Origin of the sequence: Pseudomonas mandelii, from assembly GCF_006438925.1 — a bacterium.
GTDB classification, from domain to species: Bacteria; Pseudomonadota; Gammaproteobacteria; order Pseudomonadales; family Pseudomonadaceae; genus Aquipseudomonas; species Aquipseudomonas mandelii_C.
The window spans coordinates 1-48489 of sequence record NZ_RCZA01000021.1 but is presented as its reverse complement, the minus strand read 5'-3'; the positions used below and the strand labels follow the sequence as shown (position 1 = coordinate 48489).

Annotated in this window: 47 protein-coding genes and 1 tRNA gene; 11 read left to right on the top strand and 37 right to left on the bottom strand. The window is 58.2% G+C overall.

Annotated features, from left to right (window positions below; all coding sequences use genetic code 11):
• The 4 genes from EAH74_RS33660 to EAH74_RS30965 all read left to right on the top strand — a co-directional run.
• Positions 1 to 717: RHS repeat-associated core domain-containing protein (locus EAH74_RS33660; RefSeq protein ID WP_161600346.1), on the top strand; the 717-nt coding region annotated here is incomplete at its 5' end.
• Positions 714 to 1133, top strand: a complete 420-nt coding sequence (locus EAH74_RS30975; protein WP_140684009.1) for a DUF6896 domain-containing protein — start codon at positions 714 to 716, stop codon at positions 1131 to 1133. The genes EAH74_RS33660 and EAH74_RS30975, both read left to right, overlap by 4 nt.
• 87 nt (positions 1134 to 1220) lie before the next feature.
• Complete coding sequence (locus tag EAH74_RS30970; protein WP_140684007.1) at positions 1221 to 1649, top strand: hypothetical protein; 429 nt, start codon at positions 1221 to 1223, stop codon at positions 1647 to 1649.
• 288 nt (positions 1650 to 1937) lie between these two features.
• Positions 1938 to 2261, top strand: coding sequence for a hypothetical protein (locus EAH74_RS30965; protein ID WP_140684006.1), 324 nt, complete (start codon positions 1938 to 1940; stop codon positions 2259 to 2261).
• 53 nt (positions 2262 to 2314) lie between these two features.
• Here the strand turns inward: EAH74_RS30965 and EAH74_RS30960 are convergent, their stop codons facing one another.
• The 5 genes from EAH74_RS30960 to treP all read right to left on the bottom strand — a co-directional run bounded on the left by EAH74_RS30960 (position 2315) and on the right by treP (position 9740).
• A complete protein-coding gene (locus tag EAH74_RS30960; RefSeq protein ID WP_140684004.1) occupies positions 2315 to 2605 on the bottom strand; it encodes a PTS transporter subunit EIIB in 291 nt (96 codons plus the stop codon).
• 2 nt (positions 2606 to 2607) lie between these two features.
• The gene (gene ptsP / locus EAH74_RS30955; RefSeq protein WP_140684002.1) at positions 2608 to 5142 is read right to left on the bottom strand and encodes a phosphoenolpyruvate--protein phosphotransferase; all 2535 of its coding nucleotides are present in this window, start codon (positions 5140 to 5142) and stop codon (positions 2608 to 2610) included.
• 62 nt (positions 5143 to 5204) lie between these two features.
• Complete coding sequence (locus EAH74_RS30950) at positions 5205 to 6428, bottom strand: maltoporin (protein WP_140684001.1); 1224 nt, start codon at positions 6426 to 6428, stop codon at positions 5205 to 5207.
• 105 nt (positions 6429 to 6533) lie between these two features.
• On the bottom strand, positions 6534 to 8180 hold the full coding sequence (gene treC, locus EAH74_RS30945; RefSeq protein WP_140684000.1) for an alpha,alpha-phosphotrehalase: 1647 nt from the start codon (positions 8178 to 8180) through the stop codon (positions 6534 to 6536).
• 117 nt (positions 8181 to 8297) lie between these two features.
• Complete coding sequence (gene treP, locus EAH74_RS30940; protein WP_140683999.1) at positions 8298 to 9740, bottom strand: PTS system trehalose-specific EIIBC component; 1443 nt, start codon at positions 9738 to 9740, stop codon at positions 8298 to 8300.
• 237 nt (positions 9741 to 9977) lie between these two features.
• Here treP and treR point away from each other — a divergent pair, with 237 nt between their 5' ends.
• Positions 9978 to 10682, top strand: coding sequence for a trehalose operon repressor (treR, locus tag EAH74_RS30935; protein ID WP_123368334.1), 705 nt, complete (start codon positions 9978 to 9980; stop codon positions 10680 to 10682).
• Between the two features lie 72 nt (positions 10683 to 10754).
• Here the strand turns inward: treR and guaA are convergent, their stop codons facing one another.
• The 4 genes from guaA to EAH74_RS30910 all read right to left on the bottom strand — a co-directional run bounded on the left by guaA (position 10755) and on the right by EAH74_RS30910 (position 15483).
• The gene (gene guaA, locus EAH74_RS30930; RefSeq protein ID WP_046046047.1) at positions 10755 to 12332 is read right to left on the bottom strand and encodes a glutamine-hydrolyzing GMP synthase; all 1578 of its coding nucleotides are present in this window, start codon (positions 12330 to 12332) and stop codon (positions 10755 to 10757) included.
• A gap of 93 nt (positions 12333 to 12425) precedes the next feature.
• Positions 12426 to 13895 (bottom strand): IMP dehydrogenase, encoded by a 1470-nt coding sequence (gene guaB / locus EAH74_RS30925; RefSeq protein WP_123368331.1) that lies wholly within the window; start codon positions 13893 to 13895, stop codon positions 12426 to 12428.
• A gap of 211 nt (positions 13896 to 14106) precedes the next feature.
• Positions 14107 to 14655 (bottom strand): sugar ABC transporter ATPase, encoded by a 549-nt coding sequence (locus EAH74_RS30915; RefSeq protein ID WP_140683997.1) that lies wholly within the window; start codon positions 14653 to 14655, stop codon positions 14107 to 14109.
• A gap of 60 nt (positions 14656 to 14715) precedes the next feature.
• A complete protein-coding gene (locus tag EAH74_RS30910; protein ID WP_140683996.1) occupies positions 14716 to 15483 on the bottom strand; it encodes a sulfite exporter TauE/SafE family protein in 768 nt (255 codons plus the stop codon).
• A gap of 157 nt (positions 15484 to 15640) precedes the next feature.
• On the opposite strand from EAH74_RS30910, the gene xseA reads away from it, so the two are divergent.
• Together xseA and EAH74_RS30900 are read left to right on the top strand one after the other, a co-directional pair.
• Positions 15641 to 17020: an exodeoxyribonuclease VII large subunit gene (xseA, locus tag EAH74_RS30905; protein WP_033061484.1), complete on the top strand. Its 1380-nt coding sequence runs from the start codon at positions 15641 to 15643 to the stop codon at positions 17018 to 17020.
• A gap of 3 nt (positions 17021 to 17023) precedes the next feature.
• Positions 17024 to 17845 carry a peptidoglycan DD-metalloendopeptidase family protein gene (locus EAH74_RS30900; protein WP_140683995.1) on the top strand — a complete coding sequence of 274 codons (822 nt, stop codon included), beginning with the start codon at positions 17024 to 17026 and terminating at the stop codon, positions 17843 to 17845.
• Between the two features lie 119 nt (positions 17846 to 17964).
• On the opposite strand, the gene EAH74_RS30895 is transcribed toward EAH74_RS30900, so the two are convergent.
• On the bottom strand, positions 17965 to 18321 hold the full coding sequence (locus EAH74_RS30895; RefSeq protein ID WP_140683994.1) for a hypothetical protein: 357 nt from the start codon (positions 18319 to 18321) through the stop codon (positions 17965 to 17967).
• A 399-nt stretch (positions 18322 to 18720) separates the two neighbouring features.
• Here EAH74_RS30895 and leuA point away from each other — a divergent pair, with 399 nt between their 5' ends.
• Positions 18721 to 20400: a 2-isopropylmalate synthase gene (leuA, locus tag EAH74_RS30890; protein ID WP_008147766.1), complete on the top strand. Its 1680-nt coding sequence runs from the start codon at positions 18721 to 18723 to the stop codon at positions 20398 to 20400.
• A gap of 205 nt (positions 20401 to 20605) precedes the next feature.
• Here leuA and EAH74_RS30885 read toward each other — a convergent pair whose 3' ends face one another.
• From EAH74_RS30885 to trmJ, 21 genes are all read right to left on the bottom strand, one after another.
• Positions 20606 to 21397 (bottom strand): amidohydrolase, encoded by a 792-nt coding sequence (locus EAH74_RS30885; RefSeq protein ID WP_140683992.1) that lies wholly within the window; start codon positions 21395 to 21397, stop codon positions 20606 to 20608.
• The gene (locus EAH74_RS30880) at positions 21385 to 22533 is read right to left on the bottom strand and encodes a pyridoxal phosphate-dependent aminotransferase (RefSeq protein WP_140683990.1); all 1149 of its coding nucleotides are present in this window, start codon (positions 22531 to 22533) and stop codon (positions 21385 to 21387) included. The genes EAH74_RS30885 and EAH74_RS30880 overlap by 13 nt, the downstream gene beginning before the upstream one ends.
• Before the next feature lie 123 nt (positions 22534 to 22656).
• Positions 22657 to 24126: a ribosome biogenesis GTPase Der gene (gene der / locus EAH74_RS30875; protein WP_046046039.1), complete on the bottom strand. Its 1470-nt coding sequence runs from the start codon at positions 24124 to 24126 to the stop codon at positions 22657 to 22659.
• A gap of 139 nt (positions 24127 to 24265) precedes the next feature.
• On the bottom strand, positions 24266 to 25417 hold the full coding sequence (gene bamB, locus EAH74_RS30870; protein WP_123368324.1) for an outer membrane protein assembly factor BamB: 1152 nt from the start codon (positions 25415 to 25417) through the stop codon (positions 24266 to 24268).
• On the bottom strand, positions 25410 to 26051 hold the full coding sequence (locus EAH74_RS30865) for a tetratricopeptide repeat protein (protein ID WP_140683988.1): 642 nt from the start codon (positions 26049 to 26051) through the stop codon (positions 25410 to 25412). The genes bamB and EAH74_RS30865 overlap by 8 nt, the downstream gene beginning before the upstream one ends.
• Before the next feature lie 40 nt (positions 26052 to 26091).
• Positions 26092 to 27381, bottom strand: a complete 1290-nt coding sequence (gene hisS, locus EAH74_RS30860; protein ID WP_140683986.1) for a histidine--tRNA ligase — start codon at positions 27379 to 27381, stop codon at positions 26092 to 26094.
• A gap of 24 nt (positions 27382 to 27405) precedes the next feature.
• A complete protein-coding gene (gene ispG, locus EAH74_RS30855; protein ID WP_010457850.1) occupies positions 27406 to 28515 on the bottom strand; it encodes a flavodoxin-dependent (E)-4-hydroxy-3-methylbut-2-enyl-diphosphate synthase in 1110 nt (369 codons plus the stop codon).
• 3 nt (positions 28516 to 28518) lie between these two features.
• The gene (locus EAH74_RS30850; protein ID WP_140683984.1) at positions 28519 to 29547 is read right to left on the bottom strand and encodes a RodZ domain-containing protein; all 1029 of its coding nucleotides are present in this window, start codon (positions 29545 to 29547) and stop codon (positions 28519 to 28521) included.
• Positions 29547 to 30305 (bottom strand): type IV pilus biogenesis/stability protein PilW, encoded by a 759-nt coding sequence (gene pilW, locus EAH74_RS30845; RefSeq protein WP_123368320.1) that lies wholly within the window; start codon positions 30303 to 30305, stop codon positions 29547 to 29549. The genes EAH74_RS30850 and pilW overlap by 1 nt, the downstream gene beginning before the upstream one ends.
• 12 nt (positions 30306 to 30317) lie before the next feature.
• A complete protein-coding gene (rlmN, locus tag EAH74_RS30840; protein ID WP_008147747.1) occupies positions 30318 to 31466 on the bottom strand; it encodes a 23S rRNA (adenine(2503)-C(2))-methyltransferase RlmN in 1149 nt (382 codons plus the stop codon).
• A 28-nt stretch (positions 31467 to 31494) separates the two neighbouring features.
• Positions 31495 to 31920, bottom strand: a complete 426-nt coding sequence (gene ndk / locus EAH74_RS30835) for a nucleoside-diphosphate kinase (RefSeq protein ID WP_007916882.1) — start codon at positions 31918 to 31920, stop codon at positions 31495 to 31497.
• 92 nt (positions 31921 to 32012) lie between these two features.
• On the bottom strand, positions 32013 to 32213 hold the full coding sequence (gene iscX / locus EAH74_RS30830) for a Fe-S cluster assembly protein IscX (protein ID WP_123368318.1): 201 nt from the start codon (positions 32211 to 32213) through the stop codon (positions 32013 to 32015).
• Positions 32214 to 32227: 14 nt separating this feature from the next.
• Positions 32228 to 32569 (bottom strand): ISC system 2Fe-2S type ferredoxin, encoded by a 342-nt coding sequence (gene fdx / locus EAH74_RS30825; RefSeq protein ID WP_140683982.1) that lies wholly within the window; start codon positions 32567 to 32569, stop codon positions 32228 to 32230.
• Positions 32570 to 32571: 2 nt separating this feature from the next.
• On the bottom strand, positions 32572 to 34434 hold the full coding sequence (gene hscA, locus EAH74_RS30820; RefSeq protein WP_123368316.1) for a Fe-S protein assembly chaperone HscA: 1863 nt from the start codon (positions 34432 to 34434) through the stop codon (positions 32572 to 32574).
• Positions 34435 to 34485: 51 nt separating this feature from the next.
• Complete coding sequence (gene hscB, locus EAH74_RS30815) at positions 34486 to 35007, bottom strand: co-chaperone HscB (RefSeq protein ID WP_140683980.1); 522 nt, start codon at positions 35005 to 35007, stop codon at positions 34486 to 34488.
• Positions 35008 to 35015: 8 nt separating this feature from the next.
• The gene (gene iscA / locus EAH74_RS30810) at positions 35016 to 35339 is read right to left on the bottom strand and encodes an iron-sulfur cluster assembly protein IscA (protein WP_007903589.1); all 324 of its coding nucleotides are present in this window, start codon (positions 35337 to 35339) and stop codon (positions 35016 to 35018) included.
• A 34-nt stretch (positions 35340 to 35373) separates the two neighbouring features.
• Positions 35374 to 35760 carry a Fe-S cluster assembly scaffold IscU gene (iscU, locus tag EAH74_RS30805; RefSeq protein ID WP_003443374.1) on the bottom strand — a complete coding sequence of 129 codons (387 nt, stop codon included), beginning with the start codon at positions 35758 to 35760 and terminating at the stop codon, positions 35374 to 35376.
• A gap of 84 nt (positions 35761 to 35844) precedes the next feature.
• Positions 35845 to 37059, bottom strand: a complete 1215-nt coding sequence (locus EAH74_RS30800) for an IscS subfamily cysteine desulfurase (protein ID WP_074873944.1) — start codon at positions 37057 to 37059, stop codon at positions 35845 to 35847.
• Positions 37060 to 37109: 50 nt separating this feature from the next.
• Positions 37110 to 37601, bottom strand: a complete 492-nt coding sequence (iscR, locus tag EAH74_RS30795) for a Fe-S cluster assembly transcriptional regulator IscR (protein WP_007903581.1) — start codon at positions 37599 to 37601, stop codon at positions 37110 to 37112.
• A 237-nt stretch (positions 37602 to 37838) separates the two neighbouring features.
• The gene (gene cysE, locus EAH74_RS30790; protein WP_140683978.1) at positions 37839 to 38615 is read right to left on the bottom strand and encodes a serine O-acetyltransferase; all 777 of its coding nucleotides are present in this window, start codon (positions 38613 to 38615) and stop codon (positions 37839 to 37841) included.
• A 2-nt stretch (positions 38616 to 38617) separates the two neighbouring features.
• Positions 38618 to 39388, bottom strand: a complete 771-nt coding sequence (gene trmJ / locus EAH74_RS30785; protein WP_140683976.1) for a tRNA (cytosine(32)/uridine(32)-2'-O)-methyltransferase TrmJ — start codon at positions 39386 to 39388, stop codon at positions 38618 to 38620.
• A gap of 146 nt (positions 39389 to 39534) precedes the next feature.
• Here trmJ and suhB point away from each other — a divergent pair, with 146 nt between their 5' ends.
• A complete protein-coding gene (suhB, locus tag EAH74_RS30780; RefSeq protein WP_008147729.1) occupies positions 39535 to 40350 on the top strand; it encodes a type III secretion system regulator SuhB in 816 nt (271 codons plus the stop codon).
• Positions 40351 to 40601: 251 nt separating this feature from the next.
• On the opposite strand, the gene EAH74_RS30775 is transcribed toward suhB, so the two are convergent.
• The 6 genes from EAH74_RS30775 to queA form a co-directional block, all read right to left on the bottom strand.
• Positions 40602 to 41153, bottom strand: a complete 552-nt coding sequence (locus EAH74_RS30775) for a glycine zipper 2TM domain-containing protein (RefSeq protein WP_123368311.1) — start codon at positions 41151 to 41153, stop codon at positions 40602 to 40604.
• A 121-nt stretch (positions 41154 to 41274) separates the two neighbouring features.
• Positions 41275 to 42189: a protein translocase subunit SecF gene (secF, locus tag EAH74_RS30770; protein WP_140683974.1), complete on the bottom strand. Its 915-nt coding sequence runs from the start codon at positions 42187 to 42189 to the stop codon at positions 41275 to 41277.
• A gap of 9 nt (positions 42190 to 42198) precedes the next feature.
• The gene (secD, locus tag EAH74_RS30765) at positions 42199 to 44067 is read right to left on the bottom strand and encodes a protein translocase subunit SecD (protein ID WP_123368310.1); all 1869 of its coding nucleotides are present in this window, start codon (positions 44065 to 44067) and stop codon (positions 42199 to 42201) included.
• 63 nt (positions 44068 to 44130) lie between these two features.
• Entirely contained in the window at positions 44131 to 44469 is a 339-nt protein-coding gene (gene yajC, locus EAH74_RS30760; RefSeq protein ID WP_111450288.1) for a preprotein translocase subunit YajC, read from the bottom strand.
• 43 nt (positions 44470 to 44512) lie between these two features.
• Positions 44513 to 45628, bottom strand: coding sequence for a tRNA guanosine(34) transglycosylase Tgt (gene tgt / locus EAH74_RS30755; RefSeq protein WP_170206650.1), 1116 nt, complete (start codon positions 45626 to 45628; stop codon positions 44513 to 44515).
• A 14-nt stretch (positions 45629 to 45642) separates the two neighbouring features.
• Positions 45643 to 46692: a tRNA preQ1(34) S-adenosylmethionine ribosyltransferase-isomerase QueA gene (queA, locus tag EAH74_RS30750; protein WP_140683970.1), complete on the bottom strand. Its 1050-nt coding sequence runs from the start codon at positions 46690 to 46692 to the stop codon at positions 45643 to 45645.
• Between the two features lie 107 nt (positions 46693 to 46799).
• On the opposite strand from queA, the gene EAH74_RS30745 reads away from it, so the two are divergent.
• Positions 46800 to 46884 (top strand) — tRNA-Leu (locus EAH74_RS30745).
• A 104-nt stretch (positions 46885 to 46988) separates the two neighbouring features.
• Complete coding sequence (locus EAH74_RS30740; protein WP_140683968.1) at positions 46989 to 48065, top strand: GTP pyrophosphokinase; 1077 nt, start codon at positions 46989 to 46991, stop codon at positions 48063 to 48065.
• Positions 48066 to 48489: the final 424 nt, after the last annotated feature.

The window sequence follows — 48489 nt, the reverse complement described above, 5'->3', positions numbered from 1 at the left end:
ACACCGCAGGAACTGACCGATTTTGGTGGCGAGATTGTCTGGTCGGCGAAGTACAACGCCTACGGCAAGGTCACTCGACGTGCATTCGGAGGAGGAGAGCAGCTCGAGCAACCGTTACGGTTTCAGGGGCAGTACTTCGACGCTGAGAGTGGTCTGCATTACAACCGGCATCGGTACTATGATCCGGAGGTGGGTCGGTACCTGACGCCGGATCCGATCAAGTTGGCGGGCGGGCTGAACCAGTACCAGTACACGCCGAATCCGACGGGGTGGGTTGATCCGTTGGGGTTGAGCGGGAACTGTCCGCCGCCGAATAAGCCGGGGTGTTCGGCGCCGGATGATACGACTGGCGCTAAGGTTGATGAGGGTGAGCCGCCGCTGCCTACTGTGATCAGTGGCGTAGATCCAGGCAGTTTGAAAAGAACTCATGCGATAGAGGGAAAAACCTCCACCAAGCAAGTAGAAACTATAGCTGGCAAAATGCAAAAAAGCGGGTATGACGACAATTGGCCAATCGACGTTGTGGAGCATAACGGTAACCGCTATATAGTCGATGGACATCATAGGGCTTCTGCGGCCAGGCAAACTCACACCAAAGTCAGTATCGTATTGATAAAAGATATTGTGAGTCATCACAGTGTTTTCAATAACATCGATGAAATAAAAGAGTCTGCTGATAACGTAGGGCATGACAGGCTGGTGAGGCCAAGAAGATGAAGAATAAAGATCTTGAATATTTGATTGATGATTTTCTGGCTCAGGTGGAAAAAGCTACAGACTTGCTTGAGGGGCGATTTGGTAAAAAATGTATTCTTAGGCTATGGAGAGCAAAGGAAATTCCGCAGCGGGGTGAAATTTTAGCAGGCATAAACTACGAACTGCATGGTGTCGGTTGTAGGGTGTATTTTCCGGAAGTATGCGTGGATTTCGATTATGGTCCAGGTGAGCGGGTCGACGGATTTGATGTGTGGAGGCTATACACATACGCATGCGAAGTTCCTCGTTTGCACCCTAAATACACAGATCAGGAGGCGCTAAAGCGAGATTTCAATGAGTACATGAATCTTGGGAAGGTAGAGAGAATATCTGGCTCTATGTCGAATCTATACTTCAAGAACAAAGTTAATTGGTGATGTTGCATTGATTATTAAGAACTATCGGTTTTTATGGGTTGTCACGTGATAAATGGCGGCCCGCGGGATAAGCAGTGAGGCCTGTAAATGACAAAAAAATACAACGCATTAATTCTTGAAATCGACGAAGTCGTTGAGGAGGCAGTTGTATTGCTTGTTGAAGGCGTGACGGTTAAGTGCTTCGCGAGCTACTGTCCCTTTGCGATTGAAGCGGGAAAGCAATATGCCGTGGAATTCGACTTGGTTTTACCTGACTCCGACGGCGTAATGCTCGCCCAAGGGTCTGATCGAAAAGCTGAAATGACGGATCTTGGATTTTCCTGCTTTGTTTCTGGGTACTTGGACGGACCCATTCTTCGGTCATTCGTAGATTTCATGAATCTTGAACTTCACTACGAATTCCCTCAGTTCAATGAGAAATATGTGAAAGTCAGCGTGGAAAGGATTGATGTGGCGTTCGGGCAGGAAAGGCGAAATTTCTGGGCAAGGTCGTCGGAAGTTTCCTTCAAGATGTAGCGGTTTTCATGAACTGGTACAAAGTGAGTTCCATGGATAGTCTTTGGCTGTCACTGCGAATGCAGTGGCAGGGTGTAGGAGCCCTCTCTCATGGTGCAACAGCTCTGTCGTTTGATTGCGGCACTTAATTGGTGTCCGTAAGATCGTTCGCGGCGGCTGTGCGCGGGACACGCTTCGGCGTGGCCGAGGTTCATGAGTGCTCGGTACTCCTACTCCTGCGCATGGCTGCCACCCAAACCTGTAGGAGGGTGCGTTGGCAGCTCATATTCATACTCATGGAAATTGCAAATGACGACGCTAACGCCAGACCCACCCTACGAAAAACCAATGCCCCACCCCAAAAGCCGCTTCATGGCGCTCACCAGCAATTGCGACGACATGCCAACCCTGTTCGTCGACACCCAAGCGCCGCTGGACGTTTTGTATGACGCTGCCAACTACCGAATTCGTGCCGTCACCCAGGTGATGGAGAACTTGTCCATGCGTGGTTCGATCGAGTGTCAGTCCTTCCTTCTCAGTGATTTTGCTTTGCTCTGTGCCATTCCGTTGCGGGATGGGTGTGATGTGCTGGATGTATTAGGGCGACGATTGAAGGCTCGGCCTTCGGAGTAGCGCCGGGCGGCTTTTGTGGCGAAGGAGCTTGCTCCCTCGCCACAGGGTTATGTTTACGCTTGGAGGCCAGTGATCAGATGCACCACCCCGTCATCCAGCCTCATGATTCCCGGCACACCTGCCCTATTTAAAGCCTGCCGATCCATCCGCCCCACATCCCGCAACTCCACCCGAATCCGGGTCAGCGCCACCGGCTGCTGCGACTTCAGGTTATCCACACCGCCCAGCGCGGCCACAATATCCGGGGCCAGACCAGAAACAGGCTGAGCCACCACTTTCGGCTCATCCACGATCAGGTCCGGAGTCAACGCTTTCCAGAACGCCCGCTGCATTTTCTCGAACATGTTCAGTTCTCCAGTACCAGTGAAGTATCGACCGTCGCCTCGTGATACAGCCGCAACGCCTCGCGCACTTGCTCGGCGCTTTCCAGACCCAGCACTTGCTGGGCAATGGCCTGGCAGTCCAGCAGATCCACTTCGCGTACCGCCGCTTTGATCGCCGGAATCAACGGCACGCTCACCGACAGTTCATCCACCCCAAGTCCCAGCAACAACGGCACCGCCAGCGTCTCCGAAGCCATGGCGCCACACACACCGACCCATTTGCCATGGGCGTGGGCGGCCTTCACGGTGCAGGCAATCAAACGCAGCACCGACGGATGAAAACTGTCGGCCTGACTGGCCAGACGCGGGTGATCGCGGTCCATGGCCAGGGTGTATTGGGTCAGGTCGTTGGTGCCGATCGAGAAGAAATCCACTTCGGGCGCAAACAGGTCGGCCATCAGGGCCGCTGCCGGCACTTCGATCATGATCCCCAGTTTCGGCCGTTCAGTGAGGCCCAATGCCAGCGCCTCCTCCTCAAGCAGCTGCCGGGCCAGGCGCAACTCCGACAGCTGCGTGACCATGGGCAACATGATGTGCAGACGGGCCAGCCCGGCGCTGCTCAGGATCGCTTTGAACTGATCGCGCAACAGCTGCGGGCGCTCCAGGCACAAACGAATTCCGCGCATACCGAGGAACGGGTTGGTTTCGCTGTCCATCGGCACGTAGGCCAACGGTTTGTCGCCGCCGACATCCAAAGTCCGCACCACCAGATTGCGCGCCGGCCCCAGGGCGCGGGCGATGGCGCTGTAGGTGGATGCCTGTTCGTCATGACTCGGCGCATGATTGCGATCCAGATAAAGAAACTCCGAACGCAGCAAGCCGACGCCCTCGCCTCCCAGTGCCACGGCCTGCTCCGCTTCAGCCAGCGAGGCGATATTGGCCGTCACTTCAAAGTGGTGTCCATCGCGGGTACACGCCGCCAGCGCAGCGTGCGCCAACTCATGTTGATGGCGCTTCTGCTGGCGCTGACGATTGGCTTGCAGCTGCTCGATGGCCGCCAGATCCGGGTCCAGATGCAGCTCGCCCTTGTCGGCGTCGAGCAACACTTGAGTGCCGTTGGCCAGCCCCAGCACCTGAACGGGCAACCCGCAGATCGCCGGCAAACCGGACGCCCGAGCGAGGATCGCGACGTGGCTGGTAGCGCCGCCACCGACCGTGGCGAAACCCAGCACCTTGCGGGTATCGAGCCCGGCGGTCTGCGACGGCGTCAGTTGTTCGGCGATCAGGATCGCCCCTTCAGGCAGCTCCATCGCCTGATCCTGTACGCCGAGGATCAGCTTGAGCACTCGCTGGCCGACATCGGCCAGGTCCGCCGCCCGCTCCACCAGCAAGGCATTGCCCAGGCTCTTGAACAAGGTTGCCGCCGACTCGGTGGCCGCGCGCCAGGCGAACCCGGCACTTTTGCCTTCGTTGATCAAAACGTGAGCCACTTCCAGCAAACCCGGGTCTTCGAGCAGTTCCTGGTGAGCCTTGAAGATGTCTGCCTGCGCGCTGCCAATGGCGTTCCCACGCAATTGTTGCAGGGCCAGCAGCGCCTCGGCCAAGCCGCGGGACAGATGATCGCGTTCAACCTGTGGTGTGGCGCCGAGTTCATTCACTTTCAGGTGTTGTTCGGCTATCTGCACCACTTGGCCAAACGCCGACCCGGCCGATGCGCAAACCCCACGCAACACCGTCAGCGATGAGGCCTCAATCGCCTTCGCCTCAACCTGCGCCGAGGCCGCCACCGCTTCACCGCATCCAGTCACCAGCAATTCGGCCAGCGTCTTGATCGCCGCTTCAGCATCCGGGCCGATCGCGCTGACTTGCACAACGTCACCGTGAGCTGTCTGCAACGCCATGATCGCCACCAGGGATTTCGCGTTCGCACTCGCCTGCTGTTTATGCAGGTAAATGCTCGCCGAAAAACCTTTCGCCGCCTGAGCGAATACCGCTGCCGGTCGGGCGTGCAAGCCATTCGGGTTGGCCAGTGTCACCGGTTTGGAAAACAGTGCTTCGCCCTCTTCCGGCACTGGCTCATCCGTTGCCTGCTCGATGGGCTTCAAACTCAGTAGCGGCTGGCCACTGTCTACCAAACCCGCTTCCGGCGTCAGCCAAGTGAAGGGCTCGCCGCTGACCACCAGCATCAACGTCAGCAGGCTGCGGGCATTCAATGCAACAAAATCGGCATCGAACTCGATTAGCGACTGCCCAACGTCAACCTGCTGGCCCTCCTCCACCAACCGCGTGAACCCCTTCCCGGCCAGGTTCACCGTGTCGAGGCCAATGTGCATCAACACCTGCACGCCATTTTCGCCGGTGATGCTGATCGCATGCCCGCTGGCCTGCACATTGCTGACAACCCCTGCCAGCGGAGCGCACAACGTCGTTGAAGTCGGATCGATGCACAGGCCATCGCCGATCACGCGGCTGGAAAACACCGGATCGGGCACAAGGTCCAGTGGCATCAATACGCCGGACAGGGGCGCGTGCAGTTGCAATTGTTGGGGTGTGGCCATGACGTCACCTGCTGTTTTGTTCTTTGAAGTGCCGATGGAGCGCGAGGCTCCGACAGCATCGCTTATTTCCACCAGTACTCGACCTGCAATCCGACATTCGAACCGTGCAGCGCCGTGCCGAAGGCGCCGGTGTCGGACAATGCCGACCCCTGCGCCATTTCATTGGCCGCCCGTTTGGCCGCCTCGTTCCAGCTCGCATAGGTGTAATACAGACGCACCTCGGGCCGTGCCCAGAATTCCGGACCTTTGGGCGACCAGGTCGGGGCGAAGGTAAACTTGCTCAGCTTGCGCGTGCCGCCCGTGGCCTCGACCTGATCGTGGCCCAGTTCGGTCACCAGTTTGAACTGCTCAGTGAGCGCATAGGTCGGGCGAACACCCAGGGAAATCCAGTTCTGATCACTGCCGTCCGTGCGAATGTCTTTCTGGTAAACCGCCTCCACTTGCCCGCCAAATCGCGGCGTCACTTGCCAGTCGAAGAACTCCACCACCCGGTAACTTTTGTTGCTGTCGTCCAGCTTCACGTCACCGGTATAACCCAACCCGGTGCCGGGACCTTCGCCATACTGGAAAGCCAGTTTGTTCTTGCCGCCCAAAAAGCCTTTCTGCACATGCTGGGTGGTGATCGCCCAGCCACGGTGAGCGTCGCGGCTGTCGGGTTTGTCGATGTAGCTCAGCCCGAACTCCAACGCACCGCCGGGGTTGGTGTTGAAGCCGGCGACGTTGAAGTCGTGACGGTTGATGTAGTCCTTCTGGTACAGGTTGTCCTTACGCGAGAAGGCGTAGCTGTATTTCAGATCGCCGATCAGCACGTCCTCGATACCGCCGCCGGTGGCGCTCTGGTTCCAATAGTAGAAGTCGGAAATATGAATATCGTTCCGTTTGTAGTAACGCCGGCCGGCCCACAGTGAACCGCCGTTGAGGCTTGGCATGTTCGACCACTGCGCGTACGCCTGCGGCAGGCGCACCGAGCCGTTGTCACCGTTGAAGGTCAGGTCCTTGTCGTACTGGTTGTACAACGAAGCCATGCCGTCGACGCTCAGCACCGAACCGTCATCCAGGGTGTACAGATCCTGGCGCAACTCAAGTTCAGCGTACTGCTCGCATTCGTTGCCCAACCGATATTTGGTCTGCGCACCCGGCAGCTGGAAGCACTGCTGTTTATCGCTGTTGACCGAGGTGCCGACGCCGCTACGCAAGTAACCGGCGAACTCCAGCGCCTGGGCCGAAAGAGGCAAAGCCAGGCACATGCCCGCCACTACAAGGCTGCGATTTATTGTTATTTTCAAGAGCTACCCCATTATTTTTATTGTGTGCAGCGGCAAAATCGGCGCGCAAAACTCCCCCGCGCAGCGTTCTGCGTGTTTTTTGAGTCAGTGTTTTTTTGCGGTCGGTCAGTCGGTCATATGCAGCACGAACGATTCATAAGGCCGTAAGAGGACCTGACTATTTCGCGTCGGACAGTCCGGGTAATTACTGATGACCAGACGCTGGGCCATGGTTTCACTGATCACTTCATCCGGCAGGTCGACTTCGCACGGTGTGCCGTAGAAGTTGTTCAGCACCAGCAACCGTTCGCCGTTGCCTTCGCGCACGTACGCCCAGATTTGCAGGTGCTCTGGCAGCAACTGCCGATAGACACCGTCGGACATCAGCGCCTCAGTGCGACGCAAGGCGATCAACTGACGGTAGTGATGCAGCACCGAATCCGGGTCATCGAGCTGAGCGGCAACGTTGATCTGCCCGGCGTTCGCCGGCACCCCGATCCACGGCTCGACAGCGCTGAAACCGGCGTTGGGCTCGGCATTCCAGTGCATCGGCGTACGGCCGTTATCCCGGGACTTCTGCATGATCGCCGCCATGTTGTCGGCATCGCTCGCACCCGCCTCGCGCTTGAGCCGGAAGATGTTCAGCGTCTCGACATCGCGGTACTGATCGATGTGATCGAAGCCCGGATTGGTCATGCCCAGTTCCTCACCCTGGTACACGAACGGCGTGCCCTGGAGGAAATGCAGCGCCGTGCCGAGCATCTTCGCCGAGAGCACCCGGTATTCGCCGTCATGACCAAAACGCGAGACCACCCGTGGCTGGTCATGGTTACACCAGAACAACGCATTCCAGCCACCGCCGGCCTGCATGCCGGTTTGCCAATCGGAGAGAATGCGTTTGAGTTCGAGGAAATCGAAATCGGCACGAATCCACTTCTGCAGGTTCGGGTAATCGACCTTCAGGTGATGGAAGTTGAAGGTCATCGACAGTTCTTTCGACTCTGGTCGCGAGTAGCGGATGCAGTGTTCCAGGCTGGTGGAGGACATCTCGCCGACGTTGATCAGGTCATGGCCTTCGAACACTTCGCGGTGCATTTGCTGCAAGTATTCGTGGACGTTCGGGCCATCGGTGTAGAAACGTCGCCCGTCGGTGTTGTCCTCGGGGAAGTCCGCCGGTTTGGAGATCAGGTTGATGACGTCCAGACGGAACCCGCCTACGCCCTTGTCACGCCAGAAACGCATCATCTTGAAGACTTCGGCACGCACCTTGGGGTTATCCCAGTTCAGGTCGGCCTGGGTGTGATCGAACAGGTGCAGGAAGTACTGACCGGTCTGGGCTTCATACTCCCAGGCCGAACCACCGAATTTGGATTCCCAGTTGTTCGGCTGGTCGCGCCAGATGTAGAAATCCCGGTACGGGTTGTCGAGGCTGCTGCGGGCCTGCTGGAACCAGGTGTGCTCGATGGAGGTGTGGTTGACCACGATATCGAGCATCAACTTGATCCCGCGCTTGCCGGCCTCGGCGATCAGCAACTCGCAATCGGCCATGGTCCCGTAACTCGGGTCGATGGCGTAGTAGTCGCTGATGTCGTAGCCGTTGTCGCGCTGGGGCGAACGCAGGAACGGCGTGATCCACAGGCAATCGACACCCAGCCAGTGCAGGTAATCGAGCTTGGCCACAACGCCCAGCAAATCACCCGTGGGGTTGCCGGCGTGGCTGTGAAAACTCTTCGGGTAGATCTGGTAGATCACCGAACGTTGCCAGTCTTGCATGGCGGGATTCCCTCAGTAAGTTTTGTAGCGGCCCTTAGGGCCTCATCGCGAGCAGGCTCGCTCCCACAGTTGATTGCATTCCCATGTGGGAGCGAGCCTGCTCGCGATAGCGATCTGTCAGGCAACCCGATACCCGGGCCGAACAATCTTCATGCTCAATCCGCAGGTCAGAACAAACGGCACCACCATGGCAATGACCATCCCGATCACGAACATCGGAATGAACTGCGGAATGATCGAGATAAAACCGGGCAAGCCACCGACGCCGATCGCCGAGGCCTGGACCTTGTTCAGCGACAGGAAAATGCAGCCCAAAGCGGAGCCGATCAGGGCTGAATAGAACGGAAATTTGTAGCGCAGGTTGACCCCGAACATGGCCGGTTCGGTGATGCCGAAGTAAGCGGAAATCGCCGAGGTCGAGGCCATGCTTTTATCCCGCACGTTGCGGGTCATGTAGAACACCGCCAGTGCTGCGCTGCCCTGGGCCAGGTTGGACATGACGATCATCGGCCAGATGAAGGTGCCGCCCTGGGTGGAGATCAGCTGCAAGTCGACCGCGAGGAACATGTGGTGCATGCCGGTGATCACCAGCGGCGCGTAGAGCAAACCGAAAATCGCCCCGCCGACCATTGGCGCCAGGTCAAACAGCATGACCACGCCTTCGGTGATAAGAATCCCCAGATGCCGGGTCACCGGGCCGATCACCGCCAGCGCCAGCACGCCGGTTACAACGATGGTAGTGATCGGCACCACCAGCAATTGCACCGCGTTTGGCACCCGCGCCCGCAACCATTTCTCGATGACGCTCATCACATAGGCCGCCAGCAGGATCGGCAGGATCTGCCCTTGGTAACCGACCTTCTCGATCTGGAACAAGCCAAGGATGTCGAAGTACGGCAGGCTCTGCCCGTCCAGCCCGGCCACCGCTTTGCCATAGTTCCAGGCGTTGAGCAGATCGGGGTGAACGAGCATCAGGCCGAGCACGATGCCGAGGATTTCGCTGCCGCCAAACCGTTTGGCCGCCGACCAGCCCACCAGCGCCGGCAGGAACACAAACGAGGTATTGGCCATGAGGTTGATCAGGCTCCAGAGCCCGTCAAGCTTCGGATAGGCGTCCAGCAGGGTCTTGCCCTCGATGAACATGCCCTTGGCGCCGATCAGGTTGTTGATGCCCATCAGCAGGCCGGCAATGATCAACGCCGGGAGGATTGGCATGAAGACGTCGGAAAACACCCGCACCAGACGCTGCATCGCGTTGATCTTGTCGGCGCTTTTCTGTTTAACGTCGGCGATGGTTGAAGCCGCAAGACCGGTTTGACGGCGTAGCTCTGCGTAGACCTTTTCCACTTCGCCGGGGCCGATGACCACCTGGAACAGGCCGCCGGTAAAGAACGAACCCTTGACCAGATCGATCTGGTTCAGCGTGGCGCTGTTGACCAGGCTCGGGTCCTTGAGGGCCAGGCGCAGGCGGGTGACGCAGTGCGCGGCCTGCTCGAGGTTGTCGCTGCCACCGAGGCTTTGCAGCAGCTCGCTGGCGATATTCGGATAGTCGTGGCTCATGCTTGTTCTTCCGCTGTAGTTTTTTGTTATTGGCAGCACGCCGAAACGAAAAGTACTCGTCTGTACGAGTTAAAGCAACAACTCGTACAGACGAGTTTGATTTTGTTTATCCTGAACCCGACAGGCGGCGATCTTTCCTACCTCCAAAGTCAAAGAAACCTAACGCCGCATGGACAAACCCCTACCCTGCCCTTAAGGTTCGAAGCCTTGAGTACAGCGCGGCATAGAGCCATCCCCATGAGTAAATACAACCAGATCTACAGCGATCTGCTTGCCAGCATCACGACCGAACGTCTGGAACGCGGCGCCCGATTGCCTTCTGAAACCGAACTGATGGACAGCTACCAGGCCAGTCGCGGCACCGTGCGCAAGGCGATCGAACAATTGCAGGAGCGCGGTTTCGCTCAGAAGGTCCATGGCAAAGGCACGTTCGTGCTGTCGACCAACCCGATCGAATTCCAGCTCGGCGGCATCGTCAGCTTTCAGGAAACGTACCCGCGCCTGGGTAACGACGTCAGCACCGAGGTGGTCGAGTTCACTCAAATCCCCCTCGAAGGTCCATTGATCGAACACATCAAGGCTGAAGAAGGCAGCCTGATCACGCGGATCAAGCGAGTACGGCGGATCGACGGCAAACGCGTGATCCTGGACATCAACCATTTTGTCAGTGACGTGATCCCCGGCTTGTCCCGGGACATTGCCGAGCAGTCAATCTACGCCTTCATCGAGCAGACGCTGCAACTGCAAATCGCCTACGCCCAGCGCACCATTGAAGCCGTGCCCCGGAGCAAGGACGACCAGCAGCACCTGGACCTCGACGGACAGAGCCATGTGATCGTGGTCAGTAACCAGACGTTTTTGCAGGATGGTCGGCAGTTCGAGTACACCGAATCACGGCATACCCTGGACAAGTTTTACTTTTCGGATGTGGCTCGGCGCTGAAACGCAAAAGGCCCCGTGAACTCACATTCACGGGGCCTTTTGGGTGTTACGGACGATCAGTTAAAACCGGGATCACTCCCACTCAATCGTCGCTGGCGGCTTGCTCGACACGTCGTAAGTCACGCGGGAGATGCCTTCGATTTCATTGATGATGCGGCCGCTGACGGTTTCCAGCAGTTCGTAAGGCAGGTGTGCCCAACGCGCGGTCATGAAGTCGATGGTTTCCACGGCACGCAGGGCCACGACCCAGGCGTAACGACGGCCATCGCCGACAACGCCAACCGATTTCACCGGCTGGAACACCACGAATGCCTGGCTGACCTTGTGGTACCAGTCGGCCTTGCGCAGTTCTTCGATGAAGATGTGGTCAGCGCGACGCAGCAGGTCGGCGTATTCCTTCTTCACTTCACCGAGGATCCGCACGCCCAGGCCCGGGCCTGGGAACGGGTGACGGTAGACCATGTCGTACGGCAGACCGAGTTCCAGACCCAGACGACGGACTTCGTCCTTGAACAGCTCGCGCAGGGGTTCAACCAGCTTGAGGTTCATTTCTTCCGGCAGGCCACCCACGTTGTGGTGCGACTTGATCACGTGCGCCTTGCCGCTTTTCGCGCCAGCCGACTCGATCACGTCCGGGTAGATGGTGCCTTGGGCGAGGTACTTGATGTTGTCCAGTTTGTTGGACTGGGCATCGAAGACGTCGATGAAGGTACGGCCGATGATCTTGCGCTTCTTCTCTGGATCGCTTTCGCCAGCCAGGTTGTTCAGGAACTGGTCTTCAGCGTTGGCGCGGATCACCTTGACGCCCATGTTCTCGGCGAACATGGCCATCACTTGCTCGCCTTCGTGCAGACGCAGCAGGCCGTTGTCGACGAAGACGCAGGTCAGCTGGTCGCCGATGGCTTTGTGCAGCAGCGCGGCAACCACCGAGGAGTCCACACCGCCGGACAGGCCGAGCAGTACGTTGTCAGTACCGACCTGGGCGCGAATGTTGGCGATGGCGTCTTCAGCAATCTTCGAAGGCGTCCACAAGGCTTCGCAGCCGCAAATGTCGAGGATAAAGCGCGAGAGGATGCGACCGCCCTGCTTGGTGTGGGTCACTTCCGGGTGGAACTGCACGCCGTAGTAGCCACGAGCATCGTCGAACATGCCAGCGATCGGGCAGCTTGGGGTGCTGGCCAGGATATGGAATTCCTGAGGCATCTTGGTGACCTTGTCACCGTGACTCATCCAGACATCGAGGCCGAACAGGCCGTCGGCGTCGATGTGGTCTTCGATGCCGTCGAGCAGACGGCTCTTGCCGACCACGTCAACACGGGCGTAACCGAACTCACGCAGCTCGGAACCTTCGACCTTGCCACCCAGCTGTTCAGCCATGGTCTGCATGCCGTAGCAGATACCGAAGACCGGTACGCCCAGGTCCCAGACAGCTTGCGGTGCGCGCGGGCTGTCGGCGACGTGTACGGACTCGGGGCCGCCGGCGAGGATGATCCCCTTCGGTGCGAATTCGCGAATCGCTTCGTCGTCCATGTCGAACGGATGCAGTTCGCAGTACACGCCGATTTCACGCACGCGGCGGGCAATCAGTTGGGTGTACTGGGAACCGAAGTCGAGGATCAGGATGCGGTGGGCGTGAATGTCGAGGGCCATGTGGTCAGTCTCGTCTATGCAGTTCGGTGAAGAGAATCAGAAACAACTCGGGGCTGAAAACAGCCCCGGTTACTTAACTTATTGCTGGAAGGCTCAACCTACGCGGTAGTTTGGCGCTTCTTTGGTGATTTGCACGTCGTGAACGTGGGATTCGGCCATGCCAGCACCGGTGATCCGCACGAACTCAGGCTTGGTGCGCATTTCTTCGATGTCGGCACTGCCGGTGTAACCCATCGAGGAACGCAGGCCGCCCATCAGTTGATGGATGATGGCGCTCAGTGTGCCCTTGTAAGGAACACGCCCTTCGATCCCTTCAGGTACAAGCTTCTCGGCGCCTGCCGAGGAGTCCTGGAAGTAACGATCGGAGGAGCCTTGAGCCTGGGACATGGCGCCCAGCGAACCCATGCCGCGGTAAGCCTTGTACGAACGCCCCTGGAACAGTTCGATCTCGCCCGGTGCTTCTTCAGTACCGGCGAACATCGAGCCCATCATCACGCAGGAAGCACCGGCAACGATGGCCTTGGACAGGTCACCGGAGAAACGGATGCCGCCGTCGGCGATCAACGGAACGCCAGTGCCTTCAAGGGCAGCGGCGACGTTGGCGATGGCACTGATTTGCGGGACGCCGACACCGGCGACGATACGGGTGGTGCAGATCGAGCCTGGGCCGATACCGACCTTGACTGCATCGGCGCCTGCTTCGGCCAGGGCCTTGGCGGCAGCGCCGGTGGCGATGTTGCCGCCGATGACCTGCACTTCAGGGAAATTCTGTTTGACCCAGCGAACGCGGTCGATCACACCTTTGGAGTGACCGTGAGCGGTGTCGACCACCACCACGTCAACGCCGGCATTGACCAGGGCGGCTACGCGATCACCGGTGTCTTTACCGGTACCGACAGCAGCGCCAACACGCAGACGACCTTGATCGTCCTTGCTGGCGAGCGGGTAAGCCTTGGCTTTTTCGATGTCGTTGACGGTCATCATGCCTTTGAGGGCAAATTTGTCGTCGACGATCAGCACGCGTTCGATGCGGTTTTTGTGCAACAACTCGCGGACGTCGTTCTTGTCGGCGCCTTCCTTGACCGTGACCAGACGCTCTTTAGGCGTCATCACTTCACGGACGGTGGCGTCCAGACGATTTTCGAAACGTACGTCACGGGAAGTGACGATGCCGACCAGGTCGCCATCGTGCAGTACCGGAACGCCGGAGATGTTGTGCATACGGGTCAGTTCGAACAGTTCACGAACCGTGGCGTCAGCCTCGATGGTGATCGGGTCCTTGACCACGCCGGCCTCATAACGCTTGACCTTGCGCACTTCGGCAGCTTGCTGCTCGATGGTCATGTTCTTGTGGATAATGCCGATGCCACCTTCCTGAGCCATGGCAATTGCCAGACGGGCTTCAGTAACGGTGTCCATGGCGGCAGAAACCAGGGGAATATTCAGCTCGATGCCACGGGTTAGGCGGGTCTTGAGACTGACTTCGTTAGGAAGCACCTCGGAATAACCAGGCACTAGGAGAATGTCGTCGAATGTCAGAGCTTCTTGGCTGATACGCAGCATCGCGGGGGCTCCCGAGCGGGAAAATGGAAGCGCGCCATTATAGTCAGACACCCCCTCGGGTTCAATGTAAAACTCTGTCTATTATTAGCATTACTGATATACGGGGATTGCTGCCTTGCGTAGGAGCTGCCGAAGGCTGCGATCTTTTGATCTTCAGCGATCTCATCGACGCTAAAAGATCGCAGCCTTCGGCAGCTCCTACATGATGTGTTTACAGTTCGACTTTCACCCAGCTAACAGGCTGATCGAGCCAATCGGCAAATTCGTCGATAAAGCTTTGCTTGAACCCGGCCTCGGCCCAGTTGTTGAAGATAAAGCCCAGGTTGGAAAAGCCGCATTCCTGCAGAAAAAGAAAGCCGTTGATGTCATCTTCATGTCCGCATTCCGGACAGGTGAAGTTATCGGTGCGCCCCGGCATCCACTCTTCCAGGCTTTCGAACAGCGCTTCGCCGACTTCCTTGCGGCACTCGGCGCAACCCGCCTCTTCAAGGAAACCCTTGGCCGGCGTATAGATGCAGCGCTTGGTGATGATTTCCAGGCCATTGATCGGTTCGCCGAACGGCAGCGCTTCAGGATGCAGCACGACAGCGCGGGCACCGTCGCCGATGGCATGAGCCATGCGGTTACCTGTGCGGCCACAGGTGGTCAGTTCTTCCTTGACGATGTTCTTGCGCACCAGCCAACGCACGACCGCCCGCGCCCGGGGTTCGTGCACCGGCAGTGTGGAGATTTTCGGGACGATGATGCTTTGGGAATTCATGGTGCGGCCTACTGCAACGCTTTAACGAAGCCCGGCAGCATAAGCACCCGGCTTCAGAGGTCAAGTACTCAAATAACGTCCGATCAAGGCGATTCCGCTGGCCAGCACCAACCAGGTCACCAGCCGCACAAACGCCTCGCGGGACAATCTCATGGTCAACCGCCGGCCGATCCACAGCCCCAATGCCATGGCCGGCAATAAACACAGCGCCAATACCAACAAGGGTAGCTCGGCATACACACCCGCGACAGCAAACAGGCTCAAGCGCACTACGGTGCTGCAACTGATCAGCGCACTCTGGGTCGCCCGGGCCGCCTCTTTGGGCAGCCGACTGTTCAAATAGATCGCATATAAAAAGCCGCCACTGCCGAACAATGCCCCGAACATCCCGCCCACCGTACCCATTGGCACGGCCCAAGCGGCGGACAATTGTGTCGGACGGGTTTTGACCCACAAGCTGTAAATCGCGTAGGCGCTGATAAACAGCCCCATCAACAGCAACAACACATCGGATTTCAGATTCAGTAGAAAAATAACCCCCAGCGTGCAGCCCACCGCCATGCACGGCAGCAGCCGCAGCAACTCAGGCTTCGCCACATCCCGTCGCGAAGGCAGCAGATTGCCGAACGCCGCGACGAAATCCAGCAGTACCAGCAACGGCACGATTTTCGACAACGGCATGAACAGGATCAGGACCGGCCCGGCCACCAGCGCAGTGCCAAAACCGGCAATGCCGAACACGATGTAAGCCAGGACGATGCCTAGCCCGATTACCAGCCAATCCGTAGCGCCGAATGGCCATTGGTGCAACAACTCAAGCACGTTCATCTGCACGTCTTCCCTGATTACCGTTGATCACCGTAGGAGCTGCCGCAGGCTGCGATCTTTTGATCTTAAAAATCAAGGTCAAAAGATCGCAGCCTTCGGCAGCTCCTACAAGTGTGCGGGGTGTCAGGTGGAACGCATTGCCTTTATCATGCGCCCCATGATTAAAGATCCCTTTGCAAGACTCGGCCTGGACCGTGAAGTCCTGACTGTCAGCCAGCTCAACGGCCGCGCGCGGGTGTTGCTCGAAGACGTGTTCAGCAACATCTGGGTCGAAGGCGAAATCTCCAACCTCGCCCGTCCGGCGTCCGGCCACGTGTATTTCACCCTCAAGGACAGCGGCGCCCAGGTCCGTTGCGCACTGTTCCGGCAGAACGCCGCGCGGGTTCGTCAGGCGCTGAAGGATGGCTTGGCGGTCAAAGTGCGCGGCAAGGTTTCGCTGTTCGAAGGCCGTGGCGACTATCAGCTGATCCTCGATACCGTGGAACCGGCCGGTGACGGTGCGCTGCGTCTGGCCTTCGATGCGCTGAAGGAAAAACTCAGCGCCGAAGGCCTGTTCAGCGCCGAGCGCAAAGTGCCGCTGCCCGCGCATCCGCAACGCATCGGCATCATCAGCTCGCCCACCGGCGCGGTGATTCGCGACATCATCAGCGTATTCCGCCGCCGCGCGCCGCAGATCCAACTGACGTTGATTCCCACAGCCGTGCAAGGTCGCGAAGCCACTGCGCAGATTGTCCGCGCATTGAAACTGGCGGACGCCCGTGGTTTCGACGCGTTGATCCTGGCCCGTGGCGGCGGCTCGCTGGAAGACCTTTGGTGCTTCAACGAAGAAGCCGTAGCCCGCGCCGTGGATGCCTGCGTGACGCCGATTGTCAGCGCCGTCGGCCATGAAACCGACGTGTCGATCAGTGACTTCGTGGCCGACGTACGCGCCCCGACGCCGTCCGCCGCCGCCGAACTGCTCGCGCCGGATTCCAGTGACCTGGTCCGTCGCGTCGAAAGCCTGCATCGACGGCTGGTGATGCGTATTCGCGACCGTTTGATGCGTGATCGACTACGCCTGGAAGGCATGTCCCGCCGCCTGCGCCATCCCGGCGAACGTCTGCGCCAGCAAGCGCAGCGCCTGGACGATCTGGACATGCGCATGCGCCGCGCGTTCGAACGCAGCCTCAACACCCGCCGCGAACGGTTGATCCGCCTGGAAACCCGTCTCGCCGGGCAACATCCCGGGCGGCAACTGGCGATGCTTCGCCAGCGCCTCGACAGCCTCGCCGAACGCCTGCCCCGTGCCATGCGCGAAGGGCTCAAATCCCGTCGCCTGCAACTGCAAAGCCAGATGCAGACGCTGCATGTGGTCAGCCCTTTGGCGACCCTTGGCCGTGGCTACAGCATTTTGCTGGACGAACGCGGCAACGCGATCCGCAACGCCGCGCAAACCCACAACGGTCAGCGCCTGAAAGCCAGACTTGGCGAAGGCGAGCTGCAAGTGCGGGTCGAAGACAATCACCTGACGCCTGTCACCCTTTCTTTACTGGATTGATCCATGCCGCGTTTTTTAGCTCCGCTGCTGTTGCTGTGCCTGACTTTCAATGCCCACGCCGACAGTTACATCACCCGCCTGTTGAACAAACCGGTGCCGGGCGGCGTGGCCGTGGTGGATCTGGGTGCCTCTGCCCAGGCGCCGAAGGCCAGATATCAAGGCAAGCCTGTGCTGGTGGTCAAGGAACAGAACAACTGGTTGGCGATTGTAGGTGTGCCGCTGACGGTGAAACCGGGCACGCAGCAGGTCAGCAGTGACGGGCGGAATCTGAGCTTCACGGTCGGCAACAAGAAATACCCGGAACAGCACATCACGTTGAAGAACACGCAGCAGGTCAATCCGAACCCGGAGAATCTCAAGCGCATCGAAGGCGAGTTGGCCGAACAGATCCAGGCTTATCGCAGCTTCAGCCCGAACACCCCGAGTAACCTGTTGCTGGACAAACCGGTCAACGGCCCGCTGTCGAGCAAGTTCGGCGTGCGCCGCTTCTTCAATGGTGAAGAGCGTAATCCTCACGCCGGCCTGGACTTCGCCGTGCCTGCTGGCACGCCGATCAAAACCCCGGCTGCCGGCAAGGTAATCCTGATCGGCAACTACTTCTTCAACGGCAACACGGTGTTTGTCGACCATGGGCAGGGGTTTATCAGCATGTTTTGCCACATGTCGAAAATCGACGTGAAGGTGGGCCAGCAATTGGCCCGTGGTGGAGTGGTCGGCAAAGTCGGCTCGACCGGGCGCGCGACCGGGCCGCATATGCATTGGAATGTCAGCCTGAATGATGCGCGGGTTGATCCGGCCATCTTTATAGGTGCATTTCAGCCTTAGATAGTTTTTGACGCCTATGGCCCCTTCGCGAGCAGGCTCGCTCCCACATTTGATCTCTGTCGCGCCGATGATCCAATGTGGGAGCGAGCCTGCTCGCGAAGGCGGCCTCACTGGCACCGCTATTCAGCCTCAAGATCTTCAATCCCATGAATTTCCCTGTGCGCCAGACACTCTTTGACCCACGCCTGAGTCTCCTCCGAAAAACCGGCCAACTCTTCAGCGCTGATCAACTCATGAGTACACAGCCCCAGCAAGTGAGCAGGCGCCTCATTGCGTGAGTGTCCGAACACGCCAAACGCCCAATACAGCTCCTGTTGACCGGCCTTCAGCCTTTCCTCACTGGCTTCAATACGCTCGTAAGGCGCAATGCTTTTATCCAGCACTATGCGCTCGACCTCTTCCATGATCCGGATGCATAACCGCTCATGGGCCAACGGACGCAGCTCACTATAAAGCTTCCAATCCGACTCGTTCATTGTCGACTCCTGCCTGCCAGTAGTCCTTGGTGAGGCTTTAAGAATAGCCGCGCTGACACGCCCCATCACCCGAAAGCCTTCAATTGCGCATCGCTCAAACCTCGCGCAAACATAAAAACAATCACTGCCGTTCACCGCAATAAAATCTCGATAACTACGACTTTTCGAGGATTCCTCTCAATTTTTTTCGACCGCTTGCCATCCTTCACCCTCGCGGTTAGGGTTGAAGGCATGAAAACCTCTCACACCCTCATTCAGCTTCGCCAGCACCGCAGCCTGTGCCTTGTCAGTGCACGACTGCCAGGCTGAATCGCGGTGCCTCGTCCTACGCTTTATCCCCAGAACATTTGATCCACCGGCAGGCCGCCTTTTTTCGGCCCACACAATAAGGATTTCCCGATGAGCATGCTCAAAGACCCGTCTTCGAAATACCGCGCGTTCCCGACCATCGACATCCCGGACCGCACCTGGCCGTCGAAGACCATTACCGCCGCGCCGATCTGGTGCAGCTCCGACCTTCGTGATGGTAACCAGTCGCTGATCGAGCCAATGGACGCGGTCAAGAAGCTGCGTTTCTGGAAAACCCTGGTGTCGGTCGGCGTGAAAGAAATCGAAGCGTCGTTCCCGGCGGCTTCGCAAACCGACTTCGACTTCGTGCGCACCCTGATCGAAGGCAACCACATCCCGGACGACACCACCATTCAGGTGTTGACCCAGGGCCGTGAAGATTTGATCGAGCGCACCTTCGAATCCCTGCGCGGGGCGAAGAAAGCCATCGTTCACCTGTACAACGCCACCTCCCCTTCCTTCCGTCGCATTGTCTTCAACCAGGACAAGGAAGGGGTCAAGGCCATCGCCGTGAACGCGGCCAAGCTGTTCGTCAAATATGCCGCCCAGCAGCCAAACACCGAGTGGACCTTCGAATACTCGCCAGAAACCTTCAGCGCCACCGAACTCGAGTTCGCCAAAGAAGTCTGCGACGCAGTCATCGAAGTCTGGAACCCGACGCCTGAGCACAAGGTGATCCTCAACCTGCCAGCCACCGTCGAATGCGCGACCCCGAACATCTATGCCGACCAGATCGAATGGTTCGGCCGTCACATCAACCGTCGTGACAGCGTGATCATCAGCCTGCACACCCACAACGACCGTGGCACTGGCGTTGCGGCTACCGAACTGGGCCTGATGGCCGGCGCCGACCGTGTCGAAGGCTGCCTGTTCGGTAACGGCGAACGTACCGGTAACGTCGACCTCGTGACCGTGGCGCTGAACCTCTACACCCAGGGCATTCACCCTGAGCTGGACTTCTCCGACATCGACGGCGTGCGCAAAGTCGTCGAAGAATGCAACCAGATCCAGGTGCACCCACGCCACCCGTACGTCGGCGACCTGGTTCACACCGCGTTCTCCGGCTCCCACCAGGACGCCATCCGCAAGGGCTTCGCCCAGCAGAAACCGGACGCCCTGTGGGAAGTGCCGTACTTGCCGATCGACCCGGCCGACATCGGCCGCAGCTACGAGGCGGTGATCCGCGTCAACAGCCAGTCGGGCAAGGGCGGTATCGCTTACCTGCTGGAACAGGAATACGGCATCAGCTTGCCGCGTCGCATGCAGATCGAGTTCAGCCAGGTTGTGCAGCGTGAAACCGACCGTCTGGGCCTCGAGATGACGGCTCAGCAGATCCACGCGCTGCTGCACAGCGAATACTTGCAGGCCAACACCCCGTACGCGCTGGTCAGCCATCGCCTGCAGGAAGAAAACGGTCACAGCGCCGTCGAAGTGGAAGTCTCTGGTAAAGGTCAGGGTGAAACCAACCTGCACTGGCGTGGCAAGGGCAACGGTGCCCTGGAAGCGCTCGTGGCTGGTCTGCCGATTCCGGTCGAGATCATGGACTACAACGAACACGCCATCGGTTCGGGCACCAACGCCAAGGCGGCGGCCTACATCGAGCTGCGTGTGAACGGTGAACGTGCGGTGCATGGCGTCGGTATCGATGAAAACATCACCACCGCCAGCTTCAAGGCCTTGTTCAGCGCGCTTAACCGCTCGCTGAGCCAGCCGGAAGCGAAAGCTGCGTAAGCCTTCGCTGAAATGCAAAAGGCCCCGGGGTGTGAACCTCGGGGCCTTTTTGTTTGCCTGCTGTTTTTGTGCTGCCTGTGATGGCCTCTTCGCGAGCAGGCTCGCTCCCAAAGTGGATTGTTGGTGCACACAAAATCTGTGTTCACAATGATCAAATGTGGGAGCGAGCCTGCTAGCGAAGGGGGCGGGGCAGACAGCGAAAGTCTCAGGTGAACTCGAACGTATCGGCATCCAGATTGGCCGGGAATCGCGTGCGATAGGCTTGCAGGTCCGCAGCATTCAGAACGACCTTAAACACGCCATCCGCTTCGCCAGCACTGAGCAATGTCTCCCCCTGAAAATCCAGCACCTGGCTATCACCGGTATACGCAAACCCTTTGCCGTCAGTACCAACGCGATTCACCGCCGCCACATAACACAGGTTCTCGATCGCCCGCGCTGGCAGTAAACGGTTCCAGTGCTGACGCCGTGCCCCCGGCCAGTTGGCGGTGTACAGCAGCAAATCGGTGTCCTGAGCATCGCGGCTCCAGACCGGGAAGCGCAGGTCGTAGCAAATCAGCGGCCGCACTCGCCACCCCTTGAGTTCGAACTGCACCTGACGCTCACCGGGGGTGAAGTGGTTGTGCTCTCCGGCCATGCGGAACAGATGGCGCTTGTCGTAGTGCCACACCTCCCCGTCCGGCCGCGCCCACAACAGGCGATTGCGATGGCTGCCGTCAGCCACCTGGACGATGATGCTGCCGGTGATCACCGCATCCAGTTTCGCCGCCTGAACCCGCAGCCATTTGCGGGTGGGACCGTTTTCCGACTCGGCGAGGGTCTCGGACTCCATCGAGAAACCGGTGGTGAACATCTCCGGCAGGATGATCAGGTCAGCGCCACGAGCCTGTTCCAGCAACGGCTCGAAATGCTCCAGATTGGCCTGACGATCGTGCCAGGCCAGGGTGGTCTGGATCAGCGCAATGTTCAGATTGGGCAGTGCACTCAGATCACGCATAGTTTTGCCGCTGCTTCACGCAGGGTCTCCTCGCGTTTGGCGAAGCACAGGCGCACCAGGCGCTGGCCTTCGGGCGGTTTCTGGTAGAACACCGAGATCGGGATGCTCGCCACGCCATGTTCGCGGGTCATCCACAACGCCATCTCGACATCATTGAGGTCCGGGCGGATCTGCGAGTAATCGACCAATTGGAAATACGTGCCGGTCACTCGGGTGAAACTGAAGCGCGACGGCGTTAGCAGATCGCAGAACAGATCGCGCTTGGCCTGATAGAAAGCCGGCAATTCTTCAACGTGTTCAGGGTGCTCGGCCATGTAGTCGGCCAAGGCATATTGCAGCGGCGTTACACCGCAGAAACTGACGTATTGGTGAACCTTGCGCAGCTCCGCTGTGAGGGCCGGCGGTGCGACTACGTAGCCGGTTTTCCAGCCAGTGACGTGATAGGTCTTGCCAAAGGAGCTGACCACGAAAGCCCGCTGATACAGCTCTTCGTGATTCAGCACGCTGACGTGGGGCACGCCATCGAACACCAGGTGTTCGTAGACTTCATCACTGATGACATAGATGTCGCGGTCGCGAATCAACGCCGCCAGCTGATCCAGCTCGGCACGACTGATCAGCGCGCCGCTGGGGTTATGTGGAGAGTTGAGGATGATCATCCGCGTGCGCGGTGTAATGGCTTCACCCAGCTTCTGAAAGTCGATGGCGAAGTCATTCAGGCCCAACTGCACGTGAACGCAACGACCACCGGCCAGCTCAACCGAGGGCTCATAACTGTCGTAGGCCGGATCGAACACGATCACTTCGTCGCCGCTTCGGATAACCGCCTGAATGGCGCAGAAGATCGCCTGGGTTGCGCCGGGGGTGACGGTCACTTCATGGTCGACATCCACTTTGACGCCGTAGCTGCGGGCGATCTTCGCCGCAATCTGCTGACGCAATGCCGGAAGGCCGGTCATCGGCGAATACTGGTTATGGCCATTGGCGATATGCCGACCGACCGCATCGCACAGGGCCTGCGGGGCATCGAAGTCGGGAAAGCCCTGGGACAGGTTCAGCGCCCCGGTTTGCGCCGCGAGCTGAGACATCTGAGTGAAGATAGTGATGCCGACATTCGGCAGCTTACTGGTGATCATCGGTGATTCCCTGCTCTACACCCGGCTCTAACGGCGGCGCGGGAGAGCCCGAGAATAGCCCAAACGACAGGCATGAAAAAGGGCGCCATTGGCGCCCTCTTCATTCCACGGGAAAAACCTGAATCAGCGCTTGTCGCGGCGCTTCTTGTCGGCTTTCTTGTGGTGCGACATCATCCGACGCTTCTTGTTGACCTGACGGTCGGTGAGCGAATTCTTGTTGCCTTCGTACGGGTTCTCGCCGCCCTTGAACTCGATGCGGATCGGAGTACCGACCAGCTTCAAGACACGACGGTAAGTGTTTTCCAGATAGCGCACGTAAGACTTTGGCACTTTCTCGATCTGGTTACCGTGAATCACGATGATCGGCGGGTTCGCGCCACCCAAGTGGGCATAACGCAGCTTGATCCGGCGGTTGTTGACCATCGGCGGCGCGTGCTCACCGACCGCATCTTCCAGAATCGTGGTCAGGCGGTTGGTTGGCCAGCGGGTGACCGCAGACTTGAACGAGTTCTGTACGGAGGCGTAGAGGTTGCCCACGCCCGTGCCGTGCAGGGCCGAGATGAAGTGAATGTCGGCGTAATCAACGAAGAACAGTCGACGTTGCAGCTCGACCTTCACGAAGTCGCGCTCGCTCGGCGTCATGCCGTCCCACTTGTTGATCGCGATCACCAGCGCACGACCCGACTCAATGGCGAAGCCCAGCAGGTTGAGATCGTGATCGACCACGCCTTCGCGGGCGTCCATCACAAAGATCACCACGTTGGCGTCTTTGATCGCCTGCAGGGTCTTGACCACGGAGAATTTTTCGACTTCTTCATGGATCTTGCCGCGCTTGCGCACACCGGCGGTGTCGATCAGCGTGTACTTCTCGTCGTTACGCTCGAACGGGATGTAGATACTGTCGCGGGTGGTGCCGGGCTCGTCATAGACGATGACCCGGTCTTCACCGAGCATCCGGTTGACCAGGGTCGACTTGCCGACGTTCGGGCGGCCGATGATCGCGATCTTGATCCCGTCTTTTTCGCTAGGGCCAGGAATGCGTTTGGCTTCCTCACCTTCGGCAACGATCTCTTCCTCGCCTTCTTCCAGCTCGTCATCGTCTTTCGGGAAGTCGCTCAGGGCGATTTCCAGCATCTGGGTGATGCCACGACCATGAGCACCGGCGATCGGGATCGCGTGGCCCATGCCCAACGGGGCGAATTCGGCGCGGGCCATTTCAGGGTCGATGTTGTCGACCTTGTTGGCAACCACGTAAGAACGCTTGTTACGTTTGCGCAAATGCTCGGCGATCATCTGGTCGGCGGCGGTGAAACCGGCCTTGGCATCTACCAGGAACAGAACGACATCCGCTTCTTCAATGGCCAGCAGCGACTGCTCGGCCATTTTTTCGTCCATACCGTGCTCGTCACCGGAGATACCGCCGGTGTCGACCAGAATGTAGGAACGCCCTTGCCACTTGGCCTCACCGTATTGGCGATCACGGGTCAGACCGGACAAGTCGCCAACGATGGCGTCGCGAGTCCTGGTCAGGCGGTTGAACAAGGTGGACTTGCCGACGTTCGGTCGGCCCACCAGGGCGATTACGGGAACCATGCGGCTCTCCACTTCGTTATTTCAGAAAATACAAAAGCCGCTGCGAGGCAGCGGCTGGTGCTCGGGGCAGCGCTTGAGGGCGCTGCGAACCCCGTCAAACGGGGCTGCCTGGGGTTTAACCCCAAGCATAGTCAAACCTTTACTTAATGGTCAGGGCTTCCAGTTTGCCACTGTTGCCATACAGATAAATCGTGTCACCCACCACCAGCGGACGGGCACGCAGGCCATCGCTGTCGATGCGCTCGCGGCCGACGAAACGACCGTCCACCTGGCTCAGCAGATGCAGGTAACCTTCCATATCACCGACTGCAACATAGCTGGAGAACACTTCCGGAGCCGACAGTTGACGACGGGCCAGCGAATCGTTGCTCCACAAAGCTGTGGTGGAACGTTCGTCGACGCCTTCAACGGTGCCCGAAGACAGGCTCACGTAGACGCTGCCAAAACCCTGGGCGACACCGGCATAGCTGGAAGCATCACGCTGCCAAAGCTGACGACCGCTTTGCAGGTCCAGTGCCGCAACGCGACCCTGGTAGCTGGCGACATACAGCGTTTCGCCGGAAAGCAGCAGGCCACCGTCGATATCGACAACGCGCTCCAGTTCCGAACGACCCTGTGGAATTGCTACACGTTGTTCCCACACCGGCACGCCGTTGGAAATATCGAGAGCGACCACTTTACCGGTCGACAGGCCAGCCACCGCGAGGCGGTTGGTGACGATCGGCGCACTGGTGCCGCGCAGGGTCAATACCGCCGGAGTACTGTCATACAACCAGCGCTGGGTGCCGGTAGCGGCATCCAGACCGATCAGACGGTCATCCTGAGTCTGAACTACAACGACATCACCGTTGTTGGCCGGCGGTGCGAGGACTTCACTGGACACGCGAGCGCGCCATTTCTCTTCACCGTTGATGGCGTCCAGGGCAACGATTTCACCCTTGATCGTACCGAACATGACCAGACCGTAACCCACGCCAACGGCGCCGGAAACAGGCAGCTCAAGGTCCTTCTTCCATTTGACGTCGCCATTGCTGCGATCCATCGCCATCACCACACCGGTGACGTCGGCGGCATAGATGGTATCGCCATCGATTGCCGGAACCAGCATGTTATACGTTTCGCCCTGACCGTTACCGATCGAACGACTCCACTGCTTGTGCAGAACCACTTCTTCTTTGAAGTCGGTCAGCTCGGCCGGCGGCAATTCTTTTTTGCTGTTGCTGCTGCAACCCGCGGCCAATATGGCCAGAGCCAGCAATGCTGCATGTTTCCAACGAATCACGTCACGCATCCCCTTTGGCCAGGTCGTCCAGCTTGATTTGTAGGCCACCCACTGCCGCTTCATCCGACAGTGCCGCCTTGGCTTTTTGATACGCCGTGTTCGCTTCGTCGGTACGACCCAACTGCACCAGCAGGTCGCCTTTGAGTTCTTCGCGAGTGGCCAGGAATGCTTTATCGGCATCGCCTTCGAGCAGTTTCAGGGCTTCATCGGCCTTGTTCTGCGCGGCCAGCACCTGCGCCAGACGCTGACGAGCAATTTCGCCCAGCGCCGGGTTGGCCGGTTTGGCAACAATGGCTTTCAGCTCGCTGGCTGCGTCATCCAGCTTGGCGCTGTCGACCGCAACTTTTGCCACGAACAGGCTGCCGTACTGCGCGTAAGCGCTACCGCCGAACTCGCTGTTGAGCTTGCCGGACAGGTCCGCAACACGGGCGGCATCAGGCTTGCCGTCTGGCGTCAGCGTGGTTTCCAGCAGTTGCTGATAGAGCATCGAGGCGCCTTGCGACTGATTGCTCTGATACTTGTGAAAGGCCTGCCAGCCGAACACGATGACCAGCGCCAACAGGCCGCCAGTGACCAGGGGCTTGCCGTTGCGTGTCCACCAGTCCTTCAAATCCGCCAGATGTTCGTCTTCGGTACTCGACACCCCAATACTCCTTAATCGCTAAATCGGCTGTTTGACAGCTTCAACCCTGCACGACGCAGGTGGCCAGGTGTGCAGCAAGCGCATCCCAGGCAATGCTTTGTTGTTCGCCCTGGCCACGCAGGGGTTTGAAACCTACCACTTGCTGGGCCATTTCGTCGTCACCAAGGATCAGCGCGTACAACGCACCGCTCTTGTCGGCTTTCTTGAATTGGCTTTTGAAGCTGCCGGCGCCAGCATTCACTTGCAGGCGCAGGTTGGGCAATTGATCACGAACACGTTCACTCAGGGCCAGACCGGCCAACTCGGCGGCCTCACCGAAGGCGCAGAGGTAAACATCGACCTGACGGGAAATCTCTTCCGGGATCTGCTCCAGGGTTTCAAGCAGCAGCACCAGGCGCTCGATGCCCATGGCGAAACCAACGCCAGGGGTCGGCTTGCCGCCCATTTGCTCCACCAGACCGTCGTAGCGACCACCGGCACACACGGTGCCTTGGGCGCCCAGCTTGTCGGTGACCCATTCGAAAACGGTCTTGCTGTAGTAATCCAGCCCGCGAACCAGCTTCGGGTTGATCACGTAAGGAATGCCGGCGGCGTCCAGGCGAGCCTTGAGGCCCTCGAAGTGCACGCGGGATTCTTCGTCCAGGTATTCGGCCATTTTTGGCGCGTCGACCAGGATCGCTTGGGTATCGGCGTTCTTGGTATCCAGAACCCGCAGCGGGTTGGTCTTCAGACGGCGCTGGCTGTCTTCGTCCAGCTTGTCCAGATGCGCGGACAGGAACTCGACCAGCGCTTCACGGTAGCGACCGCGCGACTCGGCAGTGCCCAGGCTGTTGAGTTCAAGCTTGACCGCATCACGGAGGCCCAGCTCGCCCCACAGGCGCCAGGTCAGCACGATCAGCTCGGCGTCGATGTCCGGACCGTCGAGGTTGAAGACTTCGCAACCGATCTGGTGGAACTGGCGATAACGGCCTTTCTGCGGACGTTCGTGGCGGAACATCGGGCCGATGTACCAGAGTTTCTGTACCTGACCGCCGCCGGTGATGCCGTGCTCGAGCACCGCACGCACGCAGGCCGCTGTGCCTTCGGGGCGCAGGGTCAGGGAGTCGCCGTTGCGGTCGTCGAAGGTGTACATCTCTTTTTCGACGATGTCGGTCACCTCACCGATGGAGCGCTTGAACAGCTCGGTGAACTCGACGATCGGCATGCGGATCTGCTTGTAACCGTAGTTATCCAGCAAACGCGAGACGGTGCCTTCGAAATGACGCCACAGGGGGGTCTGCTCGGGCAGGATGTCGTTCATGCCACGTATGGCTTGCAGAGACTTGCTCACTATAAATCCTTAAATTCGTTCGACTTAGCCGCGCGCAATGACTGCTGCGTCAGCTTCGACCTTTTCGGCCGCTTTCTGGCGGATCAAGCGTTCAAGCTCATCCACCAGATTGTCATTCGTCAGTTTCTGCGACGGCTTGCCGTCGATGTAAATCAGGTTTGGCGTGCCGCCGGTCAAGCCGATATGGGCTTCCTTGGCTTCGCCCGGTCCGTTGACCACGCAACCGATGACCGCGACATCCAGCGGCACCAGCAGGTCTTCGAGGCGCCCTTCCAGTTCGTTCATGGTTTTGACCACATCGAAGTTCTGCCGCGAGCAACTCGGGCAGGCGATGAAGTTGATGCCACGGGAACGCAGATGCAGGGACTTGAGAATGTCGTAGCCGACTTTCACTTCCTCGACCGGGTCGGCCGCCAACGAGATGCGAATAGTATCGCCAATCCCTTCGGCGAGCAGCATACCGAGGCCCACGGCGGATTTCACCGTGCCTGAACGCAAACCACCGGCTTCGGTGATGCCCAGGTGCAGCGGTTGGACGATTTCCTTGGCCAGCAAGCGGTAAGCGGCGACGGCCATGAACACGTCGGAAGCTTTCACGCTGACCTTGAAGTCCTGGAAGTTCAAACGTTCAAGGTGCTCGACGTGACGCAGGGCAGATTCAACCAGCGCTGCCGGGGTCGGCTCGCCGTATTTCTTTTGCAGGTCTTTTTCCAGGGAACCGGCGTTCACGCCGATGCGGATCGGAATCCCGCGATCACGAGCGGCATCGACTACCGCACGCACGCGGTCTTCGCGACCGATGTTGCCCGGGTTGATTCGCAGGCAGTCAACGCCGAGTTCGGCTACGCGCAGAGCGATCTTGTAGTCGAAGTGGATGTCGGCAACCAAAGGTACTTTGACCAGTTGCTTGATCTTGCCGAAGGCTTCAGCGGCATCCATGTCGGGCACGGAAATTCGCACGATATCGACGCCAGCAGCTTCCAGACGATTGATCTGGGCCACGGTGGCGGCGACGTCGTTGGTGTCGCTGTTGGTCATGCTCTGCACAGCGATAGGTGCATCGCCGCCAACGGGCACGTTACCGACCCAGATCTTGCGGGATTCGCGACGTTTGATTGGAGATTCGCCGTGCATGACTTATTGACCCAACTTCAGGCGAGCAGTCTCGCCACTGGTGAATGGAGCAACATCAACCACCTGACCGTTGTAACTGATCTGCGCGCCACGGGCGTAGCCCAGACGCACGGAAAACGGCGGTTTGCCGCTGACAGAAACGTTTTCGCCTTTACGCTTGAGACCGCTCAACAGCACTTTACCGCTGCCATCGGTCACTTGCGCCCAGCAATCGGCAGTGAATTGCAGTTGAACCTGACCCTGGCCAGCAACCGGAGCAGCCGCTGCTGGAGCGGGAATGGTCGGAGTAACCGAGGCGCTCGCAGGCGGCGTCGATACAACAGGAGCAGTCGGGGATGTCGGGGCCGGAGTCGCGACAACCGGAGCAGTGCTATGCGCAGGTGTAGCGGACGTTGGCGCTGGTGCAACCGGTGCAGCAGGCGCAGTCGCTTCACCTTCGGCCGGCGCTTCAGCCGACGTCTCGGCTTGCGGCAACGCAAGAGCGGTTGTGCCATCAACCTGACCTTCCGCGACAGCCTGGTCTTCCGGCTCGTCCAGCGGATGGATCTGGGTGGTGCCGTCAGCGCCTTCGACTTCAACGTGTTCCGGGCTCAGGCTAGTCAGGTCTTTGGTGCGCAATGAGGTCTGATCCTGCCACCAAATAAAACCACCACCAATCACTGCGAACAGCAACAGCAGGCTGACAACTCGCAAAATGGTGTGGGAAACCCTAACCGGCTCTTCGATACGTCCCAGGCTATGAACGTTGCTGCCCTGGGAGTCGGTGCCGGTGGATTGGTCGAACTGTTGGACGAGTACGGTTTGATCCATGCCGAGCAATTTCGCGTAGGCGCGAATATAACCGCGAGCAAACGTATGCCCAGGCAGCTTGTCGAAAGCGCCGGCTTCCAGATTGCTCAGGGAATTGACGGTGAGGTTGAGCTTGAGGGCCACTTCGGCCAGCGACCAGCCATTGCTTTCGCGGGCCTGGCGTAAAGTTTCACCGGGATTAACGCGATTCGCTGCTACAACTTCGGGATGCGCCGCTTTCATCATTGCTCCGACAGGTATTGCTGATATTCCGGCGTACCGGGATAGAGTCGTTTTAGTTGCAGGCCAAAACTGGCGGCCTTGTCGCGATCATCAAACACTTTTGCCAGCCGAACGCCGAGCAATAGACTACGTGCATTTTGCTCGGTGAGCAGGCTAAAACGATCGTAATAGTCACGCGCGGGCACATAATGCCTGTCTTCGAAGGACAACTCAGCCATTTCCAGCAATGCACGTGGCTGTTGGCGATTCAAACGCAGGGATTTTTCCAGCTGCTGCTGCGCCAGATCGCGCTGCCCCAGCTTTGAAGCGGTCATTCCGAGGTTCTCGAACACCCGCGAACGCTCAGGATACAAGGTATCGGCGGCGGCCTGTTCAAAGCGCTCGTAAGCTTCTTTGTAGCGTTTCTCTTCGAAAAGAAAACTGCCGTAGTTGTTCAGGATTCGCGCATCGTTGGGGCGGGAAGACAGCGCCTTGCGAAAATGCTGATCCGCCAGCTCCGGCTCCATCTCGGCCTGGAATACCAGACCCAGCGCAGCGTTGGCATCCGGATCCGAGTCATCCAGATCCAGCGCTTTCTTCAACGGTACTTTCGCCCGTTCGGTCATGCCCTGCTGCAAGTACCCCAAGCCCAGCTGCACATAGGCAACGCGCGCTTCATCGCGGCCCTTGCTGGTCTTCATCGGGTTGAAATCGCCCGACAGGACACAGCCAGCACACAGGCTGGCCAACAGCAAAAGCAGCGCGAAGCGCAGGGACATAGAGATCCTCTCTTAATTATTGTTCGCAGCGTTTGTTGCGATATCGTTTTCGGCGCTTAACTCGCGCACGGCGATATAACGTTCGCTGCGACGGGTGCGATCCAGCACCTGTCCTACCAATTGGCCACACGCGGCGTCGATGTCTTCACCGCGGGTGGTGCGTACGGTGACATTGAAGCCGGCATGGTGAAGCTGATCCTGGAAACGACGAATCGCGTTGTTACTCGGGCGCTCGTAACCGGAATGCGGGAACGGGTTGAACGGAATCAGGTTGATCTTGCACGGGATGTTCTTGAGCAACTCGATCATTTCGACCGCGTGTTCGACCTTGTCGTTGATGTCCTTGAGCAAAGTGTACTCAATGGTCAATACGCGCTTCTCGCCCAGGGACGACATGTAGCGCTGGCACGACTCGAGCAGCATCTTAAGCGGATACTTCTTGTTGATCGGCACCAATTGGTTACGCAATGCGTCGTTCGGTGCGTGCAGGGACAACGCCAGGGAGACGTCGATGTGCTTGGACAGCTCATCGATCATCGGCACCACACCCGAGGTAGACAGGGTTACGCGGCGCTTGGAGATCCCGTAGCCCAGGTCATCCATCATCAGATGCATGGCAGCCACGACGTTGTCGAAGTTCAGCAGCGGCTCACCCATGCCCATCATCACCACGTTGGTGATGGCACGGTCGGCGGTCGCCGGGATGCTGCCGAACGATTTATTGGCAATCCACACCTGGCCGATGACTTCGGCGGCAGTGAGGTTGCTATTGAAACCTTGCTTGCCGGTGGAGCAGAAACTGCAATCCAGGGCACAGCCTGCCTGGGACGAAACGCACAAAGTGCCGCGTTTGCCCTGGGGAATGTACACGGTCTCGACGCAGCTACCGGACGCCACGCGCACCACCCACTTACGGGTGCCGTCGGTGGAGATGTCCTCGCTGACCACTTCAGGACCGCGAACCTCGGCAATAACCTTGAGCTTGTCGCGCAAGGCCTTGCTGACGTTCGTCATGGCGTCGAAATCATCGACGCCAAGGTGGTGAATCCATTTCATTACCTGACCGGCACGGAAACGCTTCTCCCCGATTGAGTCGAAGAATTTTTCCATTTCCAGCTGAGTCAGACCCAGCAGGTTGGTTTTTACAGTCGATGTAGTCATGGATTCACCTTCACTCTTAAGCCAATGCTTAGCGAGTGGTTACTTCAGTAGCTGCGAAGAAGTACGAGATTTCGCGAGCAGCAGCGGCTTCGGAGTCCGAACCGTGTACAGCGTTGGCATCGATGGAGTCAGCGAAGTCAGCGCGGATGGTACCGGCTGCAGCTTCTTTAGGGTTGGTAGCGCCCATCAGCTCACGGTTCAGAGCGATAGCGTTTTCGCCTTCCAGAACCTGAACGACAACCGGACCGGAGATCATGAAAGCAACCAGGTCACCGAAGAAACCACGAGCGCTGTGCTCAGCGTAGAAGCCTTCAGCTTCAGCTTTGGACAGTTGCTTCAGTTTCGAAGCTACAACGCGCAGGCCAGCTTTTTCGAAACGAGTGGTGATCTCGCCGATAACGTTTTTTGCAACAGCGTCAGGCTTGATGATGGAGAAAGTACGTTGAACAGCCATGGTGTAACTCCAGAAACGGTAATTTGCGAAAAATTAAACCCGCGAATTATACGCGGGTTCTTTGGTATTGCCTAACTGCATACGGCGCAGACTCAGTCTGCTTCTTCGATCCAGGCGGCCTGAATGGCTTCAAGCACCTTCTCGCCACCGCGGGTCGGATCATCACTGAACTCCGGCAATGCCAGCACCCATTTGTGCAGATCGACGAAGTTCACATAATGCGGATCCACATCCGGCTTGGATTCAGCCAATTGGATCGCGATTTCCAGCACATCAACCCATTTCAGACTCATTTCAGTTCCTTGAATCAGTGCGGCGCTTCAGCCGCATGGTTGACCGAGTATTTCGGAATTTCAACAGTCAGGTCTTCATTCCCGACGATCGCCTGACAGCCTAGACGCGATTGCGCCTCCAGACCCCAGGCACGATCAAGAAAGTCTTCTTCCAGCTCATCCGCCTCTTCCAGCGAGTCGAAACCTTCGCGGATGATGCAGTGGCAGGTAGTGCAGGCGCAAACGCCGCCACAGGCGCTTTCCATCTCGATATGGTGTTCGTGGGCCAGCTCGAGAATGGATGTGCCAGGCTCAGCCTCCACAACCATGCCGTCCGGACAAAACTTCTCGTGTGGCAGAAAAATGACCTGCGGCATCGTTATTCCTCAATCTCATTCAGGTTGCGCCCCGCCAGCGCGGCTTTCACCGTCGAGTCCAGGCGGCGGGCAGCAAAGGCGTCGGTCACTTGCGACAGACGCTTGGTCTGCTGCTCGATGGCGTAACCATCGGTGCCTTTCATCAATTCGGTCAGTTCCTGCATCTGTAATTCGATGACCATGCGTTCTTCGGCGTCAAGCAAGCGCTCTCCATCGACATCGAGGGCGCCCTGCACCGCTTCGATCAGGCGTTGGGCATCGACCTGCTGTTCACGCAACACACGAGCGACCTTGTCGTCGTTGGCGTGCTGGAACGAATCCTTGAGCATCTTGGCAATTTCACCATCCGTCAGACCGTAGGACGGCTTGACCTGGATGCTGGCCTCAACGCCCGAACCCAGTTCGCGTGCCGCGACGCTGAGCAGACCGTCGGCATCGACCTGGAAGGTCACGCGAATCTTCGCCGCACCGGCCACCATCGCTGGAATGCCGCGCAATTCGAAGCGTGCCAGGGAGCGGCAGTCGCTGATCAGCTCGCGCTCGCCCTGCAATACGTGGATCGCCATGGCCGACTGGCCATCTTTATAAGTCGTGAAGTCCTGAGCACGGGCGACAGGGATGGTGGTGTTGCGTGGAATCACCTTCTCCATCAGTCCGCCCATGGTTTCCAGCCCCAGGGACAACGGAATCACGTCAAGCAACAGCAACTCATCGCCATCGCGCTTGTTGCCGGCCAGCGTATCGGCCTGGATCGCGGCACCGATGGCCACCACTTGATCCGGATCGATTTCGGTCAACGGTTCGCGGCCGAAGGCTTCAGCGACGGCTTCGCGGACGCGAGGCACGCGTGTCGAACCGCCCACCATGACCACCGCGTGCACTTCGTCCAGCTCGATGCCGGAATCACGCACAGCGCGGCGACAGGCTTTCAGGCTGCGGGCAACCATTGGCTCGATCAGCGCATTGAAGGCTTCACGGGTCAGCTCGGCTTTCCAGTCGCCATAAGCGACTTCAACGGACGAGGCATTGGTCAGAGCTTCTTTGGCCGCACAAGCGGTTTGCAGCAGATTGCGTTGTGCACCCGGATCGAGGTCGGCGGACAGACCGGCGCTCTCGATGATCCAGCCAGCGATTGCATGGTCGAAGTCATCGCCGCCCAGCGCGCTGTCGCCGCCGGTAGCCAAAACCTCAAACACACCGCCGGTCAGGCGCAGAATCGAAATATCGAAGGTGCCGCCGCCCAGGTCATAAATGGCAACCAGGCCTTCGGCGTGTTGATCCAGACCGTAGGCCACAGCGGCAGCGGTCGGCTCATTGAGCAGACGCAGCACATTCAGACCGGCCAGTTTGGCCGCATCCTTGGTGGCTTGACGCTGAGCATCGTCGAAATAGGCCGGAACGGTGATCACCGCGCCCACCAGTTCGCCACCCAACGTCGCTTCGGCGCGTTGACGCAGCACTTTCAGGATATCGGCGGAAACTTCGACCGGGCTTTTCGGGCCCTGAATCGTGTCGATGAACGGCATGTGCGACTCGCCGCCGACGAAGCGGTACGGCAGTTGGTCGCCCAATTGCTTGACGTCGGACAGACCACGACCCATCAAGCGCTTGACCGACAGCACGGTGTTCAAGGGATCGGTGGCGGCAGCCAGTTTGGCCGACTCGCCGACCTCGACACGATCGGCGTGATAGCGCACGGCAGACGGCAGGATGACCTGCCCGTCTGCGTCAGCCAGGGGTTCGGAAAGACCACTGCGCAATGCAGCGACCAGCGAATTGGTAGTGCCCAAGTCGATCCCCACAGCCAGACGACGCTGGTGCGGTTGAGGACTTTGGCCGGGTTCGGCGATCTGCAGTAGGGCCATCGTTATCAGGACTTATCTGTATATCAGGCGTGCGACCGGAGCGGCACTGGGTTAATCGTCGAGGCGCTCTTCTAACTGGCGCACTTCGTAGGTGAGCTTGTCGAGGAACTGCATGCGCCGCATCAGGCGCTCGGCCTGCTCGCGGTGCGCCGCATCATTCCAACAAGCCGCGAAGCTTTGGTTCAGTACATCCTGGGCGATTTTCAGGCGACGCTTGAACACTGCAACACCGGCCAGATCGGCACTGTCCTGCAGGTCTTCGAGCTCTTCACGCAGCTCCATCTGCTGCAGAAGGAACTCCGGATCATGCACCGTGACCTCCAGCGGCAGCTCACCACCATTCAAGGCGAGCAAGTAACGCGCGCGCTTGGGTGGACTTTTGAGCGTCTGGTAGGCCTCGTTGAGGCTCGCGGATTGCTCTAGCGCCAACCGCTGCTCACGCTCGGAAGCGTCAGCAAAGCGGTCCGGATGAACACTGCGCGCCAACTCACGGTAGCGCGTAGCCAGCTGGTCGAGGTCCAGATTGAAACTCGGTTGCAGCTCAAATAAAGCGAAATGACAAGGAGTACCCACGACAAGCCTCAGATGTTGAAGCTTTCGCCGCAGCCACATTCACCGCGCACGTTGGGGTTGTTGAACTTGAAGCCTTCGTTCAACCCTTCCTTGACGAAATCGAGTTCGGTGCCGTCCAGGTAGGCCAGGCTTTTCGGGTCGATGATCACTTTCTCGCCGTGACTTTCGAACACCTGATCCTCTGCAACCACCTCGTCGACAAACTCCAGCACGTAGGCAAGGCCGGAACAGCCTGTGGTGCGAACACCCAGACGAATCCCTTCACCTTTGCCGCGCCCGTTGAGGGAGCGTCGCACGTGTTGAGCAGCCGCTTCTGTCATGCTGATAGCCATCGGTGACTCCTTACTCGTCGCCAAAACTTGAAAGTCAGATCAAGCCTTTCTTCTGCTTGTAGTCGCGAACGGCCGCTTTGATGGCGTCTTCAGCAAGTACGGAGCAGTGAATTTTTACTGGCGGCAGGGCCAGTTCTTCAGCCAGCTGAGTGTTTTTGATGGTCTCTGCTTCATCCAGAGTCTTGCCTTTCATCCACTCGGTCGCCAGGGAGCTGGAGGCGATAGCCGAACCGCAACCGTAGGTCTTGAACTTGGCGTCTTCGATGATGCCTTGCTCGTTGACCTTGATCTGCAGACGCATCACGTCGCCGCACGCTGGGGCGCCGACCATGCCGGTGCCGACATCAGGGTCTTCCGCGTCCATCTTGCCGACGTTGCGCGGGTTCTCGTAGTGGTCGATGACCTTTTCGCTGTAAGCCATGATTCTTAATCCTCACTCATCAGAGAGTCGCTCTTGAAGCCCTGCGCCCGAGGGTTCACAGGGCCGGTTTGCGGCGACTTGAAATCAGTGTGCCGCCCACTCGATTTTCGAAATGTCGACACCGTCTTTGTACATGTCCCACAGCGGCGACAGAGTGCGCAGCTTGGTAACGGCCTCGCAGACTTTCTGCGCGGCGTAGTCGATTTCTTCTTCGGTGGTGAAACGGCCGAAGGTGAAGCGAATCGAGCTGTGTGCCAGTTCGTCGTTGCGGCCCAGGGCGCGCAGTACGTACGAAGGCTCAAGGGAAGCCGAGGTGCAGGCCGAACCGGACGAAACCGCCAGATCCTTGAGCGCCATGATCAGCGACTCGCCTTCAACGTAGTTGAAGCTCAGGTTCAGGTTGTGCGGTACGCGGGCGGTCATGCTGCCGTTGATGTACAGCTCTTCCAGGCCTTCGACCTGCTTGAAGAAGCGGTCGCTCAGGGCCTTGATGCGGATGTTCTCGGCAACCATGTCTTCTTTGGCTACGCGGAAAGCTTCGCCCATGCCGACGATCTGGTGGGTCGCCAGGGTGCCCGAACGCATACCGCGTTCGTGACCGCCGCCGTGCATGGTCGCTTCGATGCGAACACGCGGCTTGCGGCTCACGTACAGTGCGCCGATGCCTTTAGGGCCGTAGGTTTTGTGGGCAGAGAACGACATCATGTCGACTTTCAGCTTCGACAGGTCGATGTCGACCTTGCCGGTGGACTGAGCAGCGTCGACGTGGAACAGGATGCCCTTGGAGCGGGTCAGTTCGCCGATGGCTGCGATGTCGTTGATGGTGCCGATTTCGTTGTTCACATGCATGACCGAAACCAGGATGGTGTCGTCACGCAGGGCAGCTTCGATCATCTCTGGGGTGACCAGACCATCAGTGCGAGGCTCGATGTAAGTGACTTCGAAGCCTTCACGCTCCAGTTGGCGCATGGTGTCGAGGACAGCCTTGTGCTCAATCTTGGTGGTGATCAGGTGTTTGCCTTTGGTGGCATAGAAATGCGCCGCACCCTTGATTGCCAGGTTGTCGGACTCGGTGGCACCGGAGGTCCAGACGATTTCACGCGGGTCGGCGTTGACCAGGTCAGCGACCTGACGACGAGCGTTTTCGACGGACTCTTCAGCTTTCCAGCCGAACACGTGAGAACGGGACGCCGGGTTACCGAAGTTTCCGTCAACCAGCAGGCATTCACTCATTTTTTGCGCTACACGCGGATCAACCGGGGTGGTCGCAGAGTAATCAAGGTAAATCGGCAATTTCATGGACTATCTCCTAAATCAGGCTGGCTGGCGTGCCGCTAGCTCTTTGGCTGTCATTCGACGGCGGACGCTTCAATCTTGTCCAGGCGTGGCGCCTTGCTGTTGCAACGGCGCTGATCCTGACGCTGGGCTACTTCTTGTACCTCACGGCGAGTGACAAGATCAGCCAAGCTGATACCGCTGAGAAATTCGTGAATCTGCAGGCTCAGATCGCACCACAAGTGGTGGGTCAGACAGGTATCGCCTTGATGGCAATCACCCTGGCCCTGGCATTTGGTTGCATCGACCGATTCGTTCACCGCATCGATCACCTGAGCGACCTGGATACCCTGCATGTCGCGCGACAGCTGGTAGCCACCGCCTGGACCACGGACGCTGGACACCAGATTGCTGCGGCGCAATTTGGCGAAAAGCTGTTCGAGGTAGGACAGGGAGATGCCTTGGCGCTCGGAGATATCGGCCAGGGACACCGGCCCGTGCTGCGCGTGCAACGCCAGGTCAAGCATGGCGGTCACGGCGTATCGGCCTTTTGTAGTCAGTCGCATGGACAGTTACCACGGAGTTCAGAATGGGGCGAGTATGCAATTCCCGAGTATTTAAGTCAACTATAAGACCTAGTACTTTAGTCAGGATTACCCGCAAAAGAGCGCGCGCATCATAGCAAAGGCTGGCGGCGTACAGCCAGCAATTGCGCGTTATCGTTCATCGCGAGCAGGCTCGCTCCCACAGGTGACCGCATTCCAATGTGGGAGCGAGCCTGCTCGCGATGAAGTTGACTCGGTTTAGCCGGCCTGGCTCTGATCCTTGTCCTTCACACAGGCAAAGTCTTCTTCGCGCAGTTCAGGCAGATCTTTCGCACAGTAATTGCTCCCCAGATCCTTCAGCGCCCCGCACATCCCTTCAAGTCGACCATCTACAGCCTGCAGATGATCGAGCAACTGGTTAATGGCTCGAGCCACTGGGTCCGGCATGTCTTCACCGACACCATAGGCATCAAAACCGATCTTCTCGGCCATGGCCTTACGCTTGGCATCTTGCTCATCGTCAGACTTGACGATGATCCGACCTGGAATTCCGACCACCGTCGCACCCGCCGGAACCGCCTTGGTGACCACCGCATTGGAACCGACCTTGGCGCCGGCGCCAACCGTGAACGGGCCAAGCACCTTGGCCCCTGCCCCGACCACCACGCCATCTTCAAGCGTCGGGTGACGCTTGCCCTTGTTCCAGCTGGTGCCACCCAGGGTCACGCCCTGATAAAGAGTGACGTCATTGCCGATCTCAGCGGTTTCACCGATGACGATGCCCATGCCATGGTCGATAAAGAAGCGACGACCGACCTTGGCACCCGGATGAATTTCGATCCCGGTCAACCAGCGACCGAAGTTCGACACCAGTCGCGCCAGCCATTTCCAGCCCATGCCCCACAGGGCCGACGACAGACGGTGGATCCAGATGGCGTGCATGCCCGGGTAGCACGTCAGAACTTCAAAGGCGTTGCGCGCTGCCGGATCACGATGGAAAACACTCTGGATATCTTCACGCAAACGCTCGAACATTTTTAATCCTTCCGCTTAAGAAGCTCACCACGGGCCGCTTTCTGGGTTTCCGTGAGGATGCCACGCAATATATTCATTTCCGCCCGGCTGACCGAGCTGCGTCCGTACAACCGGCGCAGGCGCGCCATCAAGTGTCGTGGCTTTTCCGGATCGAGGAATTCAATGGCCACCAGGGTTTGCTCCAGGTGTTCATAGAATCGTTCCAGCTCATCCATGGTCGCCAGCTCACCACTTTTGGTGGACGCCACTTCATCCTTCTCGACCTTGCTCGGCTGACCTTGGGCCGCGAGCCAGGACATTCGCACTTCATAGCTCAACACCTGCACCGCCGCCCCAAGGTTCAGCGAACTGAACTCAGGGTCTGATGGGATGTGCACGTGATAATGACATCGCTGCAGCTCTTCATTGGTCAGGCCGGAATCTTCACGACCAAAGACCAAGGCGATCTCAGCACCCTGCGAGGCCTCTTCCACAACCTTCACTCCGCATTCGCGGGGATCGAGCAACGGCCAGGGAATGCGACGGTCACGGGCGCTGGTGCCGAGCACCAGATTGCAGCCAACCAAGGCATCTTCCAAGGTGGCGACGACTTGCGCGTTTTCAAGGATGTCACCGGCACCGGAAGCACGAGCATCGGCCTCGTGGTGCGGGAACAAACGCGGTTCGACCAGCACCAGCCGCGACAGGCCCATGTTCTTCATGGCACGCGCAGCCCCGCCGATATTGCCCGGATGGCTGGTATTGACCAGGACGACACGAATGTTTTGCAGCAAGGGAGGCGCTCTCGAACACTTTAATGGGGAGCAGAATCTTACAGCTCAACCTACCGTTAAGCTATGAAAGCGAACACTGACCTTCACCTGTAGAAACTTTCTGATAGAATGCCCGGCTTTCTTTAACAACCTTAGGTGACACATCCATGCAGCCCATGCTGAATATCGCGCTGCGCGCCGCCCGCAGCGCCAGTGAATTGATCTTCCGCTCCATCGAGCGCCTGGATACCATCAAGGTCGACGAAAAAGACGCCAAGGATTACGTATCCGAGGTGGATCGCGCCGCCGAGCAGAAAATCATCGACGCGCTGCGCAAGGCCTACCCTACCCACGGCATTCTCGGTGAAGAAACCGGCATGCACCCTGGTAGCGGCGAAGGCGAAGAATACCTGTGGATCATCGATCCGCTGGACGGCACCACCAACTTCCTGCGCGGCATTCCTCACTTCGCTGTCAGCATCGCCTGCAAATACCGCGGTCGCCTGGAACACGCTGTTGTTCTGGACCCGGTTCGCCAGGAAGAATTCACCGCCAGCCGTGGTCGTGGCGCTCAACTGAACGGTCGTCGTCTGCGCGTCAGCGGCCGCACCAGCCTGGACGGCGCCCTGCTGGGTACCGGTTTCCCGTTCCGCGATGACCAAATGGACAACCTCGACAACTACCTGGGCATGTTCCGCGCCCTGGTTGGCCAGACTGCCGGCATCCGCCGCGCCGGCTCGGCGAGCCTGGACCTGGCTTACGTAGCGGCCGGCCGTTTCGACGCATTCTGGGAGTCGGGCCTGTCCGAGTGGGACATGGCTGCAGGCGCCCTGCTGATCCAGGAAGCCGGCGGTTTGGTGAGCGACTTCACCGGCGGTCACGACTTCCTTGAGAAAGGCCACGTCGTTGCCGGTAACACCAAATGCTTCAAAGCAGTACTGACGGCCATCCAGCCGCACCTGCCGGCCTCGCTGAAACGCTAAGCGAGCAGCCACAAAAAAGCACCCTTCGGGGTGCTTTTTTTATGCCTGTAATCCGAGCTCAACAACATCACCGATCAACTGTGGGAGCGAGCCTGCTCGCGAAGCGGTGTATAAGCCACCACCATTGTCGGATGTGACGACGCCTTCGCGAGCAGGCTCGCTCCCACAGGGGATAGTTGGCGACATGAAAATCCGGGCACAAAAAAAAGCACCCCGAAGAGTGCTTCTTTTTGACTCTCAAACCTGAATATTTAGCGGTTCTCTTCGTTCTGCCCCAGGACTAGCTTGCCTTCCTTATCGACCGGAATCTGGTTGCCTGGATCGCGATCCATCCGCACCTTGCCTTCCTTGCCATCCAGTGAATAACGGACGTCATACCCTACGACCTTGTCACTGATGTCATTCACCGTATTGCAGCGAGTTTGGGTCGTGGTGTAAGTGTCACGCTCCTGCATGCCTTCTTGCACCTTGTTACCCGCATAACCGCCGCCGACCGCACCGGCCACCGTGGCGATCTTCTTGCCAGTACCGCCGCCGATCTGATTACCCAACAGACCACCAGCCAGCGCACCGACCACCGTACCGGCGATCTGGTGTTGATCTTTCACCGGCGCTTGCCGGGTTACTGCAACGTCCTTGCATACTTCACGTGGCGTCTTGATTTGTGTCTTGACCGGTTCAACGGCTAAAACTTGCGCATACTCAGGGCCGCTTTTTTTAACGAGGCTGTAGGTGGCAACAGCACCCCCGGCCGTCACACCAACAGCACCCAATACTGCACCAACCAGCATCGACTTGTTCACATGAACCTCCTGACCATCACATGCGGGACATGCCCGCGCTTCTCCCAGCCTTGGAGCATAAAAAAAGGCGCGAGTTCAACACTCGCGCCTTCTCGGCCGACAGCTGGAAAAGCGATAGCCGTTATGGGCGGTCGTCGACTTCCTTATCGGTAGCCACTGCAGGAATCAGATCCTCAGTGCTCAGGTTCAGCCAGATCAGCACGACGTTGGCGATGTAGATCGACGAGTAAGTACCCGCCAACACACCGATAAACAGCGCGATGGAGAAGCCGAACAGGTTGTCGCCACCAAAGAACAACAGAGCCGCGATCGCCAGCAAAGTGGAGATCGACGTCGCCATGGTCCGCAGCAGGGTCTGGGTAGTCGAGATGTTGATGTTCTCGATCAAGGACGCCTTGCGCAGCACACGGAAGTTCTCACGAACCCGGTCGAATACCACGATAGTGTCATTGAGCGAGTAACCGATAATCGCCAGTACCGCCGCCAGCACCGTCAGGTCGAAGGTGATCTGGAAGAACGACAGGATACCGACGGTCACGATCACGTCGTGAATCAGCGAAACGATGGCACCGACCGCGAACTTCCACTGAAAGCGGAAAGCCAGGTAGATCAGGATGCCGCCGAGCGCCATCAGCATGCCGAGGCCGCCCTGGTCGCGCAGCTCTTCACCGACCTGAGGGCCGACGAATTCGACGCGCTTGACCGTTGCCGGGTTATCGCCGCCAACCTTCAACAGCGCTTCTGCCACTTGATGGCCCAGCTGCGGGTCTTCACCCGGCATGCGCACCAGCAAATCGGTAGTCGCACCGAAGCTCTGCACGATCGCCTCGTGATAACCCGATGTAACCAGCTGCTCACGCACCTTGGTGACGTCGGCCGGACGCTCGTAGGTCAGCTCGATGAGCGTACCGCCGGTGAAGTCCAGGCCCCAGTTCATGCCCTTGGTGGCAACACTGAACAACGCCAGTGCGGTAAGGAACAATGTGACGCCGAACGCAACGTTGCGAACGCCCATGAAGTTGATTGTACGTAACATGGCAGCCCCTTAAATCCACAACTTCTTGAAGTCACGTCCGCCGAAGATCAGGTTGACCATCGCGCGGGTCACCATGATGGCCGTGAACATCGAGGTAAAGATCCCGAGGGACATGGTCACTGCGAAACCTTTGACTGGACCGGTGCCCATCGCAAAGAGAATCCCGCCGACCAACAAGGTTGTCAGGTTGGCGTCGAGAATCGCGGTGAATGCCCGGCCGAAGCCTTCGTTGATTGCCCGTTGCACGGTCATGCCAGCCGCGATCTCTTCACGTATCCGCGAGAAGATCAGAACGTTGGCGTCGACAGCCATACCCATGGTCAACACGATACCGGCGATACCCGGCAGGGTCAGCGTTGCACCCAGCAGCGACATCAGGGCCAGCAGCAGCACCATGTTCACCGCCAGAGCGACGGTGGCGATGATGCCGAAGAAGCGGTAGATGGCCATGATAAACAGCGATACAAACAGCATGCCCCACAGCGATGCATCGATACCTTTGACGATGTTGTCGGCACCCAGGCTCGGGCCAATGGTACGTTCTTCAGCGAAGTACATCGGGGCAGCCAGACCACCGGCACGCAGCAGCAGCGCCAGTTCGGACGACTCGCCCTGGCCGTTCAGGCCAGTGATGCGGAACTGAGCACCCAGCGGCGACTGGATGGTCGCCAGGCTGATGATCTTTTTCTCTTCCTTGAACGTCTGGACCGGCACGTCTTTCTCGACGCCATTAACCACTTGCTTGACGTAAGTGGTAACCGGGCGCTGCTCGATAAAGATCACTGCCATGCTGCGACCGACGTTGCTGCGAGTCGCACGACTCATCAGCTCGCCACCGTGGCCATCCAGACGGATGTTCACTTCTGGCGTGCCGTGCTCGCCGAAGCCAGCCTTGGCGTCAGTGACCTGGTCACCGGTGATGATCAAGCCACGCTCGATCTGCGCCGGCGGACGCTTGCCTTCACGGAACTCGAAGGTTTCGGAAGTGGCTTTCGAAGCACCTGGCTCAGCGGCCAGACGGAACTCAAGGTTGGCCGTCTTGCCGAGAATACGCTTGGCTTCGGCGGTGTCCTGCACGCCCGGCAGCTCAACCACGATGCGGTTGGCGCCCTGGCGCTGAACGATTGGCTCGGCAACACCCAGCTCGTTGACGCGGTTCCGTACCGTGGTCAAGTTCTGCTTGATGGAGTATTCACGGATTTCCGCCAGCTTGGCCGGGGTCATCGCCAGACGCAGTACCGGTTGGCCATTGAGGTCGGCCGGAACAATGTCGAAATCGTTGAAGCTCTTGCGGATCAGCGTACGGGCTTGTTCGCGGGCTGCTTCATCAGTGAAGCCCAGCTGAATGGCACCGTTGAGTTGCGGCAGGCTGCGATAGCGCAGCTTCTCTTTACGCAACAGGCTCTTGACGTCGCCTTCGTAGACTTTCAGGCGCGCATCGAGCGCTTTGTCCATGTCCACTTCCAGCAGGAAGTGCACACCACCGGACAAGTCCAGACCCAGCTTCATCGGGTGCGCGGCCAGGCTGCGCAGCCATTGCGGGGTGGTTTGTGCCAGGTTCAGTGCAACGACGTAGTCATCACCCAATGCCTTGCGCACGACGTCCTTGGCAGGTAGCTGATCTTCAGCCTTGGTCAGACGAATCAGACCGCCCTTGCCGTTGGCGGCCAAAGTGGCAGCCTTGACGTTGATCCCGGACTCCTTGAGCGCAGCGCTCACACGGTCCAGATCAGCCTGATTGACCAACAGCGCAGTGCTTGCACCGCTGACCTGAATGGCCGGGTCATCAGGATATAGATTGGGAGCGGAATAAATCAGACCGACCGCCAGCACCGCCAGGATCAGAATGTATTTCCACAGAGGGTATTTGTTCAGCATCACGCCGCCCGCTTATGACGCGGGGCGCCTTGCGCGCCCCGTCGATTGAGTAGAAGTTGAAACTTAGATCGCTTTTAGCGTGCCTTTTGGCAACGTGGCGGCGATGGCGCCTTTCTGGAACTTCATTTCGATCGTGTCGGAAACTTCCAGAACAACGAAGTCGTCTGCCACTTTAGTGATCTTGCCGGCGATACCACCGGTGGTCACAACTTCGTCGCCTTTCTGCAGGCTGCTCAGCAGGTTCTTCTGCTCTTTGGCGCGCTTGGCCTGTGGACGCCAGATCATCAGGTAGAAGATGACCAGGAAACCGACCAGGAAAATCCACTCAAAACCGCCACCCATAGGGCCGGCAGCTGCCGGTGCAGCGGCGTCAGCCATGGCATTAGAGATAAAAAAGCTCATTTAGCACTCCAGTTGCAAATGTTGAATCTTGGGGTCAGAAAACTCAGTCCAAAGGCGGAACAGGTAACCCGCGTTTGACGTAGAAGGCATCGACAAAGGCGGCCAATGTACCCTGTTGAATAGCCTCGCGCAAACCAGCCATAAGCACCTGGTAATGGCGCAAATTGTGGATGGTATTCAACATGCTACCCAGCATTTCGCCACACTTGTCCAGATGGTGCAGATAAGCACGGGAGAAGTTCTGGCAGGTATAGCAATCGCAGGTCGGATCCAGCGGCGAATCATCATGGCGATGGAACGCGTTACGGATCTTCAGCACGCCTGTATCAATGAACAGATGCCCATTGCGGGCATTACGGGTTGGCATCACGCAATCGAACATGTCCACACCGCGGCGCACACCCTCAACCAGATCTTCCGGTTTGCCAACGCCCATAAGGTAACGAGGTTTGTCAGCCGGCATCTGACCCGGCAGGTAATCCAGCACCTTGATCATCTCGTGTTTCGGCTCGCCCACCGACAGACCGCCAATGGCCAGACCATCGAAACCAATATTGTCGAGACCTTCCAGGGAGCGCATGCGCAGATCCTGGTGCATGCCGCCCTGAACGATGCCGAACAGTGCCGCCGTGTTGTCGCCATGGGCTTCTTTCGAACGCTTGGCCCAACGCAACGACAGCTCCATCGATACCCGCGCGACGTCTTCGTCAGCCGGGTACGGGGTGCATTCGTCAAAGATCATCACGATGTCCGAGCCCAGATCGCGCTGGACCTGCATCGACTCTTCCGGGCCCATGAACACTTTGGCGCCGTCGACCGGAGAGGCGAAGGTCACGCCCTCCTCCTTGATCTTGCGCATGGCGCCCAGGCTGAACACCTGGAAACCACCGGAGTCGGTCAGAATCGGGCCTTTCCACTGCATGAAATCATGCAGGTCGCCGTGCTTCTTGATCACTTCAGTGCCAGGACGCAGCCACAAGTGGAAGGTGTTACCCAGAATGATTTCCGCGCCCGTGGCGACGATATCCCGCGGCAACATGCCCTTGACCGTGCCGTACGTGCCCACGGGCATGAAAGCCGGGGTCTCGACGGTACCGCGCGGAAAGGTCAAACGACCGCGACGAGCCTTGCCGTCAGTAGCAAGCAACTCAAACGACATACGACTTTGGCGACTCATTCTTTGTCCTCAGGGCCACGTGGTGCGGGGTTACGGGTGATAAACATCGCATCACCGTAGCTGAAAAATCGGTATTCATGCTCCACGGCGGCTTTGTAAGCGGCCATGGCTTCGGGATAACCGGCGAACGCCGAAACCAGCATCAACAGCGTGGATTCGGGCAAATGGAAATTGGTGACCAGGGCATCGACCACATGAAACGGGCGGCCCGGGTAGATAAAGATGTCGGTGTCGCCACTGAACGGCTTGAGCACGCCATCGCGCGCGGCACTTTCCAGGGAACGCACGCTGGTGGTCCCCACGGCCACCACGCGACCACCGCGAGCGCGGCAGGCCTCGACGGCATCGACCACGTCCTGACCGACTTCCAGCCACTCGCTGTGCATGTGGTGGTCTTCGATCTTCTCGACGCGCACCGGCTGGAACGTGCCCGCACCGACGTGCAAGGTCACGAATGCAGTCTCAACGCCCTTGGCAGCAATCGCCTCCATCAGCGGCTGATCGAAATGCAGCCCCGCCGTCGGCGCCGCCACCGCGCCCAAACGCTCGGCGTAGACCGTCTGATAACGCTCGCGGTCCGAGCCTTCATCCGGGCGGTCTATATAAGGAGGCAACGGCATGTGCCCGACGCGGTCGAGCAGCGGCAACACCTCTTCGGCGAACCCCAACTCAAACAACGCGTCATGGCGCGCCAGCATCTCGGCTTCGCCACCGCCGTCGATCAGGATCTTCGACCCCGGCTTCGGCGACTTGCTGGAACGCACATGCGCCAGCACGCGATGACTGTCCAGCACCCGCTCCACCAGGATTTCCAGCTTGCCGCCGGAAGCCTTCTGGCCAAAAAGCCGCGCCGGAATCACCCGGGTATTGTTGAACACCATCAAATCGCCCGGGCGCAAATGCTCAAGCAAATCAGTGAATTGACGGTGTGCCAGGGCGCCGCTGACCCCATCAAGGGTCAACAGGCGACTGTTGCGACGCTCGGCCAAAGGATGGCGGGCGATCAGCGAATCAGGGAGCTCGAAGGTAAAGTCAGCAACGCGCATGATGGGGTTCGTCTAGCAGGGCCGGGAAGTCTAGCGGAAATATCAAAAATTCTCCATGTACCTGATTGACCGACGGTTATCTCATCTCTATACTTCGCCGCCATTGAGCCCTGATGGCGGAATTGGTAGACGCGGCGGATTCAAAATCCGTTTTCGCAAGAAGTGGGAGTTCGAGTCTCCCTCGGGGCACCAAAATTAAGAAAGGTCTTGCTTTGCAAGGCCTTTTTTTTCGTCTGGCGTAAAAGTGGCGTAACCACCTCACCACTCATCGTCCGCTGCCTTTAAGGAGTTCCGTTTTGGGAAGGAAAGCCGCCCCCCGCGCACTAGCGAAAAAAAAAGTGACGACCTCCCTCTCGGTCCGCACGGATGACATGTGGACGAAAAATCCTGCAGTCATAAAGAAATTTCTGGACGCCAGGCCGCAGTTCGAGCAGCTGTGTAGCGAGGTCGAATACATTCTGAAAAAAAAGGTCTCGGCAGCGAACATTGAGACCTCATTTTTGGGATCTAGGGCTAAGACCCTTAATAGTTTTCTAGAAAAATTGAACCGTAAAAGCTACACGGACCCTTTCAACCAGTTAGATGATTTAGCCGGAGTCAGGGTGGTATGCCTATACAATAGCGACATACCTAAAGTCACTGAGATAATACGCACTGAGTTTGAAATAGTCCAAGAGATCGACAAGCGCGAAGAACTTGAAACAAATAAGTTTGGATATATCGGAAATCATTTCATAATCCGCTTAGGCAATAATTACTCGGGCGCGCGATACGATGATCTGCGGACTTTGAGATGCGAAATTCAAGTTCGCACCGTCGTACAGGACGCATGGTCCATAATCCAACATCACATGGTGTACAAAAAAGAGTCGCAAGTCCCATCTAATCTAATACGAAAACTCAATGGACTTGCGGGTTTATTCGAAACTGTAGACGATCAGTTCGAATTCATCAGAATGCAGCGTGACATGTATTTGGACAGCGTTCGAGAAAGTAAAAACGCACCAGACAACTTCTTAGAGAACGAACTTAACTACGACAGCCTTGTTGAGTTTGTGCAGTGGCGCTATAACGAAAATCTCGATGAAGACGACCGAGAAATCATCTCAACAATACTTGACACGCTGAATGAAATCGGCATATCAACACTAAAAGACATTGAACTCTTACTCGAGCAAAACCAGAAATTTATTGATCTGGCTGCAGAAGTTTACATAAATATCTGTCGAGAAGAGAATCCAGAAGGTGATGACTTTATTTGGGGGCCGATTAAAATAGCTGTCGCGATATCCGCCACCCCTGAATGGCGAAGTAAGTTTCCCTGGGGACGTAATTGGAGTAACGCGTTTATTCAAGCTGATAGCCAGCTCTAACGCTTTCATAAACAGCTACCTCGTTATCATGCTTTTATGCGGGTGCTTCGTAAGGACTCCCAAGCTGATAACGAGGGTTCGATTCCCTTCACCCGCTCCACTAATTTCAAGGCCTGTAGCTGTATTCATCCTTTACCGCATCCCGCTGGGGGCCGTATTGGGGGACGTTTGAAGAAATCAGTCGCAAGCAGCCGCAAAACCTGATCCCAACCCCCGTATAGGTGCCGATCCTAAAATCTGTGGGGGTTCGAAAAAAAGTAACATTAGTAATATCCCCTCTGAAAATCAGCTACAGCCCAAGCGAATCAAGGCGCTCAGCCGTTTTATGGAAAGGCGATACTTGAGCGATAGGAAGGCCATATTATTACCTTTCTATAAAGCTATATTTCGGTTCCTTAAAACCCAATGAATCCGGGGGGGGGGT

What these genes read in the sequence shown, in the direction of transcription:
- EAH74_RS30975 (WP_140684009.1), top strand. Translation starts at nt 714, where the DNA reads ATGAAGAATAAAGATCTTGAATATTTGATTGATGATTTTCTGGCTCAG.
- EAH74_RS30970 (WP_140684007.1), top strand. Translation starts at nt 1,221, where the DNA reads ATGACAAAAAAATACAACGCATTAATTCTTGAAATCGACGAAGTCGTT.
- EAH74_RS30965 (WP_140684006.1), top strand. Translation starts at nt 1,938, where the DNA reads ATGACGACGCTAACGCCAGACCCACCCTACGAAAAACCAATGCCCCAC.
- EAH74_RS30960 (WP_140684004.1), bottom strand. Translation starts at nt 2,605, where the DNA reads ATGTTCGAGAAAATGCAGCGGGCGTTCTGGAAAGCGTTGACTCCGGAC.
- ptsP (WP_140684002.1), bottom strand. Translation starts at nt 5,142, where the DNA reads ATGGCCACACCCCAACAATTGCAACTGCACGCGCCCCTGTCCGGCGTA.
- treC (WP_140684000.1), bottom strand. Translation starts at nt 8,180, where the DNA reads ATGCAAGACTGGCAACGTTCGGTGATCTACCAGATCTACCCGAAGAGT.
- treP (WP_140683999.1), bottom strand. Translation starts at nt 9,740, where the DNA reads ATGAGCCACGACTATCCGAATATCGCCAGCGAGCTGCTGCAAAGCCTC.
- treR (WP_123368334.1), top strand. Translation starts at nt 9,978, where the DNA reads ATGAGTAAATACAACCAGATCTACAGCGATCTGCTTGCCAGCATCACG.
- guaA (WP_046046047.1), bottom strand. Translation starts at nt 12,332, where the DNA reads ATGGCCCTCGACATTCACGCCCACCGCATCCTGATCCTCGACTTCGGT.
- guaB (WP_123368331.1), bottom strand. Translation starts at nt 13,895, where the DNA reads ATGCTGCGTATCAGCCAAGAAGCTCTGACATTCGACGACATTCTCCTA.
- EAH74_RS30915 (WP_140683997.1), bottom strand. Translation starts at nt 14,655, where the DNA reads ATGAATTCCCAAAGCATCATCGTCCCGAAAATCTCCACACTGCCGGTG.
- EAH74_RS30910 (WP_140683996.1), bottom strand. Translation starts at nt 15,483, where the DNA reads ATGAACGTGCTTGAGTTGTTGCACCAATGGCCATTCGGCGCTACGGAT.
- xseA (WP_033061484.1), top strand. Translation starts at nt 15,641, where the DNA reads ATGATTAAAGATCCCTTTGCAAGACTCGGCCTGGACCGTGAAGTCCTG.
- EAH74_RS30900 (WP_140683995.1), top strand. Translation starts at nt 17,024, where the DNA reads ATGCCGCGTTTTTTAGCTCCGCTGCTGTTGCTGTGCCTGACTTTCAAT.
- EAH74_RS30895 (WP_140683994.1), bottom strand. Translation starts at nt 18,321, where the DNA reads ATGAACGAGTCGGATTGGAAGCTTTATAGTGAGCTGCGTCCGTTGGCC.
- leuA (WP_008147766.1), top strand. Translation starts at nt 18,721, where the DNA reads ATGAGCATGCTCAAAGACCCGTCTTCGAAATACCGCGCGTTCCCGACC.
- EAH74_RS30885 (WP_140683992.1), bottom strand. Translation starts at nt 21,397, where the DNA reads ATGCGTGATCTGAGTGCACTGCCCAATCTGAACATTGCGCTGATCCAG.
- EAH74_RS30880 (WP_140683990.1), bottom strand. Translation starts at nt 22,533, where the DNA reads ATGATCACCAGTAAGCTGCCGAATGTCGGCATCACTATCTTCACTCAG.
- der (WP_046046039.1), bottom strand. Translation starts at nt 24,126, where the DNA reads ATGGTTCCCGTAATCGCCCTGGTGGGCCGACCGAACGTCGGCAAGTCC.
- bamB (WP_123368324.1), bottom strand. Translation starts at nt 25,417, where the DNA reads ATGCGTGACGTGATTCGTTGGAAACATGCAGCATTGCTGGCTCTGGCC.
- ispG (WP_010457850.1), bottom strand. Translation starts at nt 28,515, where the DNA reads ATGCACGGCGAATCTCCAATCAAACGTCGCGAATCCCGCAAGATCTGG.
- EAH74_RS30850 (WP_140683984.1), bottom strand. Translation starts at nt 29,547, where the DNA reads ATGAAAGCGGCGCATCCCGAAGTTGTAGCAGCGAATCGCGTTAATCCC.
- pilW (WP_123368320.1), bottom strand. Translation starts at nt 30,305, where the DNA reads ATGTCCCTGCGCTTCGCGCTGCTTTTGCTGTTGGCCAGCCTGTGTGCT.
- rlmN (WP_008147747.1), bottom strand. Translation starts at nt 31,466, where the DNA reads ATGACTACATCGACTGTAAAAACCAACCTGCTGGGTCTGACTCAGCTG.
- ndk (WP_007916882.1), bottom strand. Translation starts at nt 31,920, where the DNA reads ATGGCTGTTCAACGTACTTTCTCCATCATCAAGCCTGACGCTGTTGCA.
- iscX (WP_123368318.1), bottom strand. Translation starts at nt 32,213, where the DNA reads ATGAGTCTGAAATGGGTTGATGTGCTGGAAATCGCGATCCAATTGGCT.
- fdx (WP_140683982.1), bottom strand. Translation starts at nt 32,569, where the DNA reads ATGCCGCAGGTCATTTTTCTGCCACACGAGAAGTTTTGTCCGGACGGC.
- hscA (WP_123368316.1), bottom strand. Translation starts at nt 34,434, where the DNA reads ATGGCCCTACTGCAGATCGCCGAACCCGGCCAAAGTCCTCAACCGCAC.
- iscA (WP_007903589.1), bottom strand. Translation starts at nt 35,339, where the DNA reads ATGGCTATCAGCATGACAGAAGCGGCTGCTCAACACGTGCGACGCTCC.
- iscU (WP_003443374.1), bottom strand. Translation starts at nt 35,760, where the DNA reads ATGGCTTACAGCGAAAAGGTCATCGACCACTACGAGAACCCGCGCAAC.
- EAH74_RS30800 (WP_074873944.1), bottom strand. Translation starts at nt 37,059, where the DNA reads ATGAAATTGCCGATTTACCTTGATTACTCTGCGACCACCCCGGTTGAT.
- iscR (WP_007903581.1), bottom strand. Translation starts at nt 37,601, where the DNA reads ATGCGACTGACTACAAAAGGCCGATACGCCGTGACCGCCATGCTTGAC.
- cysE (WP_140683978.1), bottom strand. Translation starts at nt 38,615, where the DNA reads ATGTTCGAGCGTTTGCGTGAAGATATCCAGAGTGTTTTCCATCGTGAT.
- suhB (WP_008147729.1), top strand. Translation starts at nt 39,535, where the DNA reads ATGCAGCCCATGCTGAATATCGCGCTGCGCGCCGCCCGCAGCGCCAGT.
- secF (WP_140683974.1), bottom strand. Translation starts at nt 42,189, where the DNA reads ATGTTACGTACAATCAACTTCATGGGCGTTCGCAACGTTGCGTTCGGC.
- secD (WP_123368310.1), bottom strand. Translation starts at nt 44,067, where the DNA reads ATGCTGAACAAATACCCTCTGTGGAAATACATTCTGATCCTGGCGGTG.
- yajC (WP_111450288.1), bottom strand. Translation starts at nt 44,469, where the DNA reads ATGAGCTTTTTTATCTCTAATGCCATGGCTGACGCCGCTGCACCGGCA.
- tgt (WP_170206650.1), bottom strand. Translation starts at nt 45,628, where the DNA reads ATGTCGTTTGAGTTGCTTGCTACTGACGGCAAGGCTCGTCGCGGTCGT.
- queA (WP_140683970.1), bottom strand. Translation starts at nt 46,692, where the DNA reads ATGCGCGTTGCTGACTTTACCTTCGAGCTCCCTGATTCGCTGATCGCC.